We start from the raw sequence: 57,671 nt of genomic DNA, 5'->3' as shown, positions 1-57,671 counted from the left end.
ACCGACTCTCCCGCCGCCCCCACGGCCGCCGTACGCGCCCGGGACACCGACGACCCGGCCCGGCTGGACCAACTGCTGGCCCTGCCCCGGGCGCACCTGGTGGTCGACGGCTACAACGTGACCAAGCGCGGCTTCGGGGAGATGTCCCTGGAACAGCAGCGCAAGCGACTGGTCACCGGCCTCGGCGGGATCGCCGCGCAGACCGGTGACGAGGTCACTGTCGTCTTCGACGGGGCCGAGCGGGTGCACGGCCTGCCGCCCACTCCGCGTGGGGTGCGGGTGTTGTTCTCCCGTAAGGGCGAGACCGCCGACGAGCTGATCCGCCGGCTGGTCCGGGCCGAACCCCCGGGGCGTCCGGTGGTGGTGGTCTCCTCCGATCGTGAGGTCGCCGACGGGGTGCGTCGGCACGGGGCATACCCGCTGGGGGCCGACTCGCTGCTGCGCCGGCTGTCGCGGTCCTGAGCCGTCGCCGCGCCCCCGGCCACGCCTGGTGGTAGGGGGACGGACGAGGCCCGGGACATAGGATGGGCGCCCATGGCGACAGGAGCGGCGGTATGAGGCGCACGGCGGACCACGGGTCGGTTCGCGGCGGCTCGTCGGCGTCGAACGGAGCGGCCCGGTGAGCCCGCGCGGATGGGCGCTGCTGACCCTGGCCGGACTGGGCGTCGCCCTGCTCGTGGCGGCGCTGGTGCTGATCCCGTGGCAGCGCCCGCCGGCCCCTCGGGCCGACCAGCTCGCCGCGCTGCGGGACCTGCCGGGCGAGCAGGTGGAGCGGGCCCGACAGTTCCGGTCCGCGTTGCGCCCCGGCGGCTGGGCCGCGCTCGGGGTCGGGCTGCTGGTGGCGCTGGCACTCGGTCTGACCCCGCTGGGCAGCCGCCTGGTCGAGCTGGCCGGGCGTCCCTTCGGCGGCCACTGGACCGCCCAGGCCGTCCTCGGTGGGCTGGCCGTGGTGTTCGTCGCCGACCTGGTGACGCTGCCGTTCTCGGCCTGGCGGCACAGCGTGCTCAGCCGCTACGGGCTGGCCACCAACGGCTGGGGTGGCTGGGCGGTCGACCTGCTCAAGTCGTACGCGATCAGCGCCGTCATCGGCGCGGTGGCGCTGCTCGGCTTCTACACCGTGGTGCGACTCGCCCCCCGCTGGTGGTGGGCGTTCGCCGCGGCCGGTGCCGCCACCCTGGTGGTGCTGCTCTCCTTCGTGCTGCCGGTGCTGGTCGAGCCGGTCTTCAACCGGTTCAGCCCGATGGAGCCGTCACCGCTGCGCAGTGAACTCATCCAGTTGGCCGAACGCGACGGGGTGCCGGTGCGCGACGTGCTCGTGGCCGACGCGTCCCGGCGTACCCGGGCGGTCAACGCGTACGTCTCGGGGTTCGGGCCGACCCGTCGGGTGGTGGTCTACGACAACCTGCTGCGGGAGGCGACACCGGCCGAGGTGACCGCGGTGGTGGCGCACGAGTTGGGTCACGCCCGGGATCGGGACGTACCGGTCGCCACGCTCACCGGCGCGCTCGGCGCGGCCGTCGCCGTGGTGGCGCTCTACCTGATCGGCTCCTGGCCGCCGCTGTTGCGCCTGGCCGGCGTCGACTCAGTGGCGCAACCCCGGGCGTTCCCGTTGCTGCTGGCCCTGGTCACGGTGGCCGGTCTGGTCTTCGCCCCGGTGCAGGCACTGATGTCACGGCGGGTCGAGGCCCGCGCCGACGCACACGCGTTGGCGTTGACCGCCGACCCGGTCGCGTTCGAGTCGATGCAGCGACGCCTGTCCGCGATCAACCTCTCCGACCCCGATCCGCCCCGCTGGGAGTACCTGTACTCGGCGTCCCACCCGTCAACCGTGGAGCGGATCGCTGCCGCTCGCGCGTACGCCAGAGAGGTCGGCCGGTGAGCCGCACGCTGCTGATCACGAATGATTTCCCGCCCCGCCCCGGCGGTATCCAGTCGTTCGTGCACAACCTCGCGGTGCGTCAACCGGCCGGATCGGTGGTGGTGTACGCGTCACGCTGGGCCGGGGCGGACAAGTTCGACGCCGACCAGCCGTTCGAGGTGGTGCGGGAGCGCACCGAGATGCTGCTGCCCACCCCGCTGGTGGCCCGCCGGGCCGCCCGGCTGGCCAAGTCGTACGACTGCGACTCGGTGTGGTTCGGCGCGGCGGCTCCACTCGGCCTGCTCGCCGCCGGGCTGCGTCGGCGGGCCGACATCCGCCGGGTGGTCGCCCTGACCCACGGCCACGAGGTCGGTTGGGCGGCGCTGCCGCTGGCCCGGACCGCGTTGCGGCGCATCGGCCGGGACACCGACGTGGTCACCTACCTGGGGGAGTACACCCGCACCCGGCTGGCTCGGGCGTTGGACGGGCTGACCGAGTTGCGACGGCTCGCGCCGGGCGTGGACACCGACGTCTACCACCCGTCCGTCGACGGTGGCGCGGTGCGGCACCGGCTCGGCCTGTCCGACCGGCCGGTGGTGGTCTGCGTGTCCCGGTTGGTCCCCCGCAAGGGGCAGGACATGCTGATCCGGGCGCTGCCGCTGATCCGGCGTCGGGTGCCCGACGCCGCGCTGCTGGTGGTCGGTGGTGGACCGTACCGGACCACGCTGGCCCGGCTGGCCCGCCAGTCCGGGGTGGAGCGGGACGTGGTCTTCACCGGCTCGGTGCCGTCGGCCGAACTGCCCGCCCACTACGCGGCGGGTGACGTGTACGCGATGCCCTGCCGCACCCGCAACGGCGGGCTGGACGTCGAAGGGCTCGGCATCGTCTACCTGGAGGCGTCGGCGACCGGCCTGCCGGTGGTGGCCGGTGACTCCGGTGGGGCCCCGGACGCGGTGCGTCACGGCGAGACCGGCTACGTGGTGGACGGTCGGGACCTCGCGGACCTCGCCGACCGGGTGGCCACCCTGCTGGCCGACCGGGACCTCGCCCGGCAGTTCGGCGCCGCCGGCCGGGCATGGGTGGAGCGGGAGTGGCGTTGGGAGACCCAGGCGCAACGCCTGACCACCCTGCTCACCGGCTGAGCCACGGCCCGTCGCGCGCCCGCGCCGCCTGCCGTTGGATGTAAGGAAGGGTCCCTTCCTATACACCAGGCGTTAACAAGGTGCCCTTCCTTACCGCTCAGCGGATGCGGGCGAGGATGTGGTCGGGGGGAGCGGGGCGGCCGAAGTGCCAGCCCTGACCGGCGTCGCACCCGATCGCCCGTAGCCGTTCGGCCTGCCCGCCGGTCTCCACCCCCTCGGCGGTCACGGTCAGGTCCAACGCGTGGGCCAGGGAGACCAACGAGGCGAGGATCCGCTCGTCGGCACGGGCCTCGGGGGTGCGCAGACCACGGACGAACTCCCCGGCCACCTTCAACTCGGTCACCGGCAGGTCGCGCAGGTAGGCCAGGTTGCTGTAGCCGGTGCCGAAGTCGTCGATGGCGATCCGGATGCCCAGCTCGGCGAGCGCGCGGAGGGCGCGTACCGGCTCCTCGGAGCTGCTCATCATCGTGCTCTCGGTGATCTCCAGCTGGAGCCGGTCCGGCGGCAGCCCGGTACGGCGCAGCAGGGCCCGCACCTCCTGCACCAGACCGGGCCGACGGACCTGACGGACCGCCAGGTTGACACTGACGTACGGGGGTCGGCCCGAGGCGGACGCCCAGCCGACCGCCTCACGGCACGCCTCGGCGAGCACCCAGCCACCGAGCGGCACGATCAGCCCGGTCTCCTCGGCCAGGCCGATGAAGCTGTCCGGACGCAGCACACCCAGCTGGGGGTGCCGCCACCGGACCAGCGCCTCGACACCCAGCAGTGAGCCGTCGTGCAGCGAGGTCAACGGCTGGTAGTCGAGGAAGAACTCACCCCGTTCCAGGCCCACCGGGATCGCCGCGCTCAGTTCCTGGCGAGCCTGTTCCTGGCCGTCGCGCTCCGCGTCGTACAGCGCCCAGCGCGCACCACCGGCGGTCTTGGCCCAGTTCAGGGTGCTGCCTGCGGCCCGCATCAGGTCGTCCGGTGAGGTCCCGGCGGTCCGCCGTTCCACGATGCCCACGCTCGCCGTGACCGTCACGTCATGCCCGTCGACCACCACCGGCTCGGAGAGCGCGGCCAGCGCCGCCTCGGCGACGGCCACCACGTCTCCGGTGCCGGTGGAACGTTCGACGAGGACGACGAAGGCGTCCCCGCCGAGCCGCGCGACCAGATGGGGCTCCACCGACCGCCGCAGTCGCCGCGCCGCCTCGACCAGCGCCCGGTCGCCGATCTGGTGCCCGAACGAGTCGTTGATCCGCTTGAACCGGTCCAGGTCCACGAAACACAGCCCGACCCGGCGACCGTTACCGGCGTCGACGGCGGCGGCGAGCCGCTCGGCGAAGAGCGTACGGTTCGGCAGGTCGGTCAACGGGTCGTGGGTGGCCTGGTGCCGGAAACGCGCCTCGCTGGCCCGCAGGGCCTGCTCCGCCTCGGCGCGGGCGGTCATCGCGGCCCGCCGGATGGACTCCTGCTCGTCGAGGGTCCGGTCGCGCAGTGCCCGGGCGTAGCCGGTGGCCACCGCGCCCAGCAGGCGGGCCATCCGGTCCTCGATGTCGTCGGCGACCAGGTCGAGGTCGCGGACCAGCCGAAGCTGGATCACCTCCACGGTCCGCCCCAGCGCCTCGGCGGAGGCGATGTGCGCGGCGACCAGTTCCTGGGCGACCCGGTGCCCCACCCGCAGGTCGAGTGGCTCCGCCCGCAGCGCCTTGGCCAGCAGGTCGGTGAGCCGCTGGAGCAACGCCTCCAACTGGGCGTGGGTCATCGGCAGGTAGCTGGTGCCCGCCACCGCCTTCGCCCAGGCGCGGGCGAAGACGCCGATGTAGGGCTGGCCGTTCGGCGGCTCACCCACCGAGGCGTCCGACCCCGCCGAGGAACACCGCCTGTTCGGCGTCCTCAGCGCTCTCCGGAGTCTCCGGACGCCACTGCGGCACCCACACCACGCCGGGTTCGACCAGCTCGAAGCCGTCGAAGAAGCCGGTCAGCTCGGCCCGGCTGCGTACCCACAGGGGGCTGTCGGTGCGCCGGTAGACCTCCTCGGCCTCGGCTCGCTCGGTCTCGTCCCGGCCGTCGTCGCTGGCCTGCGACAGGACCAGGTAGCTGCCGGGGGCGAGGGCCGAGCGCAGGGTGCGCAGCACCTCGTCCGGTCGGTCGTCGTCGGCGACGAAGTGCAGCACCGCCACCACCAGCACGGCGATCGGCTGATCGAAGTCGAGCAGCGCGCGTACGTCCGGGTTGGCCAGGATCCGGTCGGGGTTGCGCAGGTCCTCCTGGACCACCGCGGTGCGGTCGTCACCGGCGAGGATCTCCCGGCTGTGTGCCACGGCGACCGGGTCGATGTCGACGTAGACCACCCGCGACTCGGGGGCGTGCCGCTGTGCGATCTCGTGCACGTTGCCCACGGTGGGGATGCCGGAGCCGATGTCCAGGAACTGCCGGATGCCGGCGTCGGTGAGGAACTGCACGGCCCGGCGCAGGAAGGCGCGGTTGGCCTGGGCCATCAGCGGGGCCTGCGGCACCGCCGCCATCATCGCGCCGGCCGCGGCCCGATCCACCGCGAAATTGTGCGAGCCGCCGAGATAGTAGTCGTACATGCGGGCGACGCTGGGACGTTCGACGTCGATCGTTTCGGGTGCCCAGTCCGGCCGCTGCATGACACCAACCCCTTCGCGCGCCCTCGGGGCGGCGCAGCGCCCCGGCGGGTATTCTGCCCCGCTTTCACATGGGAGGCCATAGCCGGTCCGGGTGGAAGAGCGATCAATGAGCGGATCCGCGCCCCGCCGTGGCGGGACGCGGATCCGCGTCGGCACTGTCAGAACTTCGGCGCGTCCGGTGCTTCGAGTAGGCCGAGTCGCAGCGCGGTCATCAGGGCCTGCGCCCGGTTGGCCGCGCCGAGCTTCTCGTAGAGCTTCGAAATGTGGGTCTTGGCGGTCGACTCGCTGACGAACAGTTGCTTGGCGATGCCCGCGACGCTCATTCCGTCGGCCAGCAGCCGCAGCACCTGACCCTCCCGCGGGGACAGCTGCGGGCCGGACGGCGCGAGGCGACGCTTCATCGCCTCGGCCAGGTCGGCGGCGGTGAACGCGCTGGGGGACGAGGCGGCGTGCCGGGCGGCCGCGACGACCTCGTCGGCCGGCGCGGTCTTCGGCACGAAGGCGCTGGCACCGGCCTCCAGGGCCCCGAAGAGCTGGTCGTCACCGGCGTACATGGTGAGCACCACGATGCCCATCGACGCGCTGGACTTGCGCAGCGCCCGGGTGGCCTCCAGGCCGCTGCCGTCGGGCAGCCGCAGATCCATGATCACCACGTCGGGCTGCAGGGCACCGGCCTGCCGGACGCCCTCCGCCGCCGTGGCGGCCTCGCCGACGACCTCGAACTGCCGGTCGCGCTCGAAGGCGTGCCGCAGGCCCTTACGGATCAAGTCGTGATCGTCGACAAGGAGGACCTTGGTACGGGTTGCCGGTGTCGGGCTTGTGGTCATCCTCGGCTTACTCCCCTTCTGCTGCGGCGGCGCTACCGCGAACGTTATCGCGCCGGGGCGGTGAACCGACCACCACCGCGACGGTCGTACCACTCGGCTGCCGCGGTCTGATCTCCAACCGGCCCCGGATACGTTCCGCTCTCTCGGCCATGATCGCAAGACCATAGTGCCCGTCCGAGCGCTGGTCACCTATGCCGTGACCGTCATCCGACACTTCGATCTGGGCGAACGGTGGATCCACCTCGCAGGTGACCCACAGATTGGCCGCGCCGGCGTGTTTGCGGGCGTTGGTGACCGCCTCCTGGGCGATGCGCAGCAACTCGGCCTCGGTCGCGGCGGGCAGCCGGGCGGTGGACTCGTCCAGGGACAGGTGCACCCGCAGACCGCCGGAGGCGCCGACGGTGCGGGCGTACTCGGCGATCGCGGCGGCCAGACCGCCGTGCCGGTCCACCTCGCTGCGCAGCTCGAACAGGCTCAGCCGCAACTCGGTGATCACCCGGGTCACCTCCTGCCGCAGCAGGCGCAGCGACTCGGCGGTCTCCTCGGCGTCGGAGTGCACGGTGGCCAGGGCGTTGTCGATGCCGTAGCCCACCATCACCAGTTCCTGGGCCACCCCGTCGTGGATCTCCCGGGCCAGTCGCTGCCGCTCCTCGTTGGTGGCCAGCGAGCGCACCTCGTCGAAGAGCAGGGCGGCCTCCAGACGCAGCGCGGCCGGACCGGTCAACCCGGTCACCTGCGCCACCACCGACGGCGGGTACGCGTGCGCCGAGTCGGTCTCCAACACCACCAGGCCCACCGTGCGCAGGCCGGCCACCAGCGGCACGATCAGCGCCGAGACCTCGCCGCCGGAGTGCGAGCGGGACTGCGAGCGGGCCGAGGTCTGCGACTGCTGGCTGGCCCACGCGTCGGCGATGGCCGAGTCGGCGTCGATGGTGGTCTCCCAGTCGACCCGGTCCGCGCCGAGTTGGGCGAGGACCACCAGCCGGCCGCCGCCGCTGGCGGAGAGCACCGCCGCGCGGTCGGTGCGGGCCACCGTGCGCAGCTCCTCCAGCAGGTGCTCGGAGATCCCGCCCGGGTCCAGCGTGGCGCCGGGCAGTTGGCGGGCCACCGTACGCAACTGGGTCAGCAGCCGGGTCGCCTCGGCGTACGGCTGGGGCTTGTTGTCGTGCCGGGCCTGCATGACCCGGTGCAGCGTGTTCGCGGCGTAGAGGCCGAGGGCGGCCAGGATCAGCCACTGCGCGCAGACGGCGAGGTATCCGGGCTGGCTCACCTGGCGTACCCCGTCGACCTGGGTGAGCGTGCCGGCGACCAGCAGGCTGCCGGCGGTCACCGCGATCAGCGCCCCGCCCTCCCGGAACCGGTGGCGCAGCGCGGTGACGGTCACCGGCACCGCGAGGTACGGCAGCACCGCGGAGGCGCCCAGCCCGTCGATCTGGCCGCCGACGGTGGCCACTGCGGCGACCTGGCTGGCCGCCAGGCCGAGCACCAGCACCTCCGCCACCCGGCTGAGTGGGCCGACGAGCCGGTGCTGGGGTGCCAGCATCGCCGGTAGCCCGGCCAGTGCCAGCAGCACGATCCACCACAGCTGGGTCACGTCGCGGGTGGCGAACAGGGTCAGGACGGCGACCAGCGTGAGTACGACCACGCGCGCCGCTGCGGCGAGCGGGTGTGAGCGGGCCAGGGCGGATGTCGAGGCGGGCACGTGACGGATCGTAGTCAGCCGCGGTAGATGTCCGCGATCTCCGCCGCGTACGTCTTGTGGACGACTTGGCGCTTGACCTTCAGCGACGGGGTGAGTTCCCCGGTAGCCTCGGTGAAATCGCGCGGCAGCACCCGGAACACCTTGATCGCCTCGGCGCGGGACACCGACTGGTTGGCCCGGTCCACCGTGGCCTGGATCTCGGCCCGCAGCCGGTCGTCCTGGCGCAGCTGCTCGACGCTGGTGTCGGCCGGTAGCCCGACCGACTCCAACCAGCCCGGCAGGGCCTCCTCGTCGAGGGTGACCAGCGCGGCGATGAACGGCTGCCGGTCACCCACCACGACACACTGGCTGACCAGGGGGTGCGCCCGGATCTGGTCCTCCAGCACGGCGGGGGCGACGTTCTTGCCGCCGGCCGTGACGATGATCTCCTTCTTCCGGCCGGTGATGGTCAGGTAGCCGTCACCGTCGAGCGAACCCAGGTCGCCGGTGCGGAACCAGCCGTCGGTGGTGATCGCCTCGGCGGTGGCCTCGTCGTTGTGCCAGTACCCCTGGAAGACGAGATCACCGGCGATGAGCACCTCGTCGTCGTCGTCGATGCGGATGGTCACGCCGGGCAGCGGTCGGCCGACGGTGCCGATCCGGGTGAACCCGGGGAGGTTGGCCGAGGCGGCCGGGGAGGTCTCGGTCAGGCCGTACCCCTCGCAGACGGTCACCCCGATGCCCCGGAAGAAGTGGCTGAGCCGCGCGCCGAGCGGTGCGCCGCCGGACATCGCGTCGCGGCACCGTCCGCCGAGCGCGGCGCGCAGCTTGCCGTAGACCAGCCGGTCGAAGATCGCGTGCTGGGCGCGCAGCGCCAGACCCGGTCCGGTCGGGGTGTCCAACGCCTCGCTGTACGCGATGGCGACCGCCTCGGCCCGCGCGAAGATCCGGCCCTTGCCGGACGCCTCGGCCTTCTGCCGGGCGCCGTTGTAGACCTTCTCGAAGACCCGGGGCACCGAGAGCACGAAGGTCGGCTTGAACTCCTGGAGTTCGGCGACCAGGTTCTTGGTGTCCGAGCAGTGCGCCATGGTGGCCCGGGCCTGCACCACGCCGATCTGGATGAGTCGGGCGAAGGCGTGCGCGAGCGGCAGGAACAGCAGGGTCGACGCGTTCGGCCCGAACAGGTTCGGCAGCACCGGGACGGCGTTGGCGATGTCGGCGTACATGTTGCGGTGGGTCAGCACGCAGCCCTTGGGACGGCCGGTGGTGCCGCTGGTGTAGATGATGGTCGCCGTGTCCGAGGAGCGCAGGCCGGCGCGGCGGCGCTCGATCTCGGCCGGCTCCACCGACGCCCCGGCGGCCACCAGGTCGTCCACCCCGCCCAGGTCGATCTGCCAGACGTTGGACAGCGCGGGCAACTGGTCCCGGAGGCCGGCGACCAGGGTGGCGTGTGCGGTGGTCTCCACCACGAGGGCCACCGCGCCCGAGTCGCTCATGATCCAGAGCGCCTGCTCGGCGCTGGAGGTCTCGTAGATCGGCACGGTGACCGCGCCGGCCGCCCAGATCGCGTAGTCTACGAGGGTCCACTCGTAGCGGGTGCGGCTCATCAGCGCCACCCGGTCGCCCGGCTGGACGCCGGCGGCGACCAGCCCACGGGCGACGGCGATCACCTCGTCGCGGAACTGCCGGCAGGTGACATCGACCCACGCGCCCGTCGCGTCGCGGCGGACGAACTGCACCGCGTCGGGTGCGGCCTCGGCATTGTCCCAGACCGGATCGGTGAGGTTGGCCGAATCGCCGACGGTGACGATCGGCGGGACGGTGAACTCGCGCACCTGCACTCCCTCGTGCTCACAAGACCTGGTCGGGCCGCCACCTGCGCCGGTGGCCTTGTCGAAACCTACCCGCCCGGCCAGCCACAAGCCCACCGCAGGTGGGCTGCGCGGCACGCGGACGGTCGACGGACGGTAGCCTCCCACCATGGCGGACTCCTCCACCCAGTCGATCATCATCGGTGCGGCACCGGACCGGGTGGCTGCGGTCATCTGTGACTTCCCGAGTTACCCGGAGTGGACCGAGGCGGTACGCGAGGCGGAGGTGATCGAGGAGTACGAGGACGGTTACGCCAGCCAGGTCCGGTTCGTCCTCGACGCCACGGTGCTGGCCGACGAGTACGTGCTGGCGTACGCCTACGCCGAGGACCTGTCCCGCATCGAGTGGCACCTGGTCGCCCCGTCGAAGATGCAGAAGGCGCAGCGGGGCTCGTACGACCTGGTGGCCAACGCCGACGGGAGCACCACGGTGACCTACACGCTGGAGGTGGAACTCGCCGTCGGGATGCTCGGGATGTTCCGGCGCAAGGCCGAGAAAATGATCATGGACGCCGCGTTGAAGCAGCTCAAGGGCCGGGTAGAAGCAACTGGTGCGGCGCAGTGAGGCGTCCGGCGACCCGGTCGCCGCGGTAGAGGAGCCCAGCATGGGTGCGACAGATCCGGGCACGGCCCGGGAAGAGGCGGAGCGGCTGGTCGCCACTCTGCTGGCGACCGTACGGATGGTCGCCGCCAACCCGGCAGCGGTGCCCCTGGGCCCGCTCGGCGGGATCGTGACCGGTGTCCTCGGTCACAACGACCCTCCGGACACCACCGGAGGCGGTTTCGCCACCGGTGCCGCCGAATGCTGCGTCTGCCCGGTATGCCGGGGCATCGCCGCGCTGCGTGACCCGAGCCCCGAGTTCGCCGAACGACTGGCCACCGGGGCCGGTGACCTGGCCGCCGGCCTGGCCAGTTTCCTGCGTGCCTTCACCCCGACCGACCCGGCCGCCGAACCGCCGCCGGGGTCCGCCGCCGGTGCCTCCGCGACCGCCACCGCCGAGCCGTACGGCGACCACGTGTGGCGCGAGGCGACCCGTACCGGGCATGATTCTCAGCCGGCACCGGAGCGGGAGGTCTGGTCCGCCGCGACCCGGGCGGAGGACGTCGCCGTCCCGGCCGCCGCGCCCGTCGACGCCGCCGGGCCGGTCGCACCGGCCGGACGTCGGGCGTCGACCGAGCGTCGCGTGGTGCCCGTCTCCCGGGTGCCCCACGGCGAACCCGTGCCGGGTGACGAGCCCGCACCGGACGGCCGTGCCGTGCCCGACGGGCGACAGGACGCACCAGGCGACGGAGCCTGACCACGGACGACCCGCACCACCGGCGAGGGCAGGTGTGCGCGGGGTGGCACAGCAGAGGGGAGTGGCAGCGGTGACGCTGACCATCGGAGTCGACGTCGGTGGCACCAAGGTGGCCGGCGGTGTCGTCGACGACACCGGCGCGATCCTCGTGCAGACCCGACGGGACACCCCCGCCGACGATGTCGGCAAGACCCGTGACGTCATCATCGAGTTGGTCGCCGAACTGGCCTCCGGCCGCGATGTCCAGGCGGTCGGCATCGGCGCGGCGGGCTGGATCGACGCCAGCCGTTCCACCGTGCTCTTCGCCCCCAACCTGGCCTGGCGGGACGAGCCGCTGCAGGCGTACGTCAGCGCGGCGGTGGGACTGCCGGTCATCGTCGAGAACGACGGCAACGTCGCGGCCTGGGCGGAGTTCCGCCACGGTGCCGCCCGCCACGCCGACGACTCGATGGTCATGTTCACCATCGGCACCGGTGTCGGTGGCGGCATCGTGCTCGGCGGTGAGCTGCTGCGCGGCGCCAACGGCATCGCCGCCGAACTGGGCCACATGCTCACCGTCCCCGACGGCCACCAGTGCGGCTGCGGCCGGCTCGGCTGCATCGAGCAGTACGCCAGCGGCAGCGCCCTGGTCCGGTTCGCCCGGGCCGCCGCCCGGCAGGAGCCGCACCGGGCCGCCGCGCTGCTGGAACTGGCCGACGGGGAGGCCGAGGCGATCACCGGCCCGATGGTCACCGCCGCCGCCAAGAGCGGTGATCCGGTGTCGGCCGAGGCGTTCGCGCAGGTCGGGCGTTGGCTGGGCACCAGCCTGGCGGACATGGCGCAGATCCTCGACCCGCAGGTCCTGGTCGTCGGCGGTGGCGTCATCGAGGCCGGTGACCTGCTGATGGGCCCCACCCGTCGCTCGTTCACCGAGGCGTTGGCCCAGCGCAGCCGACTGCCGGTGGCCGAGATCCGCCCGGCCGAACTCGGCAACGCCGCCGGGGTCATCGGCGCCGCCGACCTGGCCCGGCGGGCCTAGCCGGTGCCCGTCGCACCGGACCCGGTCGACGGCGGCGTGCCGCTGCGCGTGCTGTCGTACAACGTCCACGGCCAACGCGACGACACCGCCGCGTTGGCCGCCGTGGTCCGTGCGGCGGCACCGGACGTGGTGATCGTCCAGGAGGGACCGCGCCGGTTCCGGTGGCGGGAGAAGTCGGCCGCGCTGGCCGAGTCGTTCGGCCTGGTGGTCGCCGCCGGTGGGCTGCCGTCGCTGGGCAACCTGGTGTTGACCAGCCTGCGGGTGCGGGTGACCGGGACCCGCTGTCGGCGTTTCCCGCTCACCCCGGGTCGGCACCTGCGCGGTGCCGCGTACGCCGACTGCCGGGTGGGCAACCGCGCCACGTTCACCGTGGCCGGGTCGCACCTGTCCACCGACCCCACGGAACGCCCACGCCAGGCCGAGCTGTTCAAACGGGATCTGACCGCCGCGCCACACCCGGTGATCGCCGCCGCCGACCTCAACGAGGAGCCGGGCGGTCCGGCGTGGCGCACCGTCGCCGACGGGCTGACCGACGCGGCGGAGGCGGCCGACCGGGCCGACCGGCTCACCTACTCGTGCGCGAACCCCCGACGGCGCATCGACGCGCTGTTCGTCGACCCCCGCATCGACGTGGTCGACTACGACGTGGTGGACACGCCGTTGACCCGGCGGGCCAGCGACCACTTCCCGGTCCTGGTGGACCTGCTGCTGCCCGCCACCGCCTGACACCGAACCCGCCGCGCTGGACATCCCGCCCAGATGTGGAGAGGATTTCGCGCGACCCGGCACTCGTGCCGAGACGAAGGAGATCCCCGGTGCCCACCTCCACCGAGCCCGGCCGACCAGATCCGGAGCCGACCACGCTCGCCCACGGCCACGACGGCCGCCCGGTCTCCGACCGGGGCGACACGGTCTGCGTCATCGGCGCTGGCGCCAGCGGACTGACCGCCGTCAAGAACCTCGTCGAGCACGGCTTCGGGGTCGACTGCTACGAACGCGAGACCGGCGTCGGCGGCGCCTGGAACTGGCGGCACGACCGCAGCCCGGTGTACGCCAGCACCCACCTGATCTCGTCGCGGCCGTTCACCCAGTTCCCCGACTTCCCGATGCCCGACCACTGGCCGGACTACCCGCACCACAGCCAGCTGCTGTCCTACTTCGAGCGCTACGCCGACCACTTCGACCTGCGCCGGCACATCTGGTTCGGCACCGAGGTGGTGCGCGTCGAGCCGGTCGCCGACGACCGGTGGGACGTCACCACCCGCAGCACCGGCGGCTACGGCCCCGAGCGCACCTCCCGGTACGCCGCCGTGGTGATCGCCAACGGGCACAACTGGTCGCCGAAGCTGCCTCGTTACGAAGGGCTGGAGCAGTTCCGTGGCGAGGTCATGCACGCCTCGTCGTACAAGGACGCGGCGCAGCTGCGGGGCAAGCGGGTGCTGGTGGTGGGTGCCGGCAACACCGGCTGCGACATCGCCGTGGAGGCCGCCCAGCAGGCGTCGCGGTGTTGGCACTCCACCCGCCGTGGCTACTGGTACGCCCCGAAGTACGTCTTCGGTCGCCCCGCCGACCAGGTCAACGACCTGCTACTGGCGTTGCGGGTGCCGTTGCGGGTACGCCAGTGGCTCTATCACCGGACGTTGCGGCTGACCGTCGGCGACCTGACCCGCTTCGGCCTGCCGAAGCCGGACCACCGGGTGTACGAGACCCATCCGATCGCCAACAGTCTGCTCGTCTACCACGTGGGCCACGGCGGGATCGCCCCGGTGCCGGACATCGCCCGGTTCCACCCGCACGGGGTGGAGCTGACCGACGGCCGGGAGATCGACCCCGAACTGGTCGTCTTCGCCACCGGTTACCTGCCCCGCTTCGAGTTCCTCGACGGGAAGATCCTCGGCGACGACGAGGGGGTGGGCCGGCCCCGGCTGTGGCTCAACGCCTTCGTGCCGGATCATCCCACCCTCGCCGTGACCGGGTTGCTGCAACCGGACTCCGGCCTCTTCCCCCTGGCCCACTGGCAGGCCGTGCTCTTCGCCCGGCTGCTGCGGTTGCGCGTCAGCCGTCCGGACCGGGCCACGGCCTTCGCCGCCCGGGTGCGGGCCGGGGCCGGTGAACGGTACGCGGCCCGGGTCAAGGACTCGACCCGGCACTGGTTCGAGGTCGGGCACGCCGACTACCTGCGCGCGTTGGCGCGCGCCCTACGCGAGCTGGAGAGCAAGTGACCGAGCAGGTGATGCGCGGCTGGGAGTGGGCGCGGCCGGTGCGTCCGGTCCGGCGTGAGGTGCTCAGTGCCGTTCCGGAGCTGGAGGAGGGGCGGCCACCGCTGCTGTTCGTGCCGGGCTTCGGTCACGGTGCGTGGGCGTACGCCGAGAACTGGCTCGGACACGTCGCCGCCCGGGGCTTCAGCGGCTACGCGGTGAGCCTGCGCGGGCACGGCGGCAGCGACCCGGCGCCGGAGGCGACCCTGCGGGCGTACGCCCATGACGTGGTCCAGGTGGCGGCCAGCCTGCCGCGCCAGGCGGTGCTGGTGGGGCACGGTGCCGGGGCCCTGGTGACCGCGCACGCGATGGCCCGCTATCCGGCTCGGGCGGCGGTGCTGGTGGCGCCGGTGCTCGGCGGCTGGGCGACGTTCGGCACCGCGCTGCGTCGCAATCCCCTCGGCACCCTGCCGGCGGTGTTCGGCGCCGGGCTGCGGCTGAACCGCAGACAGTTGTTCAGCGGCGAGTTGCCCGACGCCGAGGCCCGGCGGTACACCGCGCGGCTGGGGCGGGCGTCCCGGCGGGCCCAGTGGCAGTTGGTGACCGGCGCGGATCCGGAACCGGCGGTGGGCGACCCGCCCGTGCTGGTGGTGGGCAGCCCGGACGACCGGGTGGTGCCGGCCTCGGCGTTGACCCGGGCCGCCCAACGGTACGGGTCGGCCCCGTTGCTCTTTCCGGGCATGGGACACGACATGATGCTCGACGCCCGCTGGCGGGAGCCGATCGACGCGATCCTCGACTGGCTGGTCAAGGACCCGACCCGCGACGGTCGCGACTGACCGTCGCGGGCGTGGCCCGGCTGGACCGGTCTCAGCTGCCGCCGAGGTGGGCCAGCATCGCGCCGGTCTGGTCCAGGGTGGACAGGTAGGAGCGGGCCCACGCCCGGATGTCGTGTTCGTGCAGGTGCGCGCGCATGGCCCGCATCCGCTCCTGGACGTCGGCGGGGTCGGCCCGCAACGCCGCGAGCAGGCCCTGCTTGAGCCCTTCCAGGTCGTGCGGGTTGACCAGGTACGCCTGCGGTAGCTCGGCGGCTGCCCCGGCGAACTCGCTGAGCAGCAGCGCCCCGGTGTCGTCGACCCGGGCGGCGACGTACTCCTTGGCCACCAGGTTCATGCCGTCGCGTAGCGGGGTCACCGCCATCACGTCGGCGACCCGGTAGAGCGCGGCCAGTTCGGCGCGGTCGAACGGTTGGGTGAGGTAGTGGATCGCGGGCTCGCCGACCCGACCGAACTCACCGTTGATCCGCCCGACCTCCCGCTCGACCCGGTCCCGGAGGATCTGGTACTGGCTGACCCGTTCCCGGCTGGGCACCGCCACCTGCACCAGCACCGTGTCGCGGACCTTGACGTGCCCGCCGGCGAGCAACTCGCTGTACGCCTTGAGCCGCTGCTCGATGCCCTTGGTGTAGTCCATCCGGTCGACGCTGAGCACCACCTGTTCGGGGCTGCCCAGGTCGTCGCGCAGTCGGCGGGCCCGGTCCGCCACGTCCGGGCGGTCGGCCAGCGCGGCCATCTCGGCGGTGTCGATCGACACCGGGAACGCGCCGATGCGTACCACCCGGTCGTCGACCCCGATCCGTCGGTCGGTGGCCGGCAACCCCAGCACCTTCGTCACCAGCTGCGCGAAGTTGTGCGCGGCCTGGGCCCGCTGGAAGCCGACCAGGTCGGCACCGAGCATCCCGCGCAGCAACTCGGCTCGGCGGGGGAGTTGCATGAACAGTTCCGGTGGGGGGAACGGCACGTGCAGGAAGAAGCCGATGCGCAGGTCGGGTCGGAGCGCGCGCAGCAGCCCCGGCACCAGTTGCAGGTGGTAGTCCTGCACCCAGACCACCGCACCGGACCCGGCCACCTGCGCGGTGGCCTCGGCGAACCGCTGGTTGACCCGGAGGTACGCGTCCCACCAGCGTCGATGGTGCTGCGGCTGCTCGACCGCGTCGTGGTAGATCGGCCACAGTGTGGCGTTGGCGAACCCCTCGTAGTGGTCGCGCAGGTCTTCACTGCTCAGCGGCACGGAGTGCATCCGCACACCGTCGATGTCCGGCAGGGTGGGCGCCGGGCCGGTCCCGCCGGCCCAGCCGACCCACGTCGCGGGGGTGTGGCGCAGCAGCGGGTGCAGAGCGCTGACCAGACCGCCGGGGCTGCGCCGCCATTCGCAGGCGCCGTCGGGGGCCACGCTGTCGTCGATGGGTAGGCGGTTGGCCACCACCACCAGGGAACTCTGTCGCATCTCGGGCATTCCGATCAGCAGGGGCTTGACCGCCACGAGAAGGAACAACCGGGCAGTCAGCGTTTGACGTGACGTACTGCGGTATTCCTACTGACAGTAAGTTACACCACTGTTACGCACATTGGCACGGTCGGTCACCGTCCCGGTATCCGGACGGCCTCCCCCCGGTGCGGAGGTCAGACGACGGCGCCGTCATCGGGGTCGTGGTCCTCCGCGTCGCCGGGACGCAGGCGCCACACCAGCGTGACGAAACCAGCGAGAATGCCGGTGAAACCGAGCAGCGTCACCACGCCCTGGTCGGCGGGGAGCAGGTCGGGAAAGAGGAACAGCACGAAGCCGAGCAGCACGGCGAGGATGCCGGCCACCGCGAACTTCGACACCCGGGGCAGCGGCGGCGGTGGTGGCGGTACGTAACGCTCGTCGTCGTCCGGGTCGTCGGGCAGCTGCGCGCCGAAGGTGTCCAGCCCGTCCAGCAGTGACGGTCCCTCCCCGTCCCGGGGGCCGCCATGTCCCACCGAGATGCCGGAGATGTCGGCGGCGTAGGGCAGCCGGCGTACGTCGGTGGCGGTCGGGCCGGGCTCCTCGGTGCCGGGCCGGGTGGCGGTCGCCGTGCCCCCGCCCTGCCCGGTCTGGTCGTCCACGTCCTCGGCGGCGGGCCACGGGTGGTCGCCGGTACCCGGTGAGGTGTGGAAGCCGGCGACGATCCGCTCCCACTCGGCGTCGATGTCCGGTTCCTCGCTGGCGCGGACACCGCCGGTCTCGTCGGCGAGCTGGCTGAGGTAGTCCCGGGCGGTGCTCAGGTGTGAGCGGTCCACGTAGAGGCGGTCCACCGGCCGGGACGGCACGGTGGTGGTGCGGGTGACCGGATTCAGGTCGGCCGACGGTTGTAGGTAGGCGGCGATCCCCCCGGCGGCCAGCACGTCGAGCAGGTGCTCGCCGACGCGCGGGTCGACGTCGCCGGCGATGGCGTACTCGCTCGCGTCGAGACCGTTGTCCCGCCGTCCCCGGCGGGCCCCACCCGCTGACACCGGACATCCTCCTCATCGCGCCACCGGCGCGCCCCGCAGCCCCTCGACGCGCCCCCGCACGCCCCGTGCCCTGAATCGTGACACGTCGAGGGTGGGTTCGGGGAGTGCCTTGTGGCGCGGCGTACGGCCGACCGGTCATCGGCGCTCGGGTAGCGTTCGACGCTTTGTCCCCTCCTGCCCCCATACGCGTACGCCCTGGAGGGCTTGCGCGCGACGATCGGCTCGACCGGCGGGGGGTGCGCGGGCGCCGGGTGCGCGGGTGCGGTTTCGTCCTGGGGAAATACGCCGCCGAAAGCGTGCCGAGGTAAGCGGGCTAAGATTCTTTTGGACGTAGTTGATGGAAAAGAATAAAGTTCGTCGACCCGCACTCGGAGGTCAGGTCTGTCGGATGGTTGTCGCCAGACTCGACCGCAATCGTGAATACATGCAGTGATGGTTCCGTCGCGTTTGTGACTCTCCGGCGGTGGTGTGGCGCAAGTGGACTTCAACCCGGTTGCACCGTGACAGATGTGGCAAGTTGCACCGGTATGGTGTCACGGCGTTCCGCCAGGTGGTTAGGGGCGGATGGCCATCCGGACGGCTGGCGCGAGACATTGCGATGAGACCCTGATCCCCCGACAGCACTGAAGTGATGTCCATCGGTCGGACATTCTCGGTAGGGATTTCTTTGGCGACCTGACTATGCATTCCTCATGCCGGAGTCCCAGACACGGGGCCGGGCCTGGTAATTGGCGCTTCGACGGGCACTTCCGCTTAGTCCCACCCGTTGGACGATCACATTTTTCGCCCGTGGTCGAGGGTTGAAGCCCCCATAGAGGCTCACATCTGAAGCGCCTATGATGATGGCTGATTCCCCGTGATAGGTGTGTTCGCCAAATATGCGTGCCCGAGGTCAGCTGGGGGGCAGGGACTGTGCGGGTGCTTGTGGTGGAGGACGACGAGTCACTCGCCGGGACGATGGTCTTGGCGCTGCGACGTTTCGGGCACGAGGCCGAGCACGTGACGACGGGTGTTGAGGCGCTGACCGTGCTCGGCAAGGCCGAATTCATCCTGCTGGATCTGGGCCTACCCGACCTCGACGGCCAGGAGGTGTGTCGGCGAATCCGGCAGCACTCCTGGATACCCATCATCGTGGTGACCGGTCGCGGTGACGAGTTGAATCGTGTCCTGCTGCTGGAGACGGGCGCGGACGATTATGTCGTGAAGCCGTACAGCATGCGGGAATTGCTGGCCCGAATGGACGCCGTGGTGCGGCGCGGCGCGGTGGGCGAGGTGGGTGAGGCGGGCCGCGCGCTCCGGGGGGCGTCGGCGGGACCGCCGGTGGAGGAGCAGCGACGCCACGGCCCGCTCCAGGTGGACCTGCGGGTACGCCGTGCCTCCCTGCACGACCGTGAGGTCACGTTGACCCGGCGGGAGTTCGATTTGCTCGCGGCTTTGCTCGACGACCCGGGAGCGGTGGTCGGGCGTCAGGAGTTGATCGAACGGGTCTGGGACGAGAACTGGCACGGCTCGACTCGAACGCTGGATGTCCACGTCGGATCTTTGCGGACGAAGCTCGGTGACCGGCGGTGGATCGAGTCGGTGCGGGGAGTCGGTTTTCGGGTGCGAATGCCCGACAGTGAGTTGCGCTGTTAACAACTCGTCCGGACAGGACGGTGGCTTGGCTCGGGTGATGTCGCGCCCAACGGCGTCCACGTTCTGTTCGCCCTGATTATTCACCCGCCTGGAAAGCGCTGTGTGGTCGTGCGGAATGCGCACGGCCGGCTCGAGTGTGTCCCGTTCTAGCCGACTGTCGGAAAAATTACGCACGACGAACGGCGGCTCCGGCCGCTCAGCGGGCCGTGCGACCGACGGATGTGCGGGATGTCCGGCTTCTACGTTTCCGCCTTTTGGCGAGTTTTATGGTCAGCGGAGATGCAAGACATCTGCATGACATTGGTTAACTTTCTCTTTTCCCTGTGCAGAAGATTGCCTGAGCCCTGTCGTCAGCTGTGACCTCCGTTGCAGGTCCGATCCCTAGTGTGATTCGCGTGCCAGACAGGAGTACGGCCATCCTTCGGGTGAGGCCGGCTCCACGAGGCGCACGATGACGGCTCGCTGAGTGGGGGCTCCAGCATGCGGCTGCTCGATGAAGCGCGCGTGGTACTTGACGAGGTTCTTCCCGGGTTGGACAAGCGGCTGGCCGAGTCGCCGCTGTCGACCTGGGAACAGCCGGACGCGCCCGGTCTGGCGGTGTTCAAGGAGGTCGGCGGGCCGGCGCTGCTGGTGCCGCAGGAACACGGTGGGCTGGGTGGGGATCTGCTGACCGCCACCCGGGTGCAACGGGCGATCGGCGCCCGGTCGCCGTCGTTGGCGGTCGCCACCACGATGCACCACTTCTCGATGGCCTCGCTGGTGGAGCTGACCGCCACGTCGACCGGGATGGAGTGGATGCTGCTGACCGCGGTCGCCCGCGACGCCCTCCTGGTCGCCTCCGGGTTCTCCGAGGGCCGGGCCGGCCAGGGGATCCTCACGCCGACGATGACGGCCACCGAGCGCGACGATGTGGTCGTGCTCAACGGCACGAAGAAGCCTTGCAGCCTCGCCCGGTCGATGGACCTGTTGTCCGCCTCGGTCGTACTCCCCGGAGACGACGGCAAGCCGCAGCTCGCGATCGCGGTGGTGCCGGCCGCCGCCCCCGGAGTGTCGGTGCGGCCGTTCTGGAACACTCCGGCCCTGGCCGGAGCGGAGAGCGACGAGGTGATCCTCACCGACGTCGAGGTCCCACAGAGCCTGGTGGTGCGGACGGAACTGGTCGACGGAGACCGGTTGGACCACCTTCAGACGGTCGGGTTCGTCTGGTTCGAGCTGCTGATGGCGTCCAGCTATCTGGGGGCCGCCACCGCGCTGGCCGACCGCCTGCTGGAGTCGAGAAGCGCCGACGTCGGTGTGCAGGCGCAGGTCGCCAGCACGATACGGGCGGCGACGCTGCTGGTGGAGGGCACCGCGACCAGGTCGGGGCCCATCAACGAGGAGCGCCTGGCCGACGTGCTCGTCTGCCGCTACGCGGTGCAGGACGCGATCACCCGGGTGCTCGACCTGACCGTCGAGGCACTGGGCGGCATGGCGTTCATCTCCTCGGGCGAGGTCGCCTACCTCGCGGGCGCCTGCCGGGCGCTGGCGTTCCACCCACCCGGACGTCACCGGATGGCCGCGTCGCTGCGCGACTACTTCACCGGTGGGCCGCTGCGCGTGCCGTAGGCCGCGCGGTGCCGTTTTCCGCCACGTCGCCTCACCGCGCCGACCTGCCTGTCGTCGGCGTTTGACAACACCTCTGCCAACCCAAGGTTGTGATCATGACGGCTGTTCGAACGGTGCTGCTGACCGGCGCGTCCGGGGTGGTCGGCACCGCCCTCATTCCGGAACTGGCGCCCGCTCACGTGGTGGCCCTGGTGCACCGGACCCCCTGCGCCGACGCGACCGAGTCGGTCGTCGGAGACGTCACCGCGCCCAGACTCGGCCTGGCCCCGGCCGACTACGCGTCATTGGCCGCCCGGGTCGACGCGGTCGTGCACTGCGCGGCGCACACCGGCTTCTCCGGTGGCCGACAGGTCACCGAGGACGTGAACATCGCCGGGACCGAGGCGGTGGTCGCGTTCGCCGCGGACGCGGGCGCGCCCCTGTACTACGTCTCCACGGCGTTCGTCGCCCGTACCGAGCTGACCCGCCGGTCACTCGGCCGTGGCACCGGAGACGCGAGCGCGCGGCCGGAGGACTATCTGGACTCCAAGCGGATGGCCGAGCAGGTGGTACGCGACAGCGGTGTGCCGGCGGTGCTGATCCGCCCCTCGGTGGTGATCGGCGACTCCCAGACCGGCGCGATCAGCCGCTTCCAGGGGCTGCACGGCATCTCCACCGTGCTGCTGCGCAACCTCCTTCCGCTGATGCCGATGCCGGCGACCTCGCGGCTCGACTTCGTACCCTGTGACGTGGTCGCCCGCGCGATCGCCTCCCTGGTCTTCGACCGGCAGAGCGAGGGCGAGGTCTGGATCACCGCCGGGCGGGCGGCCCCGACGATCGAGGTGACGATCGACACCGCGGTGTCGGTCGGCGCCGAACTCGGCATCAAGGTGAACCGCCCCCGGATGGTCGAGCCGGAGATGGTGGACAGACTGATCCGCCCGGTCTTCATCGACCCGTTGCCCCCGCCCGCGCGGCGGCGCTTCGACGATCTGCTCGCGATGACCGCGCTGTTCGTCAACGCGCCGGTGTTCCCCAGCACGCTCGGGCAGCTGCCCCGGCAGCCCACGGCCTTGACGGCCGAGCAGGTCACCGACGCGTACCGGGCATCGCTGATCTACCTGGCCCACGCCAAGAAGCTGGTGGCACCGGTGGCCGCCCGGGTGGGGGCACCGGCATGACCAGCGCCGCCGAGATCCAGACCGCGCCGGCCCCGCACGTCGACACGGCGATGGTGCTGGAGACCTACCGCCGACACATCGGCCGAGGTCGGGCCCGGATCGCCGCGATGACCGGCGCGGCTATCGAGGTCGCCTCCTCCGGCGCGCACGTCTGGGACTCGACCGGCCGACGGTACCTCGACTGCGGCGGCTACGGCGTCTTCCTGCTCGGGCACGCGCACCCGGACGTGACCGAGGCGGTGATCGGTCAGATCCGCCGCCATCCCATGGCCACCCGGCTGTTGCTGGAGCCGACGGCGGCCACGGCGGCGGCGGCCCTGGCGGAGGTGACGCCGGCGGGCCTGGACTACGTCCACTTCGTCAACTCCGGCGCCGAGGCCACCGAGACCGCCATCAAGCTGGCCCGGGCCCACGGCAAGCACGTCCTGGTCTCGGCCACGGGCGGCTACCACGGCAAGACCACCGGCGCGCTCGCGCTGACCGCGAGGCCGGTGTTCCAGGAGCCGTTCCGGCCCCTGCTCGACAGCGTCCACGTGCCGTACGGCGACCCGTCGGCCCTGGAGACGGTGCTGGCCGAACGGCACGGCCAGGCGTGCGTCGTGGTCGAGCCCGTCCAGGGCGAGGGCGGCGTGGTCGTGCCCCCGCCCGGCTACCTGACCCGGGTGCAGGAACTCTGCCGCGCGTACGGGGCGATGTTCGTGCTCGACGAGATCCAGACCGGTCTCGGCCGTCTCGGCTCCTGGTGGGGCGCGGACGACGAGGGCGTACGGCCGGACATCCTGCTCGTGGGTAAGAACCTCTCCGGCGGTGTCGTCCCCGTCGCCGCCGCGGTCGCGACGGCCGAAGCCTATGCGCCGCTGGACAACGACCCGTTCCTGCACACCTCCACCTTCGCCGGTGCTCCGGTGGCGATGGCCGCCGCCGCGGCGGCGGTCCGGGTCATCGCCCGTGACGGGCTGGTGACCCGGGCGGCCGGCCTCGGCGAGCGCATCCGGCAGGTGCTCGACGAGACGCTCGGCGACCTGCGCGGTGATGTCGTCACCGACATCCGTGGCCGAGGACTGCTGCTCGGTGTCGAACTCGCCGACGAGGCACTGGCCGGGCAGCTGATGCTGCACCTGCTGGAGGCCGGGGTGGTCGTCAACCACTCCCTCAACGCGCACCGGGTCGTCCGACTGACCCCGCCGGCGGTCCTGACCGACCGTGACCTTGACGAGCTGCACAGCGCGCTGCGCACCGCGGCGCAGCAGCTCACTCGCCACGCAACGACTCATCGAAAGGCGGTCCGCCGTGCCTGATGTCACGATCGACGCCCTCGTCCCAGCGACCACCGCGGCCGAGGTCTACAACAAACTCCGCGACTTCGGTGCCTACCCCCGCTACACCGACGCCGTCCGGGAGGTCAAGGTACTCGCCGTCGACGACGACACCGTGGAGACCCGCTGGTCGGTCAACTTCCGCAACGGCGTGCTCTGCTGGACCGAACGCGACACCTTCGACGACGCCACCCAGACCATCGCGTTCACCCAGCTCGACGGCGACTTCCACCGGTTCGACGGAGCCTGGTCGGTGCGGACCGACGACTCCGGCGTCAAGGTGCGCTTCGCGTGCAGCTTCGACCTCGGAATGCCCAGCCTCGCGGCCATCGTCGACCCGATCGCCTGCGAGGCGTTGACCGAGAGCATCCAGCTCATCCTGCATGGACTCCTCGGCGACGACGTGGCGTTCAGCGACGCCGACACTCCCGTGCTCGCCGCGCAGAGGGGATGACATGTCGACTGCGGCCACCCGTGACGCGGCGGCCACCGGAGGCGACGAGGCGGCCGGGCCACCGGCGGTCAGCATCCCGGCGCTGCGCGAGGCGTTCGCCCACCTGCCGGCCGCGGTCACTGTGGTCACCACCCTCGCACCCGACGGACCGGTGGGGATGACCGCCAGCGCGGTGGCGTCGCTGTCCCTGGATCCACCACTGCTGCTGGTGTGTGCCGCCAACACCTCCGGCACGCTCGCCCGGCTACGCGCGCACGGTCGGTTCGCCGTCAACACGCTGCCCGCCGGGCACGGCGCGCTGGCCCACACGTTCGCCAACCCGGAACCGCACCCGGGGCACCGGTTCGCCTGCGCCCCGTACCGCATCGTCGACGCGGTGCCCGTACTGGGCGACGCGCTGACGGTGTTCACCTGCACCGTCGAGCAGACCCACCCCGGCGGCGATCACACCATCGTCGTCGGGCGGATCACGGCCGTCTCCCATCACGCCGGGCAGCCGCTGCTCTGGCATGCCCGAAGCTACCGGCGGCTGGCCCCGGCCGCCGGCGATCACCTGTCCGACCAGCCCAGGAGGTTCTGACCATGGCCAAACGCACCCTTTCCGGCAAGGTCGTCGCGATTACCGGCGGCAGTCTCGGCATCGGCCGTGCCACCGCCGAGGCGTTCATCGCGGCCGGAGCCCAGGTCGCCATCGGCGCCCGCGATCTCGACCGGGCCGTCAGCGCGGCCAGGTCGATCGGCGCGATCGCCTTCCCCCTCGACGTCACCGACTCCGGCAGTGTGGAGAAGTTCTGCCGGCAGGTCGAGGAAGACCTCGGGCCGATCGACGTCTTCGTCAACAACGCCGGCGTCATGCTCGTCGGACGCCTCGAGAACGAGAGCGACGACGTCACCGCCCAGCAGCTCAACGTCAACCTGCTCGGCACCATCAACGGCGTGAAGACCGTGCTGCCGCGGATGCGCGCCCGGGGCCGTGGCCACATCATCAACATGGTCTCCGCCGTCGGGATGGTGGGCCTGCCCGGCTGCGCCACCTACTCCGCCGCCAAGCACGGCGTCGTCGGACTCTCCGAAGCCGTCCGGGGCGAACTGCGCGGAACCGGCGTCGACCTCTCCATCATCCTGCCGATTCCCGCCCAGACCGAACTGACCTCCGGTGTGGGGAAGGGCCGTTTCGTGCCCTACCTCAAGGCGACCGACATCGCCGCCGCCACCGTGCGTACCGCCCGCCGTCCCCGCTACCACGTCTACGTGCCGGGCTGGACGAACCCGGTCACCCGGATCCTCGGTCTACTGCCGCAGGGGTGGCGTGACGCCGCAGGTCGGTTGCTCAAGGCCGACCAACTGCTCAAGACCACCGACGCCGCCGCTCGCGTCAAGTACGAGGAGCGGGCTCGGGCGACGACTCTCACTCGCGAGGTGTAGTGCCATGGCCAATCGGGGAGCGATTCTGCGGGGCCGTGGCCCGGCCGTCTTCTCATCCACCGTCATCGACAACATCGTCCATGTTCACCCGCTCGTCGCGGTCGCCCTCTACCTGCCGGTCATCGTCGTCACCGCAGTGGCCTCGTTCGGCCAGGCGTCTGCGCCGGCACTGGTCGGCTGGGCGGTCGGCGGCTACCTGACCTGGACTCTCGTCGAGTACTGGGGTCACAGGCTGGTGCTGCACTTCGAACCGGAGCAGGGCTGGGGGGCGTGGTTCCACCGCATCGTCCACGGCCTGCACCACGACTATCCGCAGGATTCCCGCCGGTCCATCATGACCCCGCTGCTGTCCATCCCGATCGTCGGCATCGCCCTGCTGGTGTCGATCGTGCTGCTGGACCTGCCGAGCATGTACGCGTCCGGCTTCGTCTTCGGCTACCTCGCCTACGACCTCATCCACCTCTATCTGCACCACTCCCGTCCCAAGTCCGGTCCGATGAAATGGCTGCACGAGCTGCACATGCGGCACCACTTCCGGGACGACGGCCGTGGATTCGGGGTTTCCGCGCCGTACTGGGACAAGGTGTTCGGCACCGCGATCAACCGCAGCAGGCGGGCCGCGCAGTGACGCAGACCCATCCGCGCGCCGCCGGTGCCGGCCAGTCGAGCCCGCCAACCGTTTCGAGTGCGGCGTCGGGAGGTGGGGGAGTGCCCGGTTACCGGGACATCCCCACCTCCCGGTGGGATCCCGATGCCCCGACCGACCTAAACGAGGCCGAAGCGTTCCTTCGGCTGTTCCACGACGAGAACGACGACGCCGAAAACCTGGGCGCTCGGTTGGCCGCGGTCCGCGCGGAGATCGCCGCCACCGGCACCTATACGCACACGCGTGAAGAACTCACATTCGGTGCCCGGGTCGCCTGGCGTAACTCGTCACGTTGCATTGGTCGCCTGTACTGGCGCAGTTTGCGACTGCTCGATCGTCGCGATGTGCACACCGCCGACGGCATCTACAGCAGCGTGGTCGATCATCTGTGCAGCGCGACCAACAACGGCAACATCCGACCCACCATCACGGTCTTTCCGCCGGCCCGACCCGGTCAGCCTTACGCCCGTATCTGGAACGAGCAGCTCATCCGCTATGCGGGACACCGGCAATCCGACGGCCACGTTGTCGGCGACCCCCGGTACGTCGATTTCACCGCCGCCGTCAGCGCGATGGGTTGGATCGGCAAAGGGACCGCATTCGACATCCTGCCGCTGGTCATCGACACTCCCGCCGAGGGCCCGCGCCTGTTCGATCTACCCGAACACGCGGTCAGTGAAGTCCACCTCAGCCACCCCGAACACCCCTGGTTCGCCGACCTCGATCTGCGCTGGCACGTCGTACCGGCCATCTCGCACATGCGCCTGACCATCGGCGGAATCCACTACCCGTGCGCGCCGTTCAACGGGTGGTACCTCGGCGCCGAGATCGGTGCCCGTAACCTCGCCGACCTCGACCGCTACAACATGCTGCACGTCGTGGCCGACAAGCTCGGCCTCGACACCAGCACGGACGCGACGCTGTGGCGCGACCGGGCCATGGTCGAGCTCAACATAGCCGTGCTGCATTCGTTCACCACGGCGGGTGTGCGGATCAGCGACCACCACACCGAGGCCCACCTGTTCTGCACCCACATCGAGCGGGAGGAGCGCCTGGGCCGTTCCGTCCCGGCCGACTGGACCTGGATCGTGCCGCCGCTGTCCGGCAGCGCCACCCCCGTATTCCACCGCTATTACCATGAAGCCGACCTTCGCCCGAACTTCTATCTGGACCCGGAGGCGCGTGCTCTCGCCCTAGGCGCCGCCGCCGAGCCCGCCGGACGTTGTCCCGTTACCGGAGCGTCCGCACAACCGACCGAATCCATGTGAAGATTGCATACGGCGCCTGGTCGCGCGCCGTAGCCTCGCACTTTCCCACGTCGACCGACCTGGCCGGCGCATGAAACAGAAAATCATCGCTTCACACCGATGTCTCTTCCACATGCGATGATGGCCGTGCTCGCCACTCGAAGAATCCCTAGAAGGACGACAAATGCTCAACTGGCTGGGCCACATCACCGTGCGCGCCCGCGCGATCGTGCTCGTTCTCGCCGTCGCGGTACTCGTGGCCGCCGGTCTGACCGCCGGCAGTGTCACGGACCGACTCGCCGGCGGAGGTTTCAATGACGCGGGCGATGAGGTCGCCGCGGCCGTACGCGTCCTGGAAGACGAATTCAAGGCAGGCGAATCCAATATCATCCTGATGGGTGATGCCGGCGGGACCGACGTGGACAGCCCCGAGGTCGCCCAGGCGGGTCAGGCCCTGACGAATCGTCTGGCCGCCGAGCCGGACGTCGTCGATGTCGCCTCCTACTGGACGACCGGCCTGCCGTCGCTGAAGTCGCGCGACGGCACCAAGGCCATCGTCGTCGGGCGCATCACCGGCGACGACAAGAGCATCGAGGCTCGGGCGGGCGAGCTCAGCACCGCCTACACCCAGTCCGACGGTCCGCTGCGGGTGGCCGTGGGCGGCAGCGCCGAGGTGACCCGACAGCTCAGCGTGCAGAGCGAGAAGGACCTCATCCGCGCCGAGGTGATCGCCCTGCCGGTCACCCTGATCCTGCTGATCGTGGTCTTCGGCGGGCTCATCGCCGGGCTGCTTCCGGTCGCCGTCGGGATCTTCACCGTCCTCGGCGCCCTGCTCATCCTCTACGGGCTCGCCGGCCTCACCGACATCTCCGTCTTCGCGCTCAACCTGACCACGGCGCTCGGCCTCGGTCTGGCCATCGACTACAGCCTGTTCATCGTCTCCCGGTTCCGCGAAGAACTGGGCAACGGTCTCGAGGTACGCCAGGCGGTGATCCGGGCGGTCAACACCGCCGGCCGTACCGTCACCGTCAGCGCGCTCGCGGTGGCCGGTTCCCTCGCGGTCCTCCTGGTCTTCCCGCAGATGTTCCTGCGCTCCATCGCCTACGCCGGCATCGCGGTCGTCGCCTGCGCCACCATCGCCGCGGTCGTCGTCCTCCCCGCGCTGCTGGCGGTGCTCGGCCACCGGGTCAACGCCCTGGCCGTTCGCCGCGCCAAGCGCCGCGAGGGCACCGGTTGGCAGCGCATCGCGCACGCCGTCATGCGCCGTCCGCTGATCGTGGCCACCGCCGCGGTGGCGATCCTGCTCCTGCTCGGGTCGCCGATCCTCGACATCCGCTTCGGCGACGTCGACGACCGCGCCCTGCCCACGAGCTCCACCGCCCGGCAGGTCTCCGACCATCTCCGCAGCGACTTCGACACCCGCGACGCCGACGCCATCGCCGTCGTGGCCAGCGGTATCGGCGATCCCAATACCCAGACCACGGCCATCAGCGAGTACGCCACCGCCCTGTCCCGCCTCGACGGTGTCGCCCGCGTCGACGCCCTGACCGGCAGCTACGCCGGCGGTCAGCAGGTCGCCCCACCCGGGCCCGCCTCCGCCCGATTCGCCGCGCCGACGGCGACCCGGCTTCAGGTCGTACCCGATGTCGAGCCCATCTCGCCCGAGGGTGAGGAACTCGTCAAGAGGATCCGTGCCGCCGACGCGCCGTTCTCCGTCAAGCTCGCCGGTCCCTCCGTCGCGTTGCTGGACGGAAAGACGCTCATCGCCGACCGGCTGCCCCTCGCCGGAGCGCTCATCGCGGCCATCAGCTTCCTCGTCCTGATGATCGTCTTCGGCAGCCTGCTGCTGCCGCTGATCAGCCTGGTCCTCAACGTGCTCAGCCTCTCCGCGGCCTTCGGCGCGATGGTGTGGGGCTTCCAGGAGGGCCACCTGGCGGGGCTGCTCGACTTCACCAGCACCGGCACCATCGAGATCTCCATCCCGGTGTTGCTGTTCTTCCTGGCCTTCGGCCTCGCCACGGACTACCAGGTCTTCATGCTCTCCCGCATCAAGGAGGAGTACGACAAGACCCACGACAACAGCGACGCCGTCGCCACCGGTCTGCAGCGCACCGGCCCCATCATCACCGCCGCCGCCGCGCTCATCGCCATCGTCTTCATCGGACTGGCCGCCGGCGACATCTCCATCATCAAGCTCCTCGGCGTCGGCCTCGCGCTCGCCATCATCGTCGACGCGACCATCGTTCGGGCCGCTCTCGTCCCGGCGTTCATGCGCCTGGCGGGTCGGGCGAACTGGTGGGCGCCCCGTCCCGTCCAGTGGCTGCACCGGACCCTCGGCATCCACCACGCGCCGGCCGATTCCCCCAGCGCCGACGCGGCCGGGTCGCCGGACGCGCTGCGCAGCGCGACGGGTTGACCTGACGCGCGACGATGTAGACCCTCATCGGTCTCGGTGACCTGTGGCGAGGCACTGTGGTCAGACACCTGACCGCGGCGTCTCGCCACAGGTACGCATCCAGCGGTGGCAGCCGGGACGGCGTTGTGGCCGGCGGTGGGGGTTCGTAGGCTCGTGCCACCACCGTCCACCGGGCGGGCGATTCGGGGAAGGGAAGCCGGTGCTGTACTGGCTGTTGAAGTACGTGCTGCTCGGCCCGCTGCTGCGGCTCATCTTCCGGCCGCAGGTGGAGGGCCTGCACCATGTTCCGGCTACCGGTCCGGTCATCCTGGCCAGCAACCACCTCTCCTTCTCCGACTCGATCTTCACGCCGTTGATCGTGCCCCGGAAGGTCACCTTCGTGGCCAAGGCGGAGTACTTCACCGGCAAGGGGATCAAGGGCTGGTTGACCAAGATGTTCTTCACCGGCACCGGCACCATCCCGGTGGACCGCTCCGGTGGGCAGGCCGCCCGCGCCGCGCTGGACACCCAGCTGACGGTGCTGCGGGCCGGTGGCATCGCCGGCATCTATCCGGAGGGCACCCGATCGCCCGACGGTCGGCTCTACCGGGGCAAGACCGGGGTGGCCCGGCTGGCGTTGGAGAGCGGTGCGCCGGTCGTACCGGTGGTGATGCTCAACCTGGACGAGATCCAGCCGCCCGGCCAGCTCATCCCGAAACTGGCCCGGGTGCGGATCCGGTTCGGCCCGCCGCTGGACTTCTCCCGTTACGCCGGTCTGGCCGGTGACAGGTTCGTCGAGCGCGCCGTCACCGACGAGATCATGTACGAGTTGATGGAACTCTCCGGTCGCGAGTACGTCGACGTGTACGCCCAGAAGCTCAAGGCCCAACCCGCCGCGAGCAGCACACCAGTCGCGGCCTGAACCGTCCGGTGCCGCGCCCTCGGGGTGGGCGGCGCGACCGGGCGGCGACGGTTCAGGAGGCGAGGGTCTGCGTGGGGTCGGCGGGCGGGTGGGCCAGGTCGAGCAGGCCGGGTGCGCCGTTGCGGTGGGCGAAGGCACGCAACTCGGCCAGGGGAGCGCTGGCGGCCGCGTGGTCACCGGCGTAGGCCATCTCGCGTACCGCGAAGGTCAGCGCCAGCATCCGGTCGGTGACGTCGGGGATGCCGGCGTAGATCTCGGCGGCGGCCAGGTGCAGCTCGGCGGCGTGCCGGTGGTTCTCGTCGGCCCCGGCCAGCGCGCCGGTCACGGTCCGCAGCGCCGCCTCCGACCACGGCGTACGGTGGCCGACCCGACCGAGCATGGCACGTACCCGAGCCGCGGGCTTGCGACCGGCGATGGTGGCCGCCCAGCTCGCCGCCGCGATCCACTCGCCACTGGCCAGTGCCGGCACGGCGGACCACGACTCGGCCAGCTCGTCGACCAGCGCGGCGGCCTCGTCGACGCGACCCTGCACCGCCCGGCACAACGCGCCCATCGCGAGCATCGTCCAGTGCAGCCGGTAGAAGCCACTACGTCGGGCGACGTCCAACGCGGCGGCCACGTCGTCGCGGGGTGGTGTTCCGGTCGACGCCGGATCCGTGGGCGGACCCGGTGGCACCGGCTGGCCACGCAGCAGCAGCAGGCATGACCGCAGGCCGCGCACCTGCATGTCCCAGCTGCCGGTCGGGGTGTCCACGAAGGCGTCGGCGGCGGCGAGCAGTCGGCCGAAGTCCCCCTCGAACCAGGCCCGCATCGCCTCACTGGAATAGCTGGTGGTCAGGGTCTGCCCGCTGGCGGTACGCGCCGGCACCGCCGAGAGCAGGGCGTCGGAGCGTACCCAGTCACCCTCCTCGCAGACGGCGTAGGCGAGGTTCTGGGTGGCCCGGGGCAGCGCGAGCAACTGACCGGCCCGGCTGAACTCGACGATGGAGTACAACTCGTCCAGCCCGGCCCGGTCACCGGCCTGATAGCGAGCGGTGGCCGCGGTGATCCGGGCGTTGGTGCGGATCTCGGTCAGCCCGAGCCGTTCGCCGATCTCGGCTGCCGTGTCGGCTGCCGCCACGGCCGGATCACGTTCGTAGTTGAGCATGTGCAGCCGCCCCAGCTCGGCGAAGGCGTCGGCCTTCTGCGCGCTGTCCGGCAGCGGCTCGAACAGGCGTACCGCCCGGTCCAGGCAGGCCAGCGCGGCGGGCCGGTCGGCGCGTAGCCACGCCGCCTGGCCGAGCAGCGTCCAGGCCCGCGCCGCACACGCCTCGTCGCCGTGGGCGAGCAGCCGGTCCGCGAGCGTCTGCACCTGCTCCGGCCCGCCGCTGGAGAGGAAGGCGTTGCCGTCGCGGTGGAACGAGATCTCGGTGCTGAGCAGCTCCAGTTGGAGGCGGCCCACCGAGTCGGAGTCGTCGGCCAGGCCGAGCGCCCGGGCGGCGTGGCTGGCGGCGGCGTCCAGCCCGTGCAGCGCGTACGCCCGGCGTGCCGCCCGGTGCAACGCGGCCCGTGCCGGCGCCCCGTAGCGGCGGGTGTCCATGCCGAGTGAGCGGGCGATCTCGTGCGCCACCCAGCGGTGGTGGGCCAGCACCTCGGCCAGGTCGGTGTCCCGGCTCTGGGAGAGCGTGTCCAGCCAGTCGGCGGTGCGTTCGTGCCGGGCCACCCGCTCGGTGCGGGGCAGCCGCTGGTAGCACACGTCGCGGACCAGGACGTGCCGGAAGCGGTACTCCGGCTGACCGGCCATGGTGGAGGCGGCCTGCTCGTGGACGAAGTCCCGCTGCTCCAGCCGGCGCAGGGCGCGCTCGACGGACTCGACCGGCTGCCCGACGGCGGCGGCCACCGCGCCCGGCCAGAACTGCACCCCGACGACGGCGGCGGCCAGCAGCACCGCCCGGTCCTTGGCGTCGAGCAGGTCGACCCGGTTGGCGATGACCGCGTGCACACTCTCCGGCATGGGCAGGTCGAGGTGCTTCTCCAGCGACCAGCCGCGACCGGACTGCCGCAACGCGCCCTGCTCGATCAGCATCCGGACGTACTCGTGGGCGTAGAGCGGATTGCCGCCGGCCACCTCGATCAGCGGGGTGAGCAGGTCGGCGGAGAACGCGGCCTGGCCGAACATGTGCGCGTACAACGCGGCGATGCCGGTGTCCCGCAGCGGCGGCAGAGTGATGGTGACCGAGCCGGTGATGGTCCCCGCCCAGCTCGGATCCCGGTCGACCAGTTCCGGGCGAGCGGTGCACAGCAGCAGCAGCGGCACGTCCCGGGCCGCCGCGCCCAGCAGCTCCACGAAGCGCAGCATCGCGTCGTCGGCCCAGTGCAGATCCTCGAAGACGAGCACGGTGGGGCGGCGGGCCGCCAGCGCCAGCAGGAACCGTCGCCACGCCGATTCCGCCTCCTCCGCCGGCAGCGGGGTGCCGGCCAGCCCGACCAGCGGACGTAGCGCGTCGGCCACCCGGTCCCGCTCGGTGGGGCCGACCAGTTCGCTGACGGCGGCGGTGAGTCGCTGCGCGGCGCTGGCCGCCGGGTCGGTGTCGAGGATGCCCGCCTCGGCCTTGACGATGTCGGCCAGCGCGGCGAACGTGACGTTCTCGCCGAACGGCGGGCACCGGCCGATCCGCCAGGTCAGCGGCTCGTCCACCAGCCGGTCGGTGTGGCGGTGCAGCTCGCGGACGAGGCGACTCTTGCCGATGCCGGCCCGACCGAAGACGGTGACCACCTGGGGGCGGCGGTCGCGCAGGCTGCGGTGCAGGGCGTTGACCAGCATGCCCAGCTCGTGTTCCCGGTCGATCAGGGGAGTGGTGTCCGGCTCCCGGTCGGTGGGCTGCCGGCGTACGGCGGAGCGGGCCAGCCACACCTCGGTCGGCGCGGACCGGCCCCGCAGGGTGACCGGGGGCTGCTCGTCGTAGCGGATGCTGTCCCGGGTGAGCGCGTGCGTGGCGCCGTCGACCAGCACCCCACCGGGCGGCGCGGCGGACTGTAACCGGGAGGCGGTGTTGACCACGTCACCGGCGACGATGGCCTGCCCACCGTTGCGGGCGGCGGCCACGTCGACCAGCGCCTCTCCGGTCGCCACCCCGACCCGGAAGCGCAGCCCGTCGGTGCCGGTGGGGGTGAACCGGGTCAGCACCCGCTGCAACTCCAACCCGGCCCGCACACACCGCAGCGCGTCGGTCTCGGTGGCCACCGGCGCACCGAACAGCGCCATCACCGCGTCGCCGATGTACTTCTCCACCACCCCGCCGTACTGGCCGACCACCCGCCGGGCGGTGGAGAAGAAACCGGTCTGCATGCCACGGACCAGCTCCGGGTCGGCCCGCTCGACGTACGGGGTGAAGTCGATGAGGTCGACGAAGAGCACGCTGACCCGACGGCGGTCCTCCTGGTTGATGGCCCCCGCCAGGTCCGTGCCGGGGCGGGGCGTGCCGCAGGAGGTGCAGAAGACCACGTCCCGCGCGAGCGGGCGCAGGCAGTGCGGGCAGACGGCACCGAGTTCCGCGCCGCAGCCACCGCAGAAGCGGTCGCCCTCGGCGGCGGTACGTCCACAGCGGTCACACTGCGCGGCGATGACACCCTCCACTGGCAGGCCCCGACGCCCCGGGGCGCAGCATCGAGTATCGCCGTCCGGCGCACTGTCGGGTACCGGGCTGTTGGCTTGTGGACACTCAGCCGGGCAGCTCAACACGCTCCGGAACGGCTAGATTCAGCAGCCTATTCGTCGACCGCCGATCAGGGGGACAGCTCCATGGTGTACGTGATGCTGAAGAGCGACTGGACCGACGGTAACGGGGTCACCCACTCCGCCGGAGACTCGGTGGACGTGGACGCCGCCACCCTCGCGCAGCTTCAGGCGCAGGGGATCGTCGGCGAGGTGCCCGGTGGTGGCAAGGACGGTACGGACTGGGTCGGGCCGGGCGGCACCGACTGGGTCGGGCCGGGCAGCACCCAGCCCTGACCGAATACACCTGCGGGCGGGGCCGGGACGATCGTCCCGGCCCCGCCCGCGTAGCTGTGTGCCGGTCCGGCCGGTCAGCGCTCGTTCATGCCGGCGCGGCGACGTAGCGCGGGCACGTCGGTGACGACGATCCGTCGACCCTCGGTACGCAGCCAGCCCCGGTTGGCGAACGACCCGATCGCCTGGTTGACGCTCTGCCGGGAGCCACCGGCCATCTCGGCGAGCTGGCTCTGGTTCAGCTCGATGGTGATCATCGGGGCCTGACTCTCACCGGCGAGCCGGACCAGTGTCTTGGCCACCCGACCCGGCAGGTCGAGGAAGACGTGGTCGGCGTTCTGCTCGGTCAGCCGGCGGATCAGCGCACCGAGTGACCGCATCACCGCGTCGAGGATGCGGGCGTTCGAGTGCACCAGCTCCATGAACGCCGGGCGGGACAACGCCAGCGCGGCGGTGTCCTCGATCGCCTCGGCGGAGGTCGACCGGGTCGAGGCGTCCAGCAGAGAGACCTCGCCGAGCACGTCCGGCGGGCGCATCACGGTCAGGATCGCCCGCTCGCCGGTGGGCGCGGTCCGGAACACGGCCACCGCGCCCCGCCGCAGGATGATCAGCGACTCGCCCGGGTCGTTCTCCACGAACAGCAGCTGACCCTTGCGGTACGTCCGGGGCACCGCCGCGGCGACCACCCGCTGGCGTACCTCCGGTTCGAGCCCGGCGAACATGTCAACGCCGGTGAGCGCGTCGCCCGGCTCCGGCAGGCGCATTTCCACGGCCCCACCCCTCCCCGGTCAAGGACCCCAACTCGCTCACCGGGTGAGCCTGGCGGCCCTGACGGGGTGATCCGACACCCGTTCGGCGTCCGGCAGCGGTAACACATCAGATCATGACGGTCCGGTCGCGTGCTGTACACCCCTCAAACTACTTCCGTGACCGGTTCGAGCTGCGGCGTGACCTCGCGGTGGCCCGTGGAAGCGCTCCCGGTGTCGCAGACCCGATCGACGGGCCGTGACGGCCGTCGGCAAGGATGGTACCGATGGCCTACCGCTACTTCTACGACTGCGAGTTCATCGAGGACGGCCGGACCGTCGAGCTGGTCTCGATCGGCGTCGTCGATGAGCACGGCCGCGAGTTCTACGCGGTCTCCACCGAGTTCGACGCCTCCCGGGCGGTGCCCTGGGTCCGCCGCAACGTGCTGGACAAGTTGCCGTCTCCTGCCGACCGCTCCTGGCGGTCCCGGGAGCGCATCCGGGACGACCTGTACGACTTCCTGGTCGAACCGATCCGGGGGCGTCCCGGCGAGCAACTGGAGCTGTGGGCCTGGTACGCCGCGTACGACCACGTGGCGTTGGCGCAGCTGTGGGGCGCGATGCCGGCGCTGCCCCGGGAGATCCCCCGGTACACCAAGGAGCTGCGGCAACTGTGGGACGACCGGGGGCGGCCCCCGCTGCCGAACGTCGCGGCGGCCCGGCACGACGCCCTGGTCGACGCCCGGCACAACCTGGCCCGGTGGCGGGCGATGACCGGTTCGTGAGATCCGCTCTCGCGGTCGTGCTGCCCACCGCCGACGCCCGGGGCTACTGACCGGTAGCGGGGCGCGGTGTGAGCAGTACCGAGCGGCGACTACAGTTCGTAGGGACGGCCCGCCCCGGGCCGGCAACGGTGCCGAGAGTCCGCGCTGACACATATCCTGGGGCTTGATCGGGCTTGACCAGATGCTCCCCAGGAGGATGAGCAGATCATGCGTATCGGCGTGCTCACCGGCGGCGGCGACTGCCCGGGTCTCAACGCGGTCATCCGGGCGGTGGTCCGTAAGGGCGTCGCCAGCTACGGCCACGAGTTCGTGGGTTTCCAGGACGGGTGGAAGGGCCCACTCGAAGGGCTTTCCCGTCCGCTCGGCATCGCGGAGGTCCGCGGCATCCTGCCCCGTGGCGGCACGATCCTCGGCTCCTCGCGGACCAATCCTTTCAAGATCGAGAACGGTGTCGAGCGGATCAAGGAGAACTTGGCCGCGCAGGGCGTCGACGCGCTGATCGCCATCGGCGGTGAGGACACCCTCGGCGTCGCCACCAAGCTCCACGAGCTGGGCGTCAACGTCATCGGCGTGCCGAAGACCATCGACAACGACCTCGGCGCGACCGACTACACCTTCGGCTTCGACACCGCCGTCAACATCGCCATGGAGGCGATCGACCGGCTGCACACCACCGCCGAGAGCCACCACCGCACCCTGGTGGTCGAGGTGATGGGCCGCCACGCCGGCTGGATCGCCCTGCACGCCGGCCTGGCCGGTGGCGCCAACGTGATCCTGCTGCCGGAGCGGCAGTTCGACGTCGAGCAGGTCGCCGGCTACGTCGAGAAGCGCTTCCAGCACCAGTACGCCCCGATCGTCGTGGTCGCCGAGGGCGCGCAGCCGCTGGAGGGCCAGATGGTCCTGCAGAACCAGGAGCTGGACGCGTTCGGACACGTCCGGCTCGGTGGCATCGGCCAGTGGCTGGCCGAGCAGCTGGAGGCCAAGACCGGCAAGGAGGCCCGCACGGTCGTGCTCGGCCACATCCAGCGCGGCGGCACCCCCACCGCGTTCGACCGGGTGCTCGCCACCCGGCTGGGCCTGCAGGCCATCGACGCCGCCCACGAGGGTGACTGGGGCAAGATGGTCGCGATGCAGAGCACCGACATCGTCCGCGTCCCGCTCGCCGACGCGACCGCCGAGCTGAAGACCGTTCCGCTGGAGCGGTACGCCGAGGCCGAGGTCTTCTTCGGTAGCTGATCGTCGTTCCGGCGTCGCGGACGGGCCGTCGGGCCCGCCGCGACGCCGGCCCACGAAGGGGGTACGCCAGGTGTCAGCCGGGGGGCACACCGTCGCGGTGATCGGGGCGGGCAAGATCGGCGAGCTGATGCTCTCCGGGCTGCTGCGATCGGGCTGGCCGGTGGACCGCCTGGTGGCCACCGCCCGTCGTCCGGCCCGCGCCGAGGAACTGACCGCCCGCTACGGCGTCCGGGTGGTGGACAACATCACCGCCGTGGACGAGGCCGACGTGCTGGCCGTCTCGGTGAAGCCACAGGACGCCGCCGCGCTGTTGGACGAGATCGGGCCCAAGGTGCCGCCCGGCAAGCTGGTGATCTCACTCTGCGCCGGCCTGCCCAGCAGCTTCTTCAGCCGCCGGTTGCCGGAGGGCACCCCGGTGGTGCGGGTCATGACCAACACCCCGGCGCTGGTGGACCAGGCGATGACCGCGATCTCGGCGGGCGCGTACGCCACCGGTGAGCACCTGGCGCTGGCCGAGGAGATGTTCAAGCCGTTGGGTGCGACGATCCGGGTGCCGGAAACCCAGCAGGACGCGGTGACCGCCCTCTCCGGCTCCGGCCCGGCCTACTTCTACCTGCTGGTCGAGGCGATGACCGACGCCGGCATCCTGCTCGGCCTGCCCCGTCAGGTGGCGCACGACCTGATCGTGCAGACCGCGATCGGCTCGGCGGTGATGCTGCGCGACTCCGGCGAGCATCCGGTGAAGCTGCGCGAGGCGGTCACCTCGCCCGCCGGCACCACCATCTCCGCCATCCGGGAGCTGGAGAACCACGGCGTACGGGCGGCGTTGCTGGCCGCCCTGGAGGCCGCCCGCGACCGGGCCCGCGAACTCGCCGCCCAGGTCGACTGACCGCTCAGCGGCCGGCGGCGTCCGGTGGTGACGCCCCGGCCGAGCCGCCGAGCCGCCGCCGGACCAGCAGCATCAGGACGAGCATGGCGACCGTCCCGGACGGCGGCACCCAGCGAGACTGATGCTGGGCGAGCGTGCCGAGGGCGCCGCCCGTGGTGTAGCAGCCGAGGGCGAACAGCCCGAGCAGGGCGGCGTGTCGGGCCTCGACACGACCGGCGCGGGGGCCGAGGAACCAGCGCACGGCCTGTTCACCGGTGTGCTTCGTGGTACCCGACTGATAGGTGATCGGCGTGGGAACACCCGTGGCACGGGTCGCCACGGTGGTCAGGCTGCCCATGGCGACCGCACCGGCCGCCGCGAGCAGCACCCGTGACGCCATGCCGTACCGGCCGTGCGCGAGCGCCAGGTCGAGCACCGTCCAGACGACCATCACGGCCGCGGTGACCGCGAGGGCGACCATCGACGCCATCGGCGGTCGGAGACTGCGCCGAAGCAGGTCGACCAGCCCGGCGCTGACGGCGAACGCGACGATGGCCGCCCCGGAGACCGGCCACTCCGGGTGCTCCCCGGCCGGGCCCATGCCGAGGAAGATGACGTTGCCGGACTGGTTGGCCACGAACGCGCCGTACCGGAGGAACGCGAAGGCGTCCAGAGCACCGGCGGTGACGATCGCGAGTGCCAGGGCCGTGAGCGGCAGCCGGAACTCCCGGTAGGCGTCCGTGGTGCCGTCCTGGCCCTCGGGCGGCACCGACCGGTTCACCATGCCTCCATCCGTGCGCGAGACCGTGCCGGTCCAGGCCACCTCGGGCAGCGGGCGCAGCAGGCCAGGGCGAAGCGGGGGAGTGGCCCGGCAACTGTCAAACGGGTCAGGAGCGGGGTGGGACACGCACGAGTCCGACTCCCGGCGGCGCCGGTGGTGCTTCGCCGCTCTCGGCAGTCGACACCGTCGTCCTGACCGGACGGGTCGTGGCGCATACTGACCCGGTGTTCACTCTCGCCCAGGCCCGACACCTGGTGGCCACCCTGCATCCCCGGATCGACGAGCTGATCCGGGTACGCGCCGACCTGGCCGAGTTGCAGGCCGACCTCGCCAACCATGGGCTCAGCGCACTCGGCGGCCGGGCCGAGGTCAAGAGCCTGGAAGCCAGGCTGCACGCGGTCCTCGACGAGATCCGGCAGTACGGCATCGAGGTCAAGGGCGTGGCGCCGGTGCTGCTCGACTTCCCGGGCGAGCGCGAGGGTCGGCAGGTGCTCTGGTGCTGGCTGGAGGGCGACACCGACGTACGGTGGTACCACCGCGCCGACTGCGGTTTCGCCGGCCGCCGCCCGGTCTGACCCGGTGATGTCTACGACGAGGCGGTCAGGCGTGGCCGCCAGTCGTTTCGACGATCAACTCGGCGCGTGACGGCCGCTGATGATCGTAGCGGTGCTGAACGCGTGCGTTCTCGTGCCCAGCGTGCTCGCCGATACCCTGCTTCGCTGGGCTGAGCAGGGCTTCCGCCCTACCTCGACGCCGGTCCTGCGCCGGGTCGTACCGGAAGGTGAGTGTTGATGTTCGCTCTGCCGTTGACCGCCGATGCCGAGCTGCGGCCGTTGAATCCGTGGCACGCCGAGGAGTTCCTGGCCAACCTGGACCGGTCGCGGCAGCACATCGCGCCGTGGGTGTCGCCGTCCTTCGTGGCCACCGACCTCGACGGGGCGCGGCACGTGCTCCAGCGTTATGCCGACCGGTGGGCCCGCGACGACGGTGGCATCTGGGGGATCTGGTCCGACGGCACGCTGGTCGGAGGGGTGCTGCTGGTGTCGCTCAACGCGGCTTCGGGCGTCTGCGAGGCGGGTTGCTGGTTGGAGCCGGCCGCCGAGGGGCGGGGCCTGGTGACCCGGGCGGTCGAACGGGTCGTCGACTGGGCGCTCGTCGAGCGTGGGCTGCACCGGGTGGAGTGGCGTACCAACGCCGGCAACGTGCGCAGCATCGCGGTGGCCCGCCGACTGGGCATGCGCCGCGACGGTGTCCTGCGGGAGGTGCTGCCGGGTCCGCGGGGCCGCGTCGACCTGGAGATCTGGTCGGTGCTGGCACCCGAGTGGCGGGCCCGGCGCGCCGGAGCCCTGTCGGTACGGGACTGCGGCGGCGTGACTCCTGCCGAGAGTGCAACCGCCGGTGGCGGGGCCGACGTGCCCCTGCCACCGGCGGCTGGTCGCTCAGGATCGGGTCAGGAGACCGTTCCGGCGTAGTCCGGGTTGGCCTTCAGCCACTCCTCGACGGCCTTCTCCTCGTCGCCCTTGTGCACGTTGAACATCAGGTCTTCCAGCGAGCCGAGCTGCTGGTCGTCCATCTTGAACTTCTTCAGCATCTCGGTGACCTCGGGGAAGTCCGCGCCGAAGCCCTGCCGGGCCAGCGTGTGGATCTCCTCAGCCCCGCCGAGGGTGCCCTTCGGGTCGGCCAGGTCCTTCAGCTGGTAGTTCGCGTAGGCCCAGTGCGGGTGCCACAGGGTCACCACGATCGGCTTCTGGTCCTTGATCGCGCCGTCGAGCGCGGCCAGCATGGCCGGAGTCGACGAGGTGGTCAGCTTCAGCTTGTCGGTCAGGCCGTACTCCGGGATGACCTTGTCCTGGGTGGCGGCGGTCAGGCCGGCGCCGGCCTCGATGCCGATGATCTCCCCACCGAAGGTGTCCGCGTTGGCGGCGAGGTCCTCCAGCGAGTTGATGTCGGTCACGTACTCGGGGACGGCGATGCTCAGGCTGGCGTTGTCGTACCAGACGCCGATCTTCTCGATCTTGTCGCCGTAGCGCTCCATGTAGTCGGCGTGCGTCTGCGGCAGCCAGCTGTCGAGGAAGAGGTCGATGTCACCCGTGGACAGGCCCTGGTAGACGACCCCCGCCTCGACGTTCTTGAGCTCGACCTCGTAGCCCTTCTCCTCCAGCAGGTTCTGCCAGAGGTAGGAGGCGGCGATGGCCTCATCCCAGGCCATGTAGCCGATGCTGATCTTCTTGCTGCCGCCGGAGCCGCCAGCGGAGTCGTCGGAGTCGCCGCAGGCGGCGACGCCGGTCAGCGCCAGAGCGGCGGTGGCCGCCAACGCGACCCGGCGCACCAATTTACTGCTCCACATGTGGAGTTTCCTTCCCTTGTTGCGTACACCGGCGGAACTCGCGGTAGCGAGGCAGGGCGCCGGCAATGGTGACTCCCCCGCGTGGGTCGGGACGGGTGGATCAGGCCTTCTGCATGGCGCGTTGCGCCTTCGCCGACGCGGTACGCCCGCCGATGGAGTCGGTGAGGCGGTCGAGCACCACCGCCAGGATCACCACGGCGACACCGCCCTCGAAGCCCGCGCCGACCTGGGCCCGGAACAGTGCCGTCGTGATCACCTCACCGAGGCCGCCGGCACCGACCATCCCGGCGATGACCACCATCGACAGCGCCAGCATGATGACCTGGTTGACGCCGGTCATGATGGTCGGCAGGGCCAGTGGCAGTTTGGTGCGCAGCAGGATCTTCCACGGTGACGCGCCGAACGCCTCGCCGGCCTCGACGACCTCGCGGTCGACCTGACGCAGACCCAACTCGGTCAGGCGTACCCCGGGCGGCATGCTGAACACCACGGTGGCCAGCGCGCCGGGCACGACCCCGACGCCGAAGAAGAAGATGGCCGGGATCAGGTAGACGAACGCGGGCATCGTCTGCATCAGGTCGAGCACCGGTCGGACGACCGCCGAGGCGCGACGGCTCTCCGAGATGACGATGCCCACCGGTATGGCGATCAGCAGGGCGAGTCCACTGGAGACCAGAACCAGTGCCAGCGTACTCATGGTCTGGTTCCAGATCGGCATCCCGGCCACCAGGCCGAGCCCGAGCGCGGTGCCCAGCCCGAACTTCCAGCTCCGCAGCCACCAGCCAAGGCCGGCGAAGATCAGCACCATGACGATCGCCGGGGGCGCGGTGAGCAGGTCCACCAGGGGGCCGACCAGCGCGTCGACGAAGGCGGCGATGCCGTCGAAGAGGGCGGTGAGGTTCGTCCTCGACCAGTCGACGGCGGTCTGGAACCCGTTGCCGATCTCCACGTACGGCAGCATGTCGTTCAGACGCTCGACGATGTTCATGCCGGCTCTCCCGTCATCCGGGCCGAGGGCTCGGCAACCGCCTGCGCTGGCACCTCCGGTGTGGCCGCCGGGCCGTTCCCGGCCGGTGCCGTGCCCGTGCCGTCACCTGTCGGCAACGTGTCACCGGTCGGCAACGTGTCACCGGTCGGCAACGTGTCACCGGTCGGCAACGTGTCGCCGGTCGGCAACGTGTCGCCGGTCGGCATCGCGTCGCCGGTCGGCGCCGGGTCGGCCGCGTGGGTGGGTTCGGGCGTGGTGCTGCCCTCGTCGGCGTCGGAGCTGAGGCTGCCGAGGGCGCTGAGCAGCGTGATCCGCGGAATCACGCCGGCGAGCCGACCGTCGGCGTCGACCACGGCGACCGGCGCGGGACTCTCGGCGCAGGGGGCGAAGATGTCGGCCACCGGCGTGGTGTCCTCGACCGTACGGACGTACTCGGTCGACACGATCTCCCGGAGGTCCTTCCGCCCGTCCCGGACGGCCTGGGTGGCGGCGTCGGCGGTCACGGTGCCGAGGTACTGCTTGCCCCGGCCGGTGACGTAGACGGCCGACGTCTGGGTCTCGCGCAGCACCCGGGCGGCCACCCGTGGGCCGGAGTTCACGTCCACCACGCCGAGTGGCCGCTCCATGACCGCCGATGCGGTGAGGATCCTGGTCCGGTCGACGTCGGCGACGAACTGGGCGACGTAGTCGTTGGACGGGTCGGTGAGGATCTCCTCGGCGGTGCCGATCTGGACGATCCGACCGGCCCGCATGACCGCGATGCGGTCGCCGAGGCGCATCGCCTCGTTGAGGTCGTGCGTGATGAACACGATCGTCTTGCCGAGTTCGGCCTGCAGCCCGATCAGCTGGTCCTGCACCTCGCGGCGGATCAGCGGATCGAGCGCGGAGAAAGCCTCGTCCATCAGCATGATGTCGGTGCCGGCGGCGAGCGCGCGGGCCAGGCCGACGCGCTGGCGCATGCCACCGGAGAGTTCCTGCGGGAGTTTGTCCGCCCAGCCGTCGAGGCCGACCATCCGGAGTGCCTCCAGCGCCTTCTCCCGGCGCTCGGCGCGAGGCAGGCCCGCGATCTCCAGCGCGTAGCCGGCGTTGTCCAGCACCGACCGGTGCGGCTGGAGTGCGAAGTGCTGGAAGACCATGCTCATCTTCTCGCGGCGCAGCTTCCGTAGCGCGGCCGGCTTGAGCTTGGTGATGTCGACCCCGTCGACCTCGACCGTGCCGTACGTGGGTGGCAGCAGACCGTTGAGCATCCGGATCAGGGTGGACTTCCCGGAGCCGGACAGGCCCATGACCACGAAGATCTCGCCGCGCTTGACCTCGAAGTTCGCGTCGACGACCGCGGCCGTGACGGGTAGTCCTGCCAGCTTCTCGTCTCGGTCTGGGCTGTTGCGGAGGATCTCCGCCGCCTTGTCGGCGCGGTTGCCGTAGACCTTGTAGAGGGATTTCACTCTGAGTGCGGACACGGTCTCCATTCCAATGGGCACACAGTACGCGGGCAGCGTTCTTGGGCGACGCGCGAAGGCGCTTTCTCTGTCGACACTGTCGTAGCCGTGGGCCTACCGAGTCACGACAAGCCCTGGGTGAGCGAGCCTCGACCCTACCCGAGAGTTTTCTGTGAACGGCAACCCCGTAAGCCGAGCCCGGACCGTGCCGCTGCATGATGCGACGGCGCGATTCGACGTCGTCACTATTGGACATTGGTAAGCGATGCGCGATTCTGGTATCTCAGGTCGGGCGACTGGCCGACGCCCCAAAACGCAAGATTTCGGACTTTCCATCGCATAGCAATGCCGGATTGATCAGGTTTTGCCGCTGTGATCATCCGGATGAGTTCTTCTCGACCGTATTCGCGTCGGATGGTCGTCGAGTCGGTGATGCGTTTTCCGTCGCGGGTTACACACCATTCCTCGGTGTGGTCCGCACCTCAGTCGTCCCGCGTCCGGCGTTGATGTCCAAAGTGGATATTCACGGAATCTACATGGAATCTCCATGGAGCCGAGACGCAATCTCCATCATATCTACACGCTCCGGCGGCGTCCGATTTCGGCGACCGGCGACCGGCGGGCGGAGAACGGGCGTGGGGGCAATGGGGTATCCCACACCTGTCCGCTGTCGCCGGTCATGCGGCGGCGGTCGGGCTCATATGCCACATAAAGTCGCAAACAACTACCAGAAACGCACGACCGGCGAGGCGGGGGAGGGGATCAGGCGGGGAGGTGCTTGTCGACGGTGGCGCGCAGGGAAGGGTCGTCGGGAGTGACCGTGGGAGCGAAGCGGGCGACGACGGCGCCGTCGGGGGCGACGAGGAACTTCTCGAAGTTCCAGCGGACGTCGCCGGTGTGACCGTCGGCGTCGGGGGTGTCGACCAGGGCTGCGTACAGGGGGTGACGGTCGGGGCCGTTGACGTCCACCTTCTCCGTGATCGGGAAGGTCACGCCGTAGTTGACCTGGCAGAACTCGTTGATCTCCGCCGCGCTGCCCGGCTCCTGGCCGGCGAACTGGTTGCAGGGCACGCCGAGCACCGTCAGCCCGCGTTCGGCGTACTCGTCGGAGAGGGCCTGTAGGCCGGCGTACTGCGGGGTGAGGCCGCAGCGGGAGGCGACGTTGACGATCAGCAGGGTGCGTCCGCGGTACTGCGCGAGGTCGGCCGGGCCACCGGCGAGCGCACCGATCGGGATGTCGAAGACGGTCATGTCCGGAGGCTACCGCCGGGACGGTGCTCACGGACGGTGCGGCGGTGCGGGGCGGTGTGGCGAGGCGGGCGGTGTGGCGGCGCGGGGCGGTGCGGCGCGGGCGGGCGGTGTGACGGCGCGGGGCGGTGCGGCGCGGGCGGGCGGTGCGGCGGCGCGGGCGGGCGGTGCGGGCGGTGTCGGGTCAGGCGCGAATCGATACATGCACATCTTGACGAAGTGGTGGCGTGTGAGTAGCGTCTCCTCAACATTTTGGAAAGTTTCCTAACTGTTTGGAGACGCCACATGAAGAGATCGCTTCGCCGAGCCCTCTGGGTCGGCGCCGTGGTCGCGGTGACCGTCGCCACGGTCCCGGTGACCTCGGCGTTCGGCGCCGGCAGCGTGACCACCTCGTTCACCCGGGTGTCGGACTGGGGAACGGGCCACGAGACGCGGGTCACCATCACCAACGGGTCCGACGCCAGCGTGGGCACCTGGCGCATCGAGTTCGAGCTGCCGTCGGGCACCAGCATCGGCAGCTTCTGGGACGCCGACGTCACCCGCACCGGCAACCGCTATGTGGCGGTCAAGAAGAGCTGGGCCGGCGCGCTGGCCCCGGGCGCCTCCTTCAGCTGGGGTTACAACGGCACCGGCGCGTACCAGGCGCCGCTGAACTGCACGATCAACGGCGCGCCCTGCGGCGGCGGCACCCCGCCGCCGACCACCGCACCGCCCACCACGACGCCGCCCACCACCACGCCACCCACGACGCCTCCGCCGACCACCCCGCCCCCGACCACCCCGCCGCCGAACCCGGGCGCGCAGAAGGTGGTCGGCTACTTCGCCCAGTGGGGTGTCTACGCCCGCAACTACCACGTCAAGAACATCCACACCAGCGGCTCGGCGTCGAAGCTGACGCACATCCTGTACGCCTTCGGCAACACCACCGGCGGCCGGTGCACCATCGGGGACAGCTACGCCGACTACGAGAAGGCGTACACGGCGGCGGAGAGCGTCGACGGCGTCGCCGACACCTGGGACCAACCGTTGCGCGGCAGCTTCAACCAGCTGCGCAAGCTCAAGCAGATGTATCCGCACCTGAAGGTGATCTGGTCGTTCGGCGGCTGGACCTGGTCCGGCGGCTTCACCCAGGCCGCGCAGAACCCGACCGCCTTCGCCGAGAGCTGCTACAACCTGGTCGAGGACCCGCGCTGGGCGGACGTCTTCGACGGCATCGACATCGACTGGGAGTACCCGAACGCCTGCGGCCTGACCTGTGACGCCAGCGGCCCGAACGCGTTCAAGAACGTGGCCAGCGCGCTGCGCGCCCGGTTCGGCCCGAACAACCTGGTCACCGCCGCGATCACCGCCGACGGCAGCAACGGCGGCAAGATCGACGCCACCGACTATGCCGGTGCCGCCACGCACCTGAACTGGATCATGCCGATGACGTACGACTACTTCGGCGCCTTCAACGCGCAGGGCCCGACCGCCCCGCACTCGCCGCTGTACTCCTACTCCGGCATCCCGCAGCAGGGCTTCTGGTCCGACGCGGCGATTCAGAAGCTCAAGAGCAAGGGCATCCCGGCAAACAAGCTGCTGCTCGGCGTCGGCTTCTACGGCCGGGGCTGGACCGGGGTCACGCAGAGCGCGCCGGGCGGCACCGCGACCGGCCCGGCACCGGGCACCTACGAGCAGGGCATCGAGGACTACAAGGTGCTCAAGAACAGCTGCCCGGCCACCGGCACCGTCGGTGGTACGGCGTACGCCAAGTGCGGCAGCAACTGGTGGAGCTACGACACCCCGTCCACCATCGGCGGCAAGATGACGTACGCGAAGAACCAGGGCCTCGGTGGCGCCTTCTTCTGGGAACTCTCCGGTGACACCAGCAACGGTGAGCTGATCAGCGCCATCAAGGGCGGCCTCGGCTGAGCCGACGGTCGACGCATCACCCACCCGACGGGGAGGGGCCGCACCGGCCCCTCCCCGTCCGGCCTTCTCCCGCCGCTGTGGTGAAAGGAAGGGCCCCTTCCTATGCATCAGGCGTTAGGAAGGGGCCCTTCCTTTCACCGAATCGTGGTGGTGTGACAGACTCGCCGATCGACCGTGTCTCGATGCCGCCGTCGAGGGAGGTGACGATGCGGGTCACGTACCGGCGTCCGGCGAGCACCGCCGCGCTGCTCGCCATCCTGCCCTTCGCCCTGGTCGGCTGCGGGCTCGTCGGTGGCGAGAACGAGGCCGAGCAGCCCGGTCGGGCACCGGCCGAGGAGGCCATGCTGAAGTCCCGCGAGCGGGTCCAGGCGTACCTCGACGCGATGGCCGCCAAGGACGTGGCGGCCGGTCGCAGCCAGCTCTGCGCGGTGCTGCACGAGGCGTTCGACGCCGCCGCCACCGAGGCGAACGGCGACTTCGCCGACCACTTCAAGGTGTCGAAGTCCGAGATCATCGACATCCGGCCCGGCCCGTCCGGGCAGGAGGTCAGCACCACGGTCACGGTCACCGTCGGTAAGAAGAAGGCGACCCGTCCGGTGCTGTTCACGGTCACCCGTGACGGGCTCGACTGGTGCATCGCCGCGGAGGAACCCGGCGGCAACCCGCCCAGCCCCAGCCCCGCCGTCACCCCCTGACCGGGGCTGTGACCGGCCACATCACACCGTTGCCCTGACATCGGTGTCAGCTCCTATGGTGCGTGCCATGACCTCACGTTCCGTACAGCAACTCCGTGTCGTGTTGACCGTGGCCGACTTCGACGCCGCGGTGACCTACTACCGTGACGCCCTGGGCCTGCCGGAGTCGGAGGCCATCGACGGCCCCGACGGCGAGCGGCTCGTCATCCTCGACGCCGGTCGTGCGACGTTGGAGCTGGCCGACGAGGCCCAGGCGCGGTACATCGCCGAGGTCGAACGCGCTGGCCCGTCCGACGTACCGGTGACGATCTTCCAGGAGCTGGCGGAACCCGACGACGGGACCGATCTGGTGGGTTCCACGCTCACCGCACTCGGGGGCGAGCCCGGCGTGCTGGCCCGTACCGTCGACCTGGCGCGGCGTCGCGCCGTGGCCGGACACCCGCCGTTCGCCGCCGTCGTCGTCCAGGACGGCGTGGTGATCGGTGCGGGGGTCAACACCACCACCTCAGACCTGGATCCGACGGCGCACGGCGAGGTGGCGGCGGTCCGCGACGCCGCTCGCCGGACCGGTTCGGTCGACCTGGCCGCAGCGGTGGTCTACTCGAGCTGCGAACCTTGCGCGATCTGCCGCACGACGGCCGCGATGGCGGGCGTCCGCGAGATCGTTTACGCCGCCGGCCGCGAGCACGTCACCTCCGGGATCGACCCGAACCCGGAGGTGACGACGCGGCTCACGGACGCGGTGGCCGCGGTGGTGCCCGGCATCGCCCGGCGCGGTGAGACCGCCCTCGCCGAGGCCGAGCTGTCCGAGCCGTTTCGCGCTTACCTGGCGGCCGTGACGCGGTGATGCCGCGACGGGTGGGCCCGGTGTGCGGACCGCCGCCGGGCTCACCGGTCCGGGTCCGTCACCCGGACCGGTGAGCGGCGGCGACGGACCGGCCGGCACCCCGTGATGACGATCTCTCATCTGCCGGAACGGTCCCCCTCGCCGGACGGCGGCCCGGACCGTCGCCGTACGCTTTCTGTCATGCGCCATGAGTGGCACCAGCTGAGCCATCCGGCCGTCGGCAGCCCCGTGCTGCAGACCAGCCGGCCGACCGTCGACTCCGCCGAGGACGAGGCCCTCGGTCTGGACCTCTGGCGGGCCCTGCCCCGCGCACAGACCCCACCCTGGCCCGACGAGGCCCAGGTCGCCGAGGTCTGCAAGGTGCTCGACACCGTACCGTCGGTGGTCGCCCCGTACGAGGTCGACCAGTTGCGTCAGCGTCTGGCCCTGGTCTGCGAGGGCAAGGCGTTCCTGTTGCAGGGCGGTGACTGCGCGGAGACCTTCGCCGACAACACCGAGAGCCATCTGCTGGCCAACGCCCGCACGCTGTTGCAGATGGCCATCGTGCTGACCTACGGCGCGTCGTTGCCGGTGGTGAAGGTGGCCCGGGTGGCCGGGCAGTACACCAAGCCCCGGTCGCTGCCGACCGACGCGCGCGGCCTCCCGGCCTACCGCGGCGACATGATCAACTCGCTGGAGGCCACGCCGGAGGCGCGGGTCGCCGACCCGCAGCGCATGATCCGGGCGTACGCGAACTCGGCCGCCGCGATGAACATGCTGCGTGCCTACCTGGCTGGTGGGCTGGCCGACCTGCACGCGGTGCACGACTGGAACAAGGGCTTCGTGCGCAACTCCCCGGCCGGGGAGCGGTACGAGGCGATCGCCCGGGAGATCGACAGGGCGCTCGCCTTCATCCGCGCCTGCGGGATGACCGAGGACGACGCGTTGCGCACGGTCACCCTGTACTGCTCACACGAGGCGCTGGCCCTGGAGTACGACCGGGCGTTGACCCGGGTCTCCGGTGGTCGGCCGTACGGGCTGTCCGGGCACTTCCTCTGGATCGGCGAGCGCACCCGGCAGATCGACGGCGCGCACATCGACTTCATCTCCCGCATCGCCAACCCGATCGGGGTCAAGCTCGGCCCGACCACCAGCCCGGACGAGGCGATCGAGCTGTGCGAGAAGCTGAACCCGGAAAACATCCCCGGCCGGCTCACCCTGATCAGCCGGATGGGCAACCACAAGGTCCGTGACGTCCTGCCACCGATCGTGGCCAAGGTGACCGCCGCCGGAGCGAAGGTGGTGTGGCAGTGCGACCCGATGCACGGCAACACCCACGAGTCCTCCAACGGCTACAAGACGCGCCACTTCGACCGCATCGTCGACGAGGTGCTCGGCTACTTCGAGGTGCACCGGGGCCTGGACACCCACCCGGGTGGCCTGCACGTCGAGCTGACCGGTGAGGACGTCACCGAGTGCCTGGGCGGCGCACAGGGCATCGCCGACCTCGACCTGCCCGGCCGCTACGAGACCGCCTGCGACCCCCGCCTGAACACCCAGCAGTCGCTGGAGCTGGCGTTCCTCGTCGCGGAGATGCTCCGTGGCTGACCCGAGGAGTCGGCCTGCCCGCCGGGTGCGGCGGCCGGAGGGGTGACCATGGCCAACGGGAGGCACCGGTGGGACGACCGATGGCTGAGCTGATCGACCTGCGGTCGGACACGGTGACCCGGCCCACCCTCGCCATGCGTCAGGCCATGGCCAACGCCGAGGTGGGCGACGACGTCTACGGCGAGGACCCGACGGTCCAGGCGCTGGAGGCCGAGGTCGCCGCCATGTTCGGGCACGAGGCGGCGCTGTTCTGCCCGAGCGGGTCGATGGCCAACCAGATCGCCCTGCAACTGCTGGTGCCGCCCGGCACGGAGCTGCTCTGCGACGCCGACGCGCACGTGGTCACGTACGAGATGGGGGCTGCCGCCGCGTACGGCGGGGTCACCTCGCGGACCTGGCCGCCGGTGGGCGCGCAGCTCGACCCCGACGTGGTCGCCGGTATGGTCCGTCCCGACGCCCCCTGGGTGGTGCCCACCCGGGCGATCGCGGTGGAGCAGACCCACAACCGTGGCGGCGGTGGGGTGATTCCCCTCGACACGCTGCGCGAGCTGCGCCGGATCGCCGACGCCGGGCAGGTGGCGCTGCACTGCGACGGTGCTCGGATCTGGAACGCCCACGTCGCCGACGGCGTGCCGTTGGCCACCTACGGCGCGTTGTTCGACACCCTGTCGGTCTGCCTGTCCAAGGGACTCGGCGCGCCGGTGGGCTCGCTGGTCGTCGGCTCCGCCGACCGGATCGAGCGGGGCCGGGTGATCCGTAAGCGGATGGGCGGTGGGATGCGCCAGGCCGGGATCCTGGCCGCCGCCGGTCGGTACGCGCTGGCGCACCACGTCGACCGGCTGGCCGCCGACCACGCGAAGGCGGCCCGGCTGGCGGAGGCGGTCGCCCCGTTCGGGGTGCTGGCCACCACGGTACGCACCAACATCGTTCCGCTGGATCTGACCAAGGCGCCGCTGGACGCGGCCGAGTTGGCCGCCGCCGCCCGCGCCGAGGGTGTGCTGGTCTCGGTGCTCGGTCCGCGTATCGCCCGCCTGGTCACCCACCTGGACGTCACCGACGCCGAGACGGATCAGGCCGCCGCCGTCCTCACCCGCATCCTCCGCCGCTGACCGCCGTCGTCCCGGCCCTGGCCGGGCGTGCCCCGTCACCGCTCGGCCGGTGCAAACGACCGGCACGGCCGGAGGGCAGGGGTCAGGGCAGGAGGCGGCGGAGGGTGCTGATGTCCGCGGCGTGGCCCTCGTGCCGTTCGGTGGGGGTCTCCACCAGCACCGGGACTCCGGCGGTGGCCGGGTGACGCATCAGCTCGGCGAAGGCGGGCTCGCCGATCAGGCCCTTGCCGATGTTCTCGTGCCGGTCCCGGGTGGAGCCGCACAGGTCCTTCGAGTCGTTCGCGTGCACCAGCCGCAGCCGGTCCGCTCCGACGGCGGTGACCAGGGCGTCCAGCGTCGCGGTCAGCCCGCCCTCGGCGGCCAGGTCATGCCCGGCGGCCCAGGCGTGGCAGGTGTCGAAGCAGACCCCCAGCCACGGGTGCCGGTCCACCGCGTCGAGGTACGGCTCGAGGTGCTCCACTCGACTGGCCAGCGACCGGCCGCCTCCGGCGCTCGGCTCGACCAGCAGCATCGGCCCACCCGCGTCGGCGGCCGAGTCGAGCAGCGGCAGCAGCGACTCGCGTACCTGCCGCATGGCCGCCTCGGCGTGCCCGGCGTCCACCGCGCTGCCGGCGTGGAAGACCACCCCACGAGCGCCGATCGCGGCACCTCGGCGCAGCGCGTGGGCCAGCGTCCGGGTCGACCGCTCGACCGTCGCAGCGGTCGGTGAACCCAGGTTGACCAGCAGCGACGCGTGGATGTAGACGGCGACACCTCGGTCGGCGCAGCCGTCGCGGAACAGCTCGTCCTGCACCGGGTCGCCGGCCGGCATCGCCCAGCCCCGGGAGTTGCCGACGTAGACCTGCGCCACCTCGGAACCGGCCGCGTCGATATACGGCAGCGCCGCCTTGGCCAGCCCACCGGAGGTGGGCGTGTGCGAGCCGATCGGCCGGTGGCCGGGAACCGCAGCGGTCATCAGAAGCAGCCGATGGTGATCTGCGTACCCGGGGCGACCTGGGCGTTCTCGTTCGGGTTCTGGAACCGGGTGACGGCGTTCGGGTTGAACTGCACCGTCACCGGGAAGCCCTGGCTCTCCAGCACCTGCTTGGCCTGCTGGCACGGCAGGTCGACGACGCGTGGCACGGTCACCAGCGGCGGCCCCTCGCTGACCTCCAGCCGGATCTGGGCCCCCCGTTCCACGCCGCTGCCGTCGGCCGGGCTCTGCCCGATCACCTCGTCACGCGGCTTGTCGGACTGCTTGCGCGTCGGCTCCACCAGCACCAGACCGAGCTGCGCGATCTGGTTGCGGGCGTCGTTGAGGTTCTTGCCGACCAGGTTCGGCACGGTGATCGGGGCGCGGCCCTTGCTGAGGATGACGGTGATCTTGTCGCCCGGTTTGACCTCCTTGCCCGCCTCCGGTTTGGTGGACACCACCACGCCCTCCGGCAGGCTGTCGTCGTAGCGGGCGGTGCCCTTCACCACCTCTAGCTGGGCGCTGAGCAGGTCGGCCTCGGCCAGCGCGAACTCCTTGCCGACCACGTCCGGCAGCTCGAAGCGCTCCGGCCCGAGCGACAGGGTCAGGGTGATGGTGCCGCCCTTGAGGATCTTGGCGGAGGAGGCGGGATCCTGCCCCAGCACACCGTCGCGGGGGACCTGGTCGTCGTAGCGAGGATCGGCGTAGACCACGTCGAAGCCCGCCTGGGAGGCCCGTGCCTCCGCCTCGGCCTTGGTCATGCTCACCAGTTCCGGCGCGGTGGTGTACCGACCGACCCCGAACCACCAGCCACCGAGCGCGGCCACCAGCCCGAGCACCACGACGACCGCCGCCACGGCGAGCCGTCCGCCGCCCTGGCCGGGCAGGCGGGCGACCAGGCCGGACAATCGGGTACGCAGGTCGTCGCCGCCGGACGCGGCCCGACGGCGACCACGCGCGGGCGAGCCGTCCTCCGGCAGTCGCGCCCAGGTCGGTCGCTCGGACGGACGCACGGGCGCGACCACCATCGTCGGTTGGGACACCGCGGGGCCGTCGGTCACCGGGGTGATCAGGGCGGTGTGGCTGTTCGAACTGCCCACGCTGTCCCGGGCCACCTGCACCTCGGCCAGCAGCGTGCCCGCGTCACCGGGGCGGGCCGCCGGGTCGCGTCGGGTGGCGCGGGCGACCAGGTCGTCGAGGACCCTCGGCAGACCGGGCACCAGCGTCGACGGTGCGGGGACGTCGCGGTCGACGTGCTGCCAGGCGATGTCGATCGGCCGGTCACCGTCGTAGGGCACCCGACCGGTGAGCATCTCGAACAGCACGATGCCCGTCGAGTAGACGTCGGTGCGCGCGTCCGCCCGGCCGTCGGTCACCAGCTCCGGTGCCACGTACGCCACGGTGGCCATCAACTGGTTGCCGCTGTCGTGGTCGGTGCTCGCCTCCACCGCCCGGGCCAACCCGAAGTCGGTCACCTTGACCACGCTGTCGACGAGGTTGGCCGGACCGCCGCTGGGTGCCTCGGCGACCAGCACGTTCTCCGGCTTGACGTCACGGTGCACCAGACCGGCCCGGTGGGCGGCGCCGATGGCCGCGAGCATCTGCTCGGTGATGGCCAACGCCTCGTCCGGGTTGAGCCGGCGTCGTTCGGTCAGCACCTCGCGCAGGGTGCGACCACGGACGTACTCCATCACCAGGTAGGGCCGCCCGGCGTGGGTGCCCTGGTCGTAGACCGCCACCACGTTGGGGTGGGTGAGCCGGGCGATGGTCTTGGCCTCGTCGGTGAACCGGTCGACGAAGCTGGGTCGACCGGCCTGACCGGGTGGTCCCTGGGCGGCATGAATGATCTTGACGGCGACGGTGCGTTCGAGCCGCTCGTCAACGGCGGTGTACACGGTCGCCATGCCGCCACGGGCCACGCGACCGCGGATGCGGTAGCGCCCGTCGATCAGCGAGCCCAGCAACGTGTCGGCGACCTGTGTGTCCATCGGCAGGCAGTCTATGTGTCGGGGGGATGAAGGTTGAACAGGATGCTACCGGCAGGTGCCCGTCGGCGGGTTCGACGCGCGCGTACGGTGACGGTCGCCCCTGCTCAGGGTGGTCGCCGGGAGGCCGTTGACCGGAGCCGGGGGCGGCGTGGCAGGGTGGTGCCGTGACCGATTCCGTACCCGCCGAGGGCGCCGCGCCCCTGGCCGGTCCCGCCGACCCGGCGGGCTGGCTGACCCTGCCGGACGTCGCCGAGCGGCTCGACCTGTCGATCAGCAAGGTCCACCAGATGATCCGGGACCGGCAGCTGCTCGCGGTACGCCGGGACGGCGTCCGCCGGATCCCGGCCGACCTGGTGGCCAACCACACCGTGCTCAAGCACCTGCCGGGCGTGCTCACCCTGCTGGCCGACGCCGGCTACGACGACGAGGCGGCGCTGCGCTGGCTCTACGAGCCGGACGACACGTTGGCCGGCGGCACCCCCGCGACCGCCCTCGGCGGCGACCAGGCCCGTGAGGTCAAGCGCCGCGCCCAGGCGCTGGGTTTCTGAGGGACCGTCCGGCTCAGTCGCCGCGCCGGTCGAGTCAGTCGGCGCGGCGGGTGGCGGCGATGGCCAGATCCACCAGCGCCTGTCGGGCCTCGGTGTCCAGGTCGACGGCGGTGAGCGCGGCGAGCGCCGCGTCGGTCAGCGTGACGATGCGCTGCTCGGTGCGGGCCAGCGCGCCGGTGTCGACGATCAGCTCCCGCAGCCGGGTCACCCGGTCGGCGTCCAACTCGCTGTCGCCGAGGCCGTCGAGCAACAGGGCACGACCGGCCTCGTCGGCGACCTCCAGCGCGGCCGCCACCAGGTACGTCCGTTTGCCCTCGCGCAGGTCGTCGCCGGCTGGCTTGCCGGTCTGCGCCGGATCGCCGAAGACGCCGAGCACGTCGTCGCGCAACTGGAACGCCTCACCCAGCGGCAACCCGTACGCCGAGTAGGCGATGCGTACGTCGGCGGGGGCGTCGGCCAACGCCGCGCCGACCAGCAGTGGCCGTTCCACGGTGTACTTGGCCGACTTGTACCGGGCGACCTTGCTGGCGCGTTCCAGCGAGGTGTCGCCGGTGGCCTGGGTCAGCACGTCGAGGTACTGCCCGATGGTGACCTCGGTACGCATCTCGTCGAAGTCCGGTCGGGCGCGGGCCACCGTCCGGGGGTCGAGCCCGGCGGAGTGCAACAGCTCGTCGGACCAGACCAGGCACAGGTCGCCCAGCAGGATCGCCGCGGCGTCGCCGAAGCTGTCCGGATCGCCACCCCAACCGGCTGACCGGTGCCGGGCGGCGAACCGTCGGTGCACCGCGGGCTCTCCGCGTCGGGTGTCCGAACGGTCCATCAGGTCGTCGTGGATCAGGGCGCTGGCCTGCACGAACTCCAGCGCGGCGAGGGCGGTCACCACCGCATCGGTGTCCACCCCGCCGGCGCCCCGGTAGCCCCAGTACGCGAAGGCCGGCCGTAGCCGCTTGCCGCCGCCCAGCACGAACGCCTCGATCGCCTCGGCGACCGGCAGCAGGGCGTCGTCGACCTCGGCCATCCAGGCGCGACGGCCGACGAGGAAGTCCGACAGTGCCTTGTCGACCCGCTGGCGCAGGCTGGCACGGTCGACCGGGGAGACGGGAGCAGCATGGGTCACATCTCGACGCTAGTTGGTCGGGGTACGACGCGCCGAGCCACCCGCCCTCCGGCGCGTCGGGTCAGCCGCTGGTCGCAATCGACCCGGCGGCGGGACAGGTCGTGCCGAGCGGGCTGACCCGCCGGGCCTGGACGCGCTGCCGGGCCTGGACGCGGGCCGGGCGTGTCGGCCCGGACCCGGCCGACAGGGCTGGCTGCCCGCGCCGGGCTGGACGGCCGGGGCCGCGAGGAACCGGACCAGCCAGCCGCGCCAGAAGCGCCCCGGCTCCCGTACCTGCCGCTCCCACCGGGAGATCTCGTGCCGGCTCAGCGTGCACACACCGGCGGCGGCGCACAGCTCGGCGGCGAGGCGGGCCTGGCTCCATCCCCGGGTGCGGCGTAGCCGGACCAGCAGCGGGCCCAGGGGTGCCGAGTCGGGGCGGGTGGAGGCGGACGGCGGCGGGGACATGGATCCTCCGGCAGGGTCGGCGGGTGGTGGCCCGACACCGGCTCAGGGTGGTGTCGGCGCACCGTCTGCTGCTGACCCCCGCGCGTGACCCCCGCGCGGCCGCCCGGTGGGCTGTCGACCGCACCCGCGCAGGTGAGCAGATTAGCCCGCGGGTGCGACAGTTCCCCCGGCGGCGGGTGTGCGACGGTTCGGCGTACACCACGGTCCGTGGTGTCGATGTCACGGATGGACGCCGGTGTGTGCGGGGTCGGCCGTCCCCACTGCTGGGAAGCCGGTGGGGGTGTCCGTCCGGTCCGGCTAGAGTCGGTTCGTGGCGCTCGGTCTTCCCTCGGTCCTCCCGAACTCGCAACCGGCGATCGGAGAGCTGGTGCGCGACTGCCAGCCGACCTTCTCCTTCGAGTTCATGCCGCCCAAGACGGAGCAGGGCGAGCGGCAGTTGTGGCAGGCCATCCGCGAGTTGGAGTCGCTGCGCCCCTCCTTCGTCTCGATCACCTACGGTGCCGGTGGCTCGACTCGGGACACCACGGTCGCGGTCACCGAGCGGATCGCCACCGAGACCACCCTGCTGCCGATGGCGCACCTGACGGCGGTCAACCACTCCGTCGCCGAGTTGCGGCACGTGATCGGGCGGCTGGCCGGTGCCGGGGTGCGCAACGTGCTGGTGGTGCGCGGTGACCCGCCGGGCGATCCCACCGGGGAGTGGATCCCGCACCCCGAGGGCGTGCACTACGCCGAGGACCTGGTCCGCCTGGTCCGGGACTCCGGCGACTTCAGCGTCGGTGTCGCCGCCTTCCCCTACCGGCACCCGCGCTCGCCGGACGTCGCCGCCGACACCGAGTACTTCGTGCGTAAGTGCCGGGCCGGCGCGGACTTCGCGATCACCCAGATGTTCTTCGACGCCGACGAGTACCTTCGGCTGCGCGACCGGGTGGCCGCCGCCGGCTGCGACACCCCGATCCTGGCCGGGGTGATGCCGGTGACCCGGATCGGCACCATCGAGCGGTCCGTGCAGCTGTCCGGGGCACCCTTTCCACCGGCGTTGGCCGAGCGGTTCGAGCGGGTCGCCGACGACCCGGAGGCGGTCCGCCGGCTCGGCATCGAGCAGACCAGCGAGATGTGCCGCCGGCTGCTCGACGAGGGGGTGCCGGGGATCCACTTCATCACCTTCAACCGGTCCACCGCGACCCGGGAGATATGGCAGAACCTGCGGGTGAGCGTCGCGACGTGACACCAGGCGCGCGACACCTCGGCGCTGTCGCGGCGGTTGAACCGTGGTGGGCAGACAGCTGAACTGGAACGAGTACGCCACGGCGTGGGCCCGGTTGCACGGCGGTTTCGATCCCCGGGCCGCCACGCCGGTGGTGCGCGGTTGGCTGCGCTTCTCCTACCACGTCGG

Annotated in this window: 50 protein-coding genes and 2 pseudogenes (2 of these 52 running past the window's edge); 34 read left to right on the top strand and 18 right to left on the bottom strand. The window is 71.4% G+C overall.

Annotation, left to right across the window (positions count from 1 at the left end; genetic code table 11):
• From FF096_RS17095 to FF096_RS17085, 3 genes are all read left to right on the top strand, one after another.
• A protein-coding gene (locus FF096_RS17095) for an NYN domain-containing protein (protein ID WP_155219293.1) crosses the window boundary here: on the top strand, positions 1 to 462 show its final stretch. It extends 969 nt beyond the left edge of the window; 462 of the gene's 1,431 nt are visible here — the last part of the coding sequence; its start codon lies beyond the left edge, outside the window; the stop codon is at positions 460 to 462.
• A gap of 157 nt (positions 463 to 619) precedes the next feature.
• Positions 620 to 1,879, top strand: coding sequence for a M48 family metallopeptidase (locus tag FF096_RS17090; protein ID WP_309223452.1), 1,260 nt, complete (start codon positions 620 to 622; stop codon positions 1,877 to 1,879).
• Positions 1,876 to 3,000 (top strand): glycosyltransferase family 4 protein, encoded by a 1,125-nt coding sequence (locus FF096_RS17085; RefSeq protein WP_309223451.1) that lies wholly within the window; start codon positions 1,876 to 1,878, stop codon positions 2,998 to 3,000. The genes FF096_RS17090 and FF096_RS17085 overlap by 4 nt, the downstream gene beginning before the upstream one ends.
• A gap of 97 nt (positions 3,001 to 3,097) precedes the next feature.
• Here the strand turns inward: FF096_RS17085 and FF096_RS17080 are convergent, their stop codons facing one another.
• From FF096_RS17080 to FF096_RS17060, 5 genes are all read right to left on the bottom strand, one after another.
• Positions 3,098 to 4,747 carry a bifunctional diguanylate cyclase/phosphodiesterase gene (locus tag FF096_RS17080; protein ID WP_155219501.1) on the bottom strand — a complete coding sequence of 550 codons (1,650 nt, stop codon included), beginning with the start codon at positions 4,745 to 4,747 and terminating at the stop codon, positions 3,098 to 3,100.
• A gap of 79 nt (positions 4,748 to 4,826) precedes the next feature.
• Positions 4,827 to 5,636, bottom strand: a complete 810-nt coding sequence (locus FF096_RS17075) for an SAM-dependent methyltransferase (protein ID WP_155219290.1) — start codon at positions 5,634 to 5,636, stop codon at positions 4,827 to 4,829.
• A gap of 158 nt (positions 5,637 to 5,794) precedes the next feature.
• Complete coding sequence (locus FF096_RS17070; protein ID WP_007072219.1) at positions 5,795 to 6,463, bottom strand: response regulator transcription factor; 669 nt, start codon at positions 6,461 to 6,463, stop codon at positions 5,795 to 5,797.
• Between the two features lie 7 nt (positions 6,464 to 6,470).
• Positions 6,471 to 8,165 (bottom strand): GAF domain-containing sensor histidine kinase, encoded by a 1,695-nt coding sequence (locus FF096_RS17065; RefSeq protein ID WP_309223450.1) that lies wholly within the window; start codon positions 8,163 to 8,165, stop codon positions 6,471 to 6,473.
• Positions 8,166 to 8,179: 14 nt separating this feature from the next.
• Positions 8,180 to 9,979 carry an AMP-dependent synthetase/ligase gene (locus FF096_RS17060; protein WP_309223472.1) on the bottom strand — a complete coding sequence of 600 codons (1,800 nt, stop codon included), beginning with the start codon at positions 9,977 to 9,979 and terminating at the stop codon, positions 8,180 to 8,182.
• Between the two features lie 145 nt (positions 9,980 to 10,124).
• On the opposite strand from FF096_RS17060, the gene FF096_RS17055 reads away from it, so the two are divergent.
• The 6 genes from FF096_RS17055 to FF096_RS17030 all read left to right on the top strand — a co-directional run bounded on the left by FF096_RS17055 (position 10,125) and on the right by FF096_RS17030 (position 15,368).
• Entirely contained in the window at positions 10,125 to 10,580 is a 456-nt protein-coding gene (locus tag FF096_RS17055; protein ID WP_155219281.1) for an SRPBCC family protein, read from the top strand.
• 40 nt (positions 10,581 to 10,620) lie between these two features.
• The gene (locus tag FF096_RS17050) at positions 10,621 to 11,313 is read left to right on the top strand and encodes a hypothetical protein (protein WP_230462682.1); all 693 of its coding nucleotides are present in this window, start codon (positions 10,621 to 10,623) and stop codon (positions 11,311 to 11,313) included.
• A 70-nt stretch (positions 11,314 to 11,383) separates the two neighbouring features.
• Positions 11,384 to 12,331 carry an ROK family glucokinase gene (locus FF096_RS17045; protein ID WP_309223449.1) on the top strand — a complete coding sequence of 316 codons (948 nt, stop codon included), beginning with the start codon at positions 11,384 to 11,386 and terminating at the stop codon, positions 12,329 to 12,331.
• Between the two features lie 3 nt (positions 12,332 to 12,334).
• Positions 12,335 to 13,057, top strand: a complete 723-nt coding sequence (locus tag FF096_RS17040) for an endonuclease/exonuclease/phosphatase family protein (protein WP_309223448.1) — start codon at positions 12,335 to 12,337, stop codon at positions 13,055 to 13,057.
• Positions 13,058 to 13,146: 89 nt separating this feature from the next.
• On the top strand, positions 13,147 to 14,553 hold the full coding sequence (locus FF096_RS17035) for an NAD(P)-binding domain-containing protein (protein WP_309223447.1): 1,407 nt from the start codon (positions 13,147 to 13,149) through the stop codon (positions 14,551 to 14,553).
• Positions 14,550 to 15,368 (top strand): alpha/beta fold hydrolase, encoded by an 819-nt coding sequence (locus FF096_RS17030; protein ID WP_309223446.1) that lies wholly within the window; start codon positions 14,550 to 14,552, stop codon positions 15,366 to 15,368. Before FF096_RS17035 ends, FF096_RS17030 begins: the two co-directional genes overlap by 4 nt.
• 31 nt (positions 15,369 to 15,399) lie before the next feature.
• Here FF096_RS17030 and FF096_RS17025 read toward each other — a convergent pair whose 3' ends face one another.
• Together FF096_RS17025 and FF096_RS17020 are read right to left on the bottom strand one after the other, a co-directional pair.
• Positions 15,400 to 16,815, bottom strand: coding sequence for a trehalose-6-phosphate synthase (locus FF096_RS17025; protein WP_155219278.1), 1,416 nt, complete (start codon positions 16,813 to 16,815; stop codon positions 15,400 to 15,402).
• 176 nt (positions 16,816 to 16,991) lie between these two features.
• A complete protein-coding gene (locus FF096_RS17020; protein ID WP_309223445.1) occupies positions 16,992 to 17,843 on the bottom strand; it encodes a DUF308 domain-containing protein in 852 nt (283 codons plus the stop codon).
• Positions 17,844 to 18,761: 918 nt separating this feature from the next.
• Here FF096_RS17020 and FF096_RS17015 point away from each other — a divergent pair.
• The 11 genes from FF096_RS17015 to FF096_RS16965 all read left to right on the top strand — a co-directional run bounded on the left by FF096_RS17015 (position 18,762) and on the right by FF096_RS16965 (position 30,648).
• Positions 18,762 to 19,478, top strand: a complete 717-nt coding sequence (locus FF096_RS17015; RefSeq protein ID WP_309223444.1) for a response regulator transcription factor — start codon at positions 18,762 to 18,764, stop codon at positions 19,476 to 19,478.
• A 504-nt stretch (positions 19,479 to 19,982) separates the two neighbouring features.
• Positions 19,983 to 21,083, top strand: a complete 1,101-nt coding sequence (locus tag FF096_RS17010) for an acyl-CoA dehydrogenase family protein (RefSeq protein WP_309223443.1) — start codon at positions 19,983 to 19,985, stop codon at positions 21,081 to 21,083.
• Positions 21,084 to 21,178: 95 nt separating this feature from the next.
• Positions 21,179 to 22,243 (top strand): SDR family oxidoreductase, encoded by a 1,065-nt coding sequence (locus FF096_RS17005; RefSeq protein ID WP_155219271.1) that lies wholly within the window; start codon positions 21,179 to 21,181, stop codon positions 22,241 to 22,243.
• Complete coding sequence (locus tag FF096_RS17000) at positions 22,240 to 23,541, top strand: aspartate aminotransferase family protein (RefSeq protein ID WP_155219268.1); 1,302 nt, start codon at positions 22,240 to 22,242, stop codon at positions 23,539 to 23,541. The genes FF096_RS17005 and FF096_RS17000 overlap by 4 nt, the downstream gene beginning before the upstream one ends.
• Positions 23,534 to 24,013, top strand: coding sequence for an SRPBCC family protein (locus tag FF096_RS16995; protein ID WP_309223442.1), 480 nt, complete (start codon positions 23,534 to 23,536; stop codon positions 24,011 to 24,013). Before FF096_RS17000 ends, FF096_RS16995 begins: the two co-directional genes overlap by 8 nt.
• A 1-nt stretch (position 24,014) precedes the next feature.
• A complete protein-coding gene (locus FF096_RS16990) occupies positions 24,015 to 24,593 on the top strand; it encodes a flavin reductase family protein (protein WP_155219265.1) in 579 nt (192 codons plus the stop codon).
• 2 nt (positions 24,594 to 24,595) lie between these two features.
• Positions 24,596 to 25,438: an SDR family oxidoreductase gene (locus tag FF096_RS16985; RefSeq protein WP_155219263.1), complete on the top strand. Its 843-nt coding sequence runs from the start codon at positions 24,596 to 24,598 to the stop codon at positions 25,436 to 25,438.
• Positions 25,439 to 25,442: 4 nt separating this feature from the next.
• Positions 25,443 to 26,066 (top strand): sterol desaturase family protein, encoded by a 624-nt coding sequence (locus FF096_RS16980; RefSeq protein ID WP_155219260.1) that lies wholly within the window; start codon positions 25,443 to 25,445, stop codon positions 26,064 to 26,066.
• An 80-nt stretch (positions 26,067 to 26,146) separates the two neighbouring features.
• Positions 26,147 to 27,352: a nitric oxide synthase oxygenase gene (locus FF096_RS16975; RefSeq protein ID WP_309223441.1), complete on the top strand. Its 1,206-nt coding sequence runs from the start codon at positions 26,147 to 26,149 to the stop codon at positions 27,350 to 27,352.
• A 163-nt stretch (positions 27,353 to 27,515) separates the two neighbouring features.
• The gene (locus tag FF096_RS16970; protein ID WP_155219258.1) at positions 27,516 to 29,747 is read left to right on the top strand and encodes an MMPL family transporter; all 2,232 of its coding nucleotides are present in this window, start codon (positions 27,516 to 27,518) and stop codon (positions 29,745 to 29,747) included.
• Positions 29,748 to 29,946: 199 nt separating this feature from the next.
• On the top strand, positions 29,947 to 30,648 hold the full coding sequence (locus tag FF096_RS16965) for a lysophospholipid acyltransferase family protein (RefSeq protein WP_309223440.1): 702 nt from the start codon (positions 29,947 to 29,949) through the stop codon (positions 30,646 to 30,648).
• A gap of 52 nt (positions 30,649 to 30,700) precedes the next feature.
• On the opposite strand, the gene FF096_RS16960 is transcribed toward FF096_RS16965, so the two are convergent.
• A complete protein-coding gene (locus FF096_RS16960) occupies positions 30,701 to 34,264 on the bottom strand; it encodes an adenylate/guanylate cyclase domain-containing protein (RefSeq protein ID WP_309223439.1) in 3,564 nt (1,187 codons plus the stop codon).
• A gap of 165 nt (positions 34,265 to 34,429) precedes the next feature.
• On the opposite strand from FF096_RS16960, the gene FF096_RS16955 reads away from it, so the two are divergent.
• Positions 34,430 to 34,639, top strand: a complete 210-nt coding sequence (locus tag FF096_RS16955) for a hypothetical protein (protein WP_155219255.1) — start codon at positions 34,430 to 34,432, stop codon at positions 34,637 to 34,639.
• A 74-nt stretch (positions 34,640 to 34,713) separates the two neighbouring features.
• On the opposite strand, the gene FF096_RS16950 is transcribed toward FF096_RS16955, so the two are convergent.
• Positions 34,714 to 35,406 (bottom strand): Crp/Fnr family transcriptional regulator, encoded by a 693-nt coding sequence (locus tag FF096_RS16950; protein ID WP_093401197.1) that lies wholly within the window; start codon positions 35,404 to 35,406, stop codon positions 34,714 to 34,716.
• 263 nt (positions 35,407 to 35,669) lie between these two features.
• On the opposite strand from FF096_RS16950, the gene FF096_RS16945 reads away from it, so the two are divergent.
• The 3 genes from FF096_RS16945 to proC all read left to right on the top strand — a co-directional run bounded on the left by FF096_RS16945 (position 35,670) and on the right by proC (position 38,292).
• Positions 35,670 to 36,167: a polyadenylate-specific 3'-exoribonuclease AS gene (locus tag FF096_RS16945; RefSeq protein ID WP_155219253.1), complete on the top strand. Its 498-nt coding sequence runs from the start codon at positions 35,670 to 35,672 to the stop codon at positions 36,165 to 36,167.
• A gap of 207 nt (positions 36,168 to 36,374) precedes the next feature.
• Positions 36,375 to 37,403, top strand: a complete 1,029-nt coding sequence (locus FF096_RS16940; RefSeq protein ID WP_155219250.1) for a 6-phosphofructokinase — start codon at positions 36,375 to 36,377, stop codon at positions 37,401 to 37,403.
• A gap of 70 nt (positions 37,404 to 37,473) precedes the next feature.
• Entirely contained in the window at positions 37,474 to 38,292 is an 819-nt protein-coding gene (gene proC, locus FF096_RS16935; protein WP_309223438.1) for a pyrroline-5-carboxylate reductase, read from the top strand.
• Between the two features lie 4 nt (positions 38,293 to 38,296).
• Here proC and FF096_RS16930 read toward each other — a convergent pair whose 3' ends face one another.
• Positions 38,297 to 39,055 (bottom strand): YoaK family protein, encoded by a 759-nt coding sequence (locus FF096_RS16930; protein WP_155219247.1) that lies wholly within the window; start codon positions 39,053 to 39,055, stop codon positions 38,297 to 38,299.
• A 221-nt stretch (positions 39,056 to 39,276) separates the two neighbouring features.
• Between FF096_RS16930 and FF096_RS16925 the strand changes: the two genes are divergently transcribed.
• Complete coding sequence (locus FF096_RS16925) at positions 39,277 to 39,627, top strand: DUF2203 domain-containing protein (RefSeq protein ID WP_309223437.1); 351 nt, start codon at positions 39,277 to 39,279, stop codon at positions 39,625 to 39,627.
• Positions 39,628 to 39,843: 216 nt separating this feature from the next.
• Positions 39,844 to 40,389 (top strand): annotated as a pseudogene (locus tag FF096_RS16920) (GNAT family N-acetyltransferase); the annotation flags it as partial.
• A 113-nt stretch (positions 40,390 to 40,502) separates the two neighbouring features.
• Here the strand turns inward: FF096_RS16920 and FF096_RS16915 are convergent.
• The 4 genes and pseudogenes from FF096_RS16915 to FF096_RS16900 form a co-directional block, all read right to left on the bottom strand.
• Complete coding sequence (locus tag FF096_RS16915; protein ID WP_155219238.1) at positions 40,503 to 41,399, bottom strand: glycine betaine ABC transporter substrate-binding protein; 897 nt, start codon at positions 41,397 to 41,399, stop codon at positions 40,503 to 40,505.
• 100 nt (positions 41,400 to 41,499) lie between these two features.
• Positions 41,500 to 42,387 (bottom strand): proline/glycine betaine ABC transporter permease, encoded by an 888-nt coding sequence (locus FF096_RS16910; RefSeq protein WP_155219235.1) that lies wholly within the window; start codon positions 42,385 to 42,387, stop codon positions 41,500 to 41,502.
• A gap of 280 nt (positions 42,388 to 42,667) precedes the next feature.
• A pseudogene (locus FF096_RS16905) lies at positions 42,668 to 43,856 on the bottom strand (glycine betaine/L-proline ABC transporter ATP-binding protein); the annotation flags it as partial.
• A gap of 732 nt (positions 43,857 to 44,588) precedes the next feature.
• The gene (locus tag FF096_RS16900) at positions 44,589 to 45,077 is read right to left on the bottom strand and encodes a glutathione peroxidase (RefSeq protein WP_155219231.1); all 489 of its coding nucleotides are present in this window, start codon (positions 45,075 to 45,077) and stop codon (positions 44,589 to 44,591) included.
• Positions 45,078 to 45,359: 282 nt separating this feature from the next.
• Between FF096_RS16900 and FF096_RS16895 the strand changes: the two genes are divergently transcribed.
• The 5 genes from FF096_RS16895 to FF096_RS16875 all read left to right on the top strand — a co-directional run bounded on the left by FF096_RS16895 (position 45,360) and on the right by FF096_RS16875 (position 51,223).
• Positions 45,360 to 46,985, top strand: coding sequence for a glycosyl hydrolase family 18 protein (locus FF096_RS16895; RefSeq protein WP_155219228.1), 1,626 nt, complete (start codon positions 45,360 to 45,362; stop codon positions 46,983 to 46,985).
• Positions 46,986 to 47,191: 206 nt separating this feature from the next.
• Entirely contained in the window at positions 47,192 to 47,680 is a 489-nt protein-coding gene (locus tag FF096_RS16890) for a hypothetical protein (RefSeq protein ID WP_155219225.1), read from the top strand.
• 67 nt (positions 47,681 to 47,747) lie between these two features.
• Entirely contained in the window at positions 47,748 to 48,527 is a 780-nt protein-coding gene (locus FF096_RS16885; RefSeq protein WP_155219221.1) for a deaminase, read from the top strand.
• Between the two features lie 180 nt (positions 48,528 to 48,707).
• Positions 48,708 to 50,114, top strand: coding sequence for a class II 3-deoxy-7-phosphoheptulonate synthase (locus FF096_RS16880; RefSeq protein ID WP_155219217.1), 1,407 nt, complete (start codon positions 48,708 to 48,710; stop codon positions 50,112 to 50,114).
• Positions 50,115 to 50,194: 80 nt separating this feature from the next.
• Complete coding sequence (locus tag FF096_RS16875; protein WP_155219214.1) at positions 50,195 to 51,223, top strand: low specificity L-threonine aldolase; 1,029 nt, start codon at positions 50,195 to 50,197, stop codon at positions 51,221 to 51,223.
• Between the two features lie 82 nt (positions 51,224 to 51,305).
• On the opposite strand, the gene FF096_RS16870 is transcribed toward FF096_RS16875, so the two are convergent.
• Both FF096_RS16870 and pknB read right to left on the bottom strand, forming a co-directional pair.
• Entirely contained in the window at positions 51,306 to 52,178 is an 873-nt protein-coding gene (locus FF096_RS16870) for a deoxyribonuclease IV (RefSeq protein WP_155219211.1), read from the bottom strand.
• Entirely contained in the window at positions 52,178 to 54,163 is a 1,986-nt protein-coding gene (gene pknB, locus FF096_RS16865) for a Stk1 family PASTA domain-containing Ser/Thr kinase (RefSeq protein ID WP_155219208.1), read from the bottom strand. The genes FF096_RS16870 and pknB overlap by 1 nt, the downstream gene beginning before the upstream one ends.
• Positions 54,164 to 54,327: 164 nt before the next feature.
• Between pknB and FF096_RS16860 the strand changes: the two genes are divergently transcribed.
• The gene (locus FF096_RS16860; protein ID WP_309223436.1) at positions 54,328 to 54,711 is read left to right on the top strand and encodes an Rv2175c family DNA-binding protein; all 384 of its coding nucleotides are present in this window, start codon (positions 54,328 to 54,330) and stop codon (positions 54,709 to 54,711) included.
• Between the two features lie 34 nt (positions 54,712 to 54,745).
• On the opposite strand, the gene FF096_RS16855 is transcribed toward FF096_RS16860, so the two are convergent.
• The gene (locus tag FF096_RS16855; protein WP_309223435.1) at positions 54,746 to 55,828 is read right to left on the bottom strand and encodes a polyprenyl synthetase family protein; all 1,083 of its coding nucleotides are present in this window, start codon (positions 55,826 to 55,828) and stop codon (positions 54,746 to 54,748) included.
• A gap of 9 nt (positions 55,829 to 55,837) precedes the next feature.
• On the bottom strand, positions 55,838 to 56,275 hold the full coding sequence (locus FF096_RS16850; RefSeq protein WP_155219205.1) for a helix-turn-helix transcriptional regulator: 438 nt from the start codon (positions 56,273 to 56,275) through the stop codon (positions 55,838 to 55,840).
• Positions 56,276 to 56,585: 310 nt separating this feature from the next.
• Between FF096_RS16850 and metF the strand changes: the two genes are divergently transcribed.
• Positions 56,586 to 57,503 carry a methylenetetrahydrofolate reductase [NAD(P)H] gene (gene metF, locus FF096_RS16845; RefSeq protein ID WP_309223434.1) on the top strand — a complete coding sequence of 306 codons (918 nt, stop codon included), beginning with the start codon at positions 56,586 to 56,588 and terminating at the stop codon, positions 57,501 to 57,503.
• A 43-nt stretch (positions 57,504 to 57,546) separates the two neighbouring features.
• On the top strand, positions 57,547 to 57,671 hold the beginning of the coding sequence (locus tag FF096_RS16840; RefSeq protein ID WP_309223433.1) for a CDP-alcohol phosphatidyltransferase family protein. The gene runs 565 nt beyond the window's last position; 125 of the gene's 690 nt are visible here — the first part of the coding sequence; its start codon is at positions 57,547 to 57,549; its stop codon lies beyond the right edge, outside the window.

Origin of the sequence: Micromonospora sp. CP22, assembly GCF_009712475.1 — a bacterium.
Lineage (GTDB): Bacteria > Actinomycetota > Actinomycetes > Mycobacteriales > Micromonosporaceae > Micromonospora.
The sequence above is the reverse complement of the archived record's forward strand: the minus strand, read 5'-3'. Positions and strand labels throughout refer to the sequence as shown.

Bases quoted from the DNA above. Each gene is read 5' to 3' on its own strand.
- FF096_RS16945 (WP_155219253.1), top strand. From the start codon at position 35,670: ATGGCCTACCGCTACTTCTACGACTGCGAGTTCATCGAGGACGGCCGG.
- FF096_RS16940 (WP_155219250.1), top strand. From the start codon at position 36,375: ATGCGTATCGGCGTGCTCACCGGCGGCGGCGACTGCCCGGGTCTCAAC.
- FF096_RS16930 (WP_155219247.1), bottom strand. From the start codon at position 39,055: ATGGTGAACCGGTCGGTGCCGCCCGAGGGCCAGGACGGCACCACGGAC.
- FF096_RS16900 (WP_155219231.1), bottom strand. From the start codon at position 45,077: ATGACCGTCTTCGACATCCCGATCGGTGCGCTCGCCGGTGGCCCGGCC.
- FF096_RS16880 (WP_155219217.1), top strand. From the start codon at position 48,708: ATGCGCCATGAGTGGCACCAGCTGAGCCATCCGGCCGTCGGCAGCCCC.
- FF096_RS17070 (WP_007072219.1), bottom strand. From the start codon at position 6,463: ATGACCACAAGCCCGACACCGGCAACCCGTACCAAGGTCCTCCTTGTC.
- FF096_RS17005 (WP_155219271.1), top strand. From the start codon at position 21,179: ATGACGGCTGTTCGAACGGTGCTGCTGACCGGCGCGTCCGGGGTGGTC.
- FF096_RS16915 (WP_155219238.1), bottom strand. From the start codon at position 41,399: ATGTGGAGCAGTAAATTGGTGCGCCGGGTCGCGTTGGCGGCCACCGCC.
- FF096_RS16885 (WP_155219221.1), top strand. From the start codon at position 47,748: ATGACCTCACGTTCCGTACAGCAACTCCGTGTCGTGTTGACCGTGGCC.
- FF096_RS17055 (WP_155219281.1), top strand. From the start codon at position 10,125: ATGGCGGACTCCTCCACCCAGTCGATCATCATCGGTGCGGCACCGGAC.
- FF096_RS16910 (WP_155219235.1), bottom strand. From the start codon at position 42,387: ATGAACATCGTCGAGCGTCTGAACGACATGCTGCCGTACGTGGAGATC.
- FF096_RS16980 (WP_155219260.1), top strand. From the start codon at position 25,443: ATGGCCAATCGGGGAGCGATTCTGCGGGGCCGTGGCCCGGCCGTCTTC.
- FF096_RS16970 (WP_155219258.1), top strand. From the start codon at position 27,516: ATGCTCAACTGGCTGGGCCACATCACCGTGCGCGCCCGCGCGATCGTG.
- FF096_RS16870 (WP_155219211.1), bottom strand. From the start codon at position 52,178: ATGACCGCTGCGGTTCCCGGCCACCGGCCGATCGGCTCGCACACGCCC.
- FF096_RS16985 (WP_155219263.1), top strand. From the start codon at position 24,596: ATGGCCAAACGCACCCTTTCCGGCAAGGTCGTCGCGATTACCGGCGGC.
- FF096_RS17080 (WP_155219501.1), bottom strand. From the start codon at position 4,747: ATGACCCACGCCCAGTTGGAGGCGTTGCTCCAGCGGCTCACCGACCTG.
- FF096_RS16890 (WP_155219225.1), top strand. From the start codon at position 47,192: ATGCGGGTCACGTACCGGCGTCCGGCGAGCACCGCCGCGCTGCTCGCC.
- FF096_RS16955 (WP_155219255.1), top strand. From the start codon at position 34,430: ATGGTGTACGTGATGCTGAAGAGCGACTGGACCGACGGTAACGGGGTC.
- pknB (WP_155219208.1), bottom strand. From the start codon at position 54,163: ATGGACACACAGGTCGCCGACACGTTGCTGGGCTCGCTGATCGACGGG.
- FF096_RS17075 (WP_155219290.1), bottom strand. From the start codon at position 5,636: ATGCAGCGGCCGGACTGGGCACCCGAAACGATCGACGTCGAACGTCCC.
- FF096_RS16875 (WP_155219214.1), top strand. From the start codon at position 50,195: ATGGCTGAGCTGATCGACCTGCGGTCGGACACGGTGACCCGGCCCACC.
- FF096_RS17000 (WP_155219268.1), top strand. From the start codon at position 22,240: ATGACCAGCGCCGCCGAGATCCAGACCGCGCCGGCCCCGCACGTCGAC.
- FF096_RS16850 (WP_155219205.1), bottom strand. From the start codon at position 56,275: ATGTCCCCGCCGCCGTCCGCCTCCACCCGCCCCGACTCGGCACCCCTG.
- FF096_RS16895 (WP_155219228.1), top strand. From the start codon at position 45,360: ATGAAGAGATCGCTTCGCCGAGCCCTCTGGGTCGGCGCCGTGGTCGCG.
- FF096_RS16990 (WP_155219265.1), top strand. From the start codon at position 24,015: ATGTCGACTGCGGCCACCCGTGACGCGGCGGCCACCGGAGGCGACGAG.
- FF096_RS17050 (WP_230462682.1), top strand. From the start codon at position 10,621: ATGGGTGCGACAGATCCGGGCACGGCCCGGGAAGAGGCGGAGCGGCTG.
- FF096_RS17025 (WP_155219278.1), bottom strand. From the start codon at position 16,815: ATGCGACAGAGTTCCCTGGTGGTGGTGGCCAACCGCCTACCCATCGAC.